Raw genomic sequence first — 57,671 nt, forward strand, 5'->3', positions numbered from 1 at the left:
TCGCCTGGCTCTACATTGAAGCCATTTATCTATGGACTGGCATTGGATCAAGGGTTAATTCACCCTGATACTGTTTTAAAAGATGTCCCTCATGGTTTTAATGGTTATAACCCGGAGAATTTTGATTATGAGTTTATGGGGCCCATTAAAGCCAGAGATGCTCTAGTCTTGAGCCGGAATATTCCCGCAATTTATCTTGCCAGCCAATTAACTAATCCAACATTGCATCAGTTATTGGAAAAGGCTCAAATCAGTCAATTACGATCTGAGTCGTATTATGGATTGTCATTGAGTTTGGGAGGTGTGGAATTAACAATGAAGGAGCTTGTTGGTCTATACGCCATGTTAGCTAATGATGGGATTTGGTATCCTATTCGAACATTAAAAAATGAAATAAAACCTAAAGGTATTCGTTTGCTAAGTCCAGAGGCAAGCTATCTTGTATTAGATATGCTAAAAAATACACCTCGCCTGGATGATGTTTCCAAAGCATGGTCTCGTTTGCCAGTGGCTTGGAAAACTGGAACTTCATCAGGTTATCGTGATGCATGGACAGTTGGAGTATTTGGTCCTTATGTATTATCAGTATGGATAGGAAATTTTGATAATAAAGCGAATCCTGCATTTATTGGCAAAGACATTGCTGCCCCCTTATTTTTTGAATTGGTTGACGCATTAAAACATGAGCGAGGTCCAATACATGCTTTAGAAAAACACCCTGAACAGATGAATCTGAAAAAAGTAGAGGTATGTAAAGCTTCCGGAATGTTGCCTACGCGTTATTGCCAGGATACTGAGTGGAGCTGGTTTATTCCTGGAAAATCCCCAATAACTGCCGATACAATTTACCGAGAAGTCGCTATTAATAGTAAAACAGGTTTACGAACGTGTCATATTGATGAAAATACACGTTTTGAAATTTTCGAGTTTTGGCCCTCCGATTTATTGAGCATTTTTAAGAAGGCCGGCATACAAAGGCATGTCCCACCATTTTATGAATCTGATTGCATCTTATCTGGCAATCCTGGTATTCATCCACATATTACTTCACCACAAAATGGTATAAGCTATATTGTTCGTGTTGATTCGCAACAAAATAATACCATTCCCCTTACTGCAGTGACTGACGCCGGTGTTGCTCATTTATACTGGTTTATCAATGAAACATTTATAGCAAAAACTAAAGCCGGTGAGCCTTATTTATGGAAAGCAAAGCCTGGAAAATTTGTTGTTAGAATCGTGGATGATCATGGTCAATCCGATGCACGGGATATTAATATTCAATTAGATAGTTGATTAAACCGTGGCTTAAATAGATAAAAGGTATATATTATTATAAAGAAATTTTATAGATGGTAGAACCTGGGTGTGGCAGAAACTGGGCAATGTAATGATTCGAATAGTTTCGGGTTATGCATTTGTTTCATACCAATAAGTAAAGAAATTAAGTGTCTTTCCTAAGCTAAGCGGTTGTTCCCGGTTCCAGTGGTTTCGTGGGATTCCTGGATTCCGCGCATGAAGCGCGGAACGTAGGAGAGAAGTCGATAGTCATTATGGCAGTGATATCACACTGCACCCAGGCTATATAAGACGCGATGTGCTAAGGAAAGCATTCATGAAAAAAATAAGAGTTCGTCATTGGTTACCCTTAACTATTCTGCTTGGATTATTGATCTTTTTTTTCAGCTTTCGACTCGATAAGTATTTAAGTTTTGAAGCATTAAAAGAAAATCGTGCCTTACTCGCTTCATGGACTACCAAACATTATTTTTTAGCTTCCTTCCTTTTTATTGCGTGTTATACATTGTCTGTTGCAATTTCTATACCTGGAGCGATTTATCTCACTTTGATTGGTGGTTTTTTATTTGGAGTGTTTTGGGGCACTATTTTTGTCGTCATAAGTGCCACAATAGGAGCCACGCTTATTTTTTTGGCTGTCCGTACCTCTTTAGGAGAGTGGTTGGCTCAAAGGGCATCAGGGTGGGTAGGCCGCATGCGGGAAGGATTTCAACACAATGCTTTTTCTTATTTACTTACTTTGCGTTTAATTCCTTTATTTCCTTTTTGGGTTGTTAATATTGTGCCTGCGCTTTTGGATGTCAATATTAAAACTTTTATAGGGGCAACACTGATCGGCATCATTCCTGGAACCGTAGTTTATGTAATGGTCGGCAATGGATTAAGTCATGTGTTTGCTGCAAATCAAACTCCTAACCTTCATATTATTTTTGAGCCGCAAATATTGGGATCTTTATTGGCATTGGCTGCTCTTTCTCTAATAGCACCGATCTATAAATTTTTTACTCATAGCCCTCGTAAACAGAAAAGTACCAACAAAAATAAGATAATAAACTATGATTTGACCATTATTGGCGGTGGGGCAGCTGGTTTGAGCCTTGCGTCGGGTTGTGCTCAATTGGGCCTCAAGGTTGCGTTACTTGAATCGAATAAAATGGGTGGGGATTGCTTGAATTATGGCTGTGTTCCATCCAAATCTTTATTGGCTGCAGCGAAAGCTTTTTATTATGCAAAGCACGCGGAATCTTTAGGAATAAAGGGTAAAGAGTTGACTATTAATTTTCATCAAGTAATGAACCACGTGCATCAAGTCATTGCCAATATTGCTGAACATGATTCTGTACAGCGTTTTGAAGCTTTGGGTGTAAAAGTAATACAAGATGCCGGGAAATTCTTGAGCATTAATACGTTACAAGTAGGAGATATAGTGATTCAAAGCAAGTACTTTGTAATTGCAACGGGATCTTCTCCCTTAATACCTCCTATTCCAGGATTGGATAAAGTGTCTTACCTTACTAACGAAACAATATTTTCTATAAAAGAAAAACCAAAACACTTAATTGTGGTTGGCGGCGGAGCAATCGGGTGTGAGTTAGCTCAGGCTTTTGCCATGCTCGAGTCTGAGGTGACGCTTTTAGAGGCATTAAAGATTCTTCCTAAAGATGATGCTGATTGTGTTGAGGTAGTCCGTAGCCAATTGGAGGCGATGAATATTGCCATTTATGAGCAAATTAAAGAATTGCAAATAAAATCTCATTCGAACTCCAAGATTACTGTATCTTTTAGCTATCAAAAGGAGCATATAGAAATTACTGGGAGCCATTTGCTGATCGCTACCGGACGCCAAGCTAATGTTGCCGACCTGGATTTGGATAAAGCTCAGATAAAATATACATCTAAAGGTATTGAAGTTAATAAGCGTTTGCAAACCACCAATAAAAAAATTTATGCTCTTGGAGATGTGATAGGGACCTATCAATTTACCCATATGGCAGAATACCAGGCTGGAATTGTTCTGCGTCATCTTGCATTCAAAATACCAGCTAAAGTTGATTATCGGGCAGTTCCCTGGGTTACTTATACCGAACCTGAATTAGCGCATGTAGGGATGCTTGCAGCGGATGCATTAAAACAGCCGGATCTTAAAATTACTGAATGGTCTTTTGTTGATAATGATCGTGCGCAAACAGAACGAAACATACAGGGTAAAATTAAAATTATTACCAATAAAAAGGCAAAAATTTTAGGTGTAACTATTGTAGGTCCTCATGCAGGAGAACTTATTTTACCTTGGGTTATGGCAATACGGGAACGAAAGACATTACGAACTTTTACAGATTCAATCATTCCATATCCTACATTAAGTGAAATAAGTAAACGGGTTGCTGGAGCATTTTACACTCCTAAATTATTTTCTAATAAAACACGAACATTAGTTCGATGGTTACAAAAATTGGGATAATTATGATTGAACAGTATGTAAGGAAGCATTATCAGCAAATATTGGTTGATCCAATAGCAAATCATTTGCAACATCATATAACTCCCAATCAAATTACTTTGCTATCAGGTTTATTAGGTATGCTGATTCTCCCGGCCTTAATCACTCATCAAGAAATTGTGGCAATTTGCTTACTGCTTTTATCTGGATATTGCGATACGTTAGATGGGACATTAGCACGTTTTAACCAGCAGTCATCAAATTGGGGATCGGTATTAGATATTATGATCGATCGATTAGTAGAATTTGTGGTTGTTTTAGCCTTATGGTTTGTTGCGCCTCAAGAGCGAGGATTCTGGTGTATGTTGATGTTAGGCAGCATGCTTTTATGCATCACCAGTTTTTTAGTAGTTGGTATTTTTACAGAGAATCAATCTCAAAAAAGTTTTCATTATAGTCCCGGTCTTATGGAGCGTGCTGAAGCGTTTTCTTTTTTTATTGCTATGATGATATGGCCCCATGCATTTATTTTTCTTGCTTGTTTATTTACTTTACTGGTGACGATAACCGCCATTATTCGTCTCGTGCAATTTTATAATCAGCAACAAATAATACGAGTAGATAGAAAATCATGAGGCAGAAGCTAGTGCAAAAGAATACGGATAAATAGCCTAAAATTGGCTAATTTTTTTTCCCCATGCACTACCAAGCTTCACCAAAAGGACGAATCTCTACTTCAAATGACCAAGTAGAAGGAGCTTGTTGTGTTAACCAAAATACCGTATCTGCAACATCATCTGATTTAACAAAAAAACTATCAGGTTTATTTGGCATATATTCTCTGGCCTTAGGCAGATCAACAATACCGTCAATAATAACCAGAGCAACATGAATTCCCATGGGGCCTAAATATTTAGCCATTGATTCTGCAAGACTTCGCTGTGCTGCTTTAGCTGGTGCAAATGCTGCAGTTTTAACCGCTCCACGTTTTGACGCAGTTGCACCAATGATAATCAGTTTGCCGCGGCCATTTTGCTTCATTTTTGGGATGACACACTGACTCACGAGCAGTAACCCTAATGCATTAACACGCCAACTTGCTTCAAAATCTTTGGGCTTAATTTCTTCTATATTGCCCCATAAGCCTAAGCCTGCGTTGTAGACGATGACATCGATTGCTCCTAAATCCTGTTGAATTTGCTTAAAAGTTTTCTCTACGGAATCACTATGGCCCACATCGCATTCGTAAGAGTATGCATTTCCCAGTTTATCTGCGAGCTCATTAGTAAAGGTTTTGGAACGTGCTAATAAAGCCAAGTGGTAACCTTCTTTGGAAAAACGAGATGCGAACGCAGCACCGTTTCCTGGCCCAACTCCAACAATAACACATACTTTTTTTGTCACGTTTATCTCCCTAAAAATGTTGGGTAGTTTCTTTTATAGTAAATTTGAACAAAAAGTGTTTTACAATTGAAAATGTTGTGTACATAATTAATTCTTTTTTTTAAATTCAAAATGAAACGATTTTTTAAACCTGCTAAACAACGTATTACTTTTAATGAGTATATACAAAATACCTTAATCACAGCAAAGCGAATTATAGAGATTTCTCCAGGGAAACAGCGTTACACGAGTGCTCAATTTGAACTGGCACTTATTGGTTTTGCTGATCTTAAAACCTTAAAACAAGAAATGGATGATGATATTGAGGTAGAGTTCCCTAAATCATTAAAGCGTGATTGGCAGGCTGGCTTTGATTGGCTTGATCTTGCAGTACATTATGGTGATGAGGATGCAATTGAATATTTTAAGAATAATATGGAAAATGAGATCTTTTCTACTATTTATCAAAAATATAAAGAACATTGCCGTCCTGACTGTGCTTTACAATATCATGAAAATATAAGCAAAGATGAAAAACCGCAGGGTTAATATGTCAATGCCTATCAGAAGAAAGAACATCCTATTTCATACATCGAAATAGAGATATTGTAACTCGGGGAGGTTTGCAATTTTCCCCGAGTTACACTATTTCCCTCACCAGCAATTTAATAGGTAGTACTTGTATTATCAGTACCACTACCAGTGTTAGTGCCATTATTCAAATCTGTACTCGTACTGCTATTGGTGTTCATCCCGTTATTCATATTATTGTTGGTGCCGGTGTTCGTTCCCGTGCTAACCCCGGTGTTCGTTCCCGTGCTAACTCCGGTGTTCGTTCCCGTATTAGCCCCGGTGTTCGTTCCCGTGACACTGGTACTTGTTCCTGAACCGCCGGAAGATGAAACAATAGTGCTTATAGTGCTCAAAGCATAGACTGAAGAACAAGCAGCTGTTAAAAATAAAATTGATACTATTTTTTTCATGATTTTTCTCCTCAAAAAGTTAAAAATCATTTGTAACAAACCAATATGTAACATCAACAGCAAAGCTAAGAAATGAACTTATAATTTAATTCAATGGCTATTTAATAGGAATAGTCAAAAAAATAGCATATGCAAGCTTGAATAGATGTTTGAATAATTATCTATTTGAATTTTTTCGATATCTTTTTTTTACAACTTCTGATATTTCCCTGTATTAAAAACCATGTATGCTTCACCATGATTAGATAGTACTTTATCGCAAGGAAAAATATTTTTAATCACCGAACTATTGAGATTACTACCAAGCCATTCGATTGAGGAGTGTACTTCAGCTGAATCAAAACCAGAATGTATATGCTTTAAGTTCAGGGTAAATGTCTGAGTAAATGAAGCAGGGAGCTTATGAATTAACTGAGCCGGAGATTATTGCAAATAAAAATGAGCTTAATATGAGAAGTGGTGTGTGTATTGTTTGGAATAAAAACAGCGACACTTTCCTGATCAAGTTGCTTTGCTAAAATTGAAGCGATGAAAATGGTTTTTGGGAGAGACAGTTTCTGTAATGGCGAAACAAAAAAAATTTCGGCATTTTCTGCCGTAAACTGTTGGGTCCCTTGCATGATATATGTTCCAAGCGCATTTTTAAATTCGCCTAATTCCATATGCTGCTGTTGTAATATGCGAATGGCATTTTTTTGAGTTCATGCTGCACTTTACCGGTTAAGCGCTGATAAGCAGTTTTAATATCCATAATTTGGTTGTTGTTTGAATAGAAAAATTGAATGCTATTTGACTTGGTATAACCTGAGTAGCTATAGATGAAAAAACAGATTAAAACAAATAGACTCCATAGCTTCTGGGCTGTCATTGAACTCTCTCTTATCTTTTTCAGACGATTTAGATGGAGGTATTTTGAATAAAAACTAATTATACTGTATTTTCAGCATCATGGATTCTAAGGTTAAGCCCGGTCCAAAAGCACAACTAAAAATATGCTTCGCCTCATCCTGTCTATTTAACTTATTCCAAATATTTTTTAAAACAAATAATACTGTTGCCGAGGACATATTCCCATAGTTTCTTAATACATCGTAAGAATGTTGATTGTCTTGAGAGGTAATCTTTAAGGCTTTTTCACAGGCTTGTAGAATCTTGATACCACCTGGGTGAATTGCGTAATAATCTATATCATTAAAAGAATAATTAGATTGCTTTAACAGTTTTTCCGTAAACATCAAAATGCCAGATTCAATTGCTTCAGGTACGTATGAGCTTAATATGATGTCAAATCCATAGTCTGTAATGGTCCATGCCATATCCTGGCTGGTTTGTGGGACTAAATCACAATAAAAGGACTCTATATTAAAACATTTGGGTAAATTGGTTTGTCCCTGAATCAAGGCTGCTGCGGCTCCATCAGCAAAAATAGCGTTTGAAATGATATTCTCTATATTAAAGGTATCTTGAAAATGTATTGTACAAAGCTCGACGCATACTAAAAGTACATTGGAGTTGGGTTCTGTTTGACAAAATGCATCGGCTACTTTTAAACCATTAAATGCTCCATAGCAGCCCATAAAATTAATTGCCGTGCGTTTTACAGATGTGGATAGATTAAGTTTTTGTACAATTTCAATGTCAATTCCTGGAGCATACATCCCTGTACAACTGACTGTAATTAAATGAGTAATTTTTCTCCTGTCAAACTCAATACTATTTAAGCAATTTTCGATGGAAATTATGGCTAAATTAAGGGCATGATCCTTATATAAATTCATTCGTTGTGAGGTGGATGGAAAATTTTCATTTGGAGTATTAGGAAAAAATTCAAATTCTCCTGGTTGTTTACAATAGTCTGTTAATACACTATATCGGGTTTCAATTCCGGAGGATCTATAAATTCTTTTCAACACTTTTTTTTGTAGTACATCAAGATGAAATCCTATAGAAATAAGATCCGCGATCTCATCTTGTGTTCGCATAAATGGAGGGGTTGCTATTCCAATTGCAGTAATTTTTGATTGCATTTTTTCCCTTTTTTAAAATATCTCCTTCAATATAAACAAATTTGCTATCGCTTACGAATTTATTTAAAGCATTAAAGCATTAATTGCAATATTTAAGTATACAATGCAAAATAAAAATTTATTAATTATCAAAATGAAATGACCCAATTTAAAATACGATCAAAGGAAAAGGAAATCATTGATCTAGGTCCTGATTTTTATACACCCCAAGAATACACACAATCTCTAAAAAAATTATTTAAAATTAATAAGTTGATGGGTATTTTTAAAAGTACAGTCACCTTGCTTCAACAATTTCCCTCTAATTCAGTATTGACGGATGTTGGATGTGGCGGTGGCTTATTCTTACTAAATCTTAGTAAATATTACCCTAACATGCGTATGTTGGGGTTAGATATTTCTACAGAAGCGATTAAACTCGCAGAAAAAGAAGCACAGGAATGGCAACTAAAGAATGGAAGTACCTTGGTCGAGTTTCATTTGCAGCTGCAGCCAGAACTCGAAATCAATGAAAATATAGATATCATTTTGCTCAATTTGGTTTGTCACCATCTGGATGATGAGGAACTAATCACGCTCTTAATCAAAGCCCAAGAGACAACGCGTAAGGCTGTGATAATCAATGATCTGCACCGCAATTTTATTGCTTATTGGCTTTATAAAATGGTCAGCCCTTTATTTCGTAACCGACTTATCACCCATGATGGTTTGCTTTCGATTCAAAAGAGTTTTACCAGAAAAGAATTAGAGTTTTTATTGCAACAAGCACGCATTAAAAATTATCAAATCAAATGGCGCTTCCCATTTTGGTGGAGTATTCTTATTTTAAAATAGTATGGATTAAAACCTATGACTCTGGATGCGCTTATCATTGGAGGAGGGCCTTCCGGCGTAACTACTGCATTATTACTTGCTGAAGCAGGTTGGTCAGTTGGGCTGGTCGAAAAAAAAGAATTTCCTCGTAGAAAGGTCTGTGGTGAATTTATATCCGTTTCAAGCTTATCTCTACTGCAAAAACTTGGAATGGAAGAGTTCTATTTGACACATGGTGGTCCTGACATACAAAAAGTCGGCTTATACGCTGCAGATGTGAGATTAACTGCGAATATGCCACCATCTAAAACATCAAAAAATTTATGGGGAAGGGCGCTCGCCAGAGAGTATCTTGATACAGAACTTATGAATAAAGCCAAATTAAAGGGAGTCCATGTTTGGCAACCTTGTGAAGCACTGTCATTACATCGTTCTACAGAGGGATCATTTATCTGTTCTGTAAAAGAAAATAATAAAACAATAGAGATAATAGCTTCTCTGGTTGTAGTTGCAAATGGCTCATGGGAAAAACGAATTGGCCAATCTGAAGATAAAATACATAAGCCCTCTGATCTATTGGCATTTAAAGCACATTTTAAAAATTCCAATTTACCTATTAATCTGATGCCTTTACTGGCGTTCCCTGGTGGATATGGCGGAATGGTTCATAGTACGGAGCAAAAAGTAACGCTTTCGTGTTGCATTCGTCGTGATGTTTTGCATAATTTGCGCTTGAAAAATCCAGGTATACAAGCAGGGGAGACAGTTTATGAATACCTATTGGAGCAATGTCGCGGGGTTAGGGAAGTGCTTCGGTGTGCTGAGCGCGAGGGAAGCTGGCTGGCCGCGGGACCAATTAAACCTGGCATGCGTAACTGTTATCAGGATGGTGTTTTTTTCGTTGGTAATAGTGCCGGTGAAGCACATCCTATTGTAGCTGAAGGAATTAGTATGGCCATGCAATCTGCATGGTTACTTGCACACTGTTTCATTAAATTTAAACGGAACAATCTAAAAGGGATGAATTATTTTGATGATGCTGGTGCATATTATACGAAACAATGGCGTAAATATTTTAGCGGTCGTATCCATGCTGCTTCATTTTTTGCACAATTAGCCATGATGACCCCCCGGACTCGATTTTTATTGTTACCTATAATCAAACAATTTCCTAATATTTTAACCTTGGGTGCACGCTTCAGTGGTAAAATACAACAAGTCGTGCCAATTAATGAAGACTAAATTGATAGTGAAATGCTAAATATAAAAGGATACGATGTATAAAAATCCCTTTTTAAAGTTGCATTTTTTTAATTTTAGATTTGGAAATAAAATATTAGAAATGAGTAGTATTGATATAAATATTGAAACATTAATATTGGTTACTATTTGGGATCAACAACCTTGTATTTTTCAAGGTTGCTTTAAAATTTCCGCTCTTCATTCCCAGAGCGAACAGTACTTCATTTTTCGCAGCGAAGTAAGTTATTCACAACAAACGGACTTTATTGAACATGAATTTTATCCCGATAATTATCGTTTCACTCATTTTTACAATCCCGAGCAGAAGATTTGTCTGGATGAAGAAAACGAGTCACAGGAATTTGCTTTATACATATTAAACTACGCACTTTATGTAACGATAAAAGAAATGCTGATCAAAAATCCCCAAAAACAGCAATTGCTTTCGGTAGATGATACGTTTTTGGACTCTCTTATTGGAAAGATAAAACCTATTTTAAATAACGAGCCTCTGTGGAATGAATCAATGAAAGAGATAGGTTTTGCTGTGGCTATGGACTTTTGTCCAAAAGAAGAAATGGGCAAAACCGCGGTACAAACACTCTTGGCTGGTTTTGGTTATCAGGAATTTAAAGATAGAGAAATTCATTAAGCAAACTTGAGGTTAATTCAACATGCTCGTAGGTTGATATTTTGCTATCCAAATATCTGAACCACCTTACTTTGGGGTGTGACAAGCAATGGAATGCGCTTGCCGAAACTCTTTTTGAGAAATCGGCGTTTCGTCCCCGATGGCTTGTCTTTTAGTGGGCATTGTACTAACATTGGTGGCCTATAATTTTCCGCGTCTTTACTGCAGATGCTCTATGATTCCGCGTGTATTTTTATTTCGGATGACCAGTGAGGTGATTGCATTAACCAGTAGTCATTTTACATTTACTTAACTTAGTCAAGCGATTTACGATGACTTAAATATTACAGATAAGATAACAATGCAAAATTTGCCAATAGTAAACTCTATGCATACAAAGCATGTATGATTCTTTTAAATAAAAGGATTTTTAAATGAAAGGTACATTATATTTTTTATTAGCTTTATTACTGTCTGTTGCCCAAGCAGCTAATCCTCCATTTTCCAATGTAAAAAAAGTTGGCGACATTTTATATCTCTCTGGACAAACTGGAAGTGTAAAACCAGGTGAGCCTCCGCTAGTGGAAGGAGGAGTTGAACCTGAGACTCGTCAAGCAATGGAAAATATAAAACAAATATTGACGGCCAATTGTTCTTCTTTAAGCAATGTTTTTAAATGTACCGTAATGATGGCAGATATGAGTGAGTGGCCTATTATGAATGAAATCTATGCTTCTTATTTTGAGAATGGAGAGTACCCAGCCCGGAGTGCATTTGGTGCCACTGGACTCGCATTAAATGCACGTGTTGAGATTGAGTGTATGGCAACGGTATCTAAAAAATGTATTATGAAAAATAAGAAGCATAGCGGATAAATTTCACCTTGTATGATATTTGAACGTAAATCAAACAAAGATTCATCATATTCTCCTTATTTTCCCAAGGCCTTCATAACTTTGTTGACATCTTCCTCAATAATTTTATTGATTTCCGATTGGTTAACAGAAGGGTGGGGCGAGTGAATTCTTTAACTCAATTTTATACTTAATGGAAACTGCTCAGAAATTAATTTTTCTTCTTCCATATTTGTTGCCTTTTCAGCTAAAGCTAAAAAATCATAATTAATGTATTTAGAGTCAAGTTGCTGATAACCCTCTAGCAACATTCTTTTGACCGAGATAAAAAATTGATTGAACCACTCAGTAGTCACTTTATAGCTATTGTTCAAAATCTCGGATAATTTACGCTCAATTGTGGATTCCTCTAATCCAGCTATTTGTTGTTTAACAACAGATAAAAAATGAGCAATAAAGAACGCATGTTTTGCCGATATAGCTGGACAAAAGGCTCCTGTTTGAGGAGCTAAATCTTTATAAAAGATAGATGGAGAGCTATGAGTTTGCCAGAATGCAATCGGGAGAGGCCTAGAATAAGTAGCAGTATATTTGCTGAATTGGGCAGGGTCATGAGGACGACTTATAAACACTGAAAAATCGTGCCTTTCGTCACTACGATCTGCTTCAACACTTACGTGAAAATTAGGTGAAACTTTCATAAATCCTACGGTTGCAATATGCGACCGTCCCGAAAGGATGACGGGAAGTACGACTGGCTGAAATTGTTGATAACAGTCATAAGTAATTACCGAGTCAAAATCACCTTCTTTGGTATAGAGTCTTTTTAAGCAATTATTCAAGCAATCTAAAAATTGATTTTTTGAAGCAGGAGCAACTCCATGTGGTTGCCCCTCCATCTTAAAGTATAAATTTAATAAAAAATTCCAAAAAACATAGGAATCTTGCATGTAAGAATGATGACATAGGTTTTCATTTGAACGGCTTTCTCCAGGTATTTCTAAAAAAAGACTTATGAATTTTTGATAACGATTTGCTTCCACTGCCTTATGCAGTTCTGGTTCTAAGCTAGATTTAATCTTTAAATTCGTAAAAGGCAAAAATCCTAACAAAGTCATGCGGGTAGCGGTGTGTGGTTTATCGTTTACTTCCTGAGCCAGATTGATTCTGTGCTTTAGTAAAAGGTTAAGTGCATTTTGACTCTCTCGCCTTTTTCTGGGCCAGCTAATAGCACGCTCTCCTACACTAACTCCATCCTTCATAGAATTAACATCAGCTCCATTCGCGATGAGTAATTCCGCTATCATCGGATTACGGACATTTTCGAATAATAAAGAATTAGCTAATTCTGGTGTTCTCTTTAAAATAGGTCCCATTCTATTGATCAAATATATCGCGATCTCTTCCTGTTTATTCTTAAGTGCCTTTTTAATTATTTTTTCTAAGTCAGTAATGGCAGTTATATTTGTGTCCAGTTCATCCACTAATATTAAGCAAAATGCTTTATTAGGTTGAGATTTTTTGAGTTCATATAAAAGGATTGCAACCTCTCTCCTATCCTCTGGATAACATATTCTATATAGATCATATGGAAATGGTGAGGAAAGATTAGGAAAAATCCCCCATACAATATCGCTATTTTTTGTTAGCCAATGTTTATTCCTAACAATAAAATCTAATAATTCTTTTCTATATTGAGAGAGTTTACTTAGTCCTTTAAGAACCTCCTTGGGATAGATATTCAATAAACTGTCAATAGGAATATGGTCATTGCTAACGAGAAGCTCTTTTAACACGATTCTTAGGGAGGCTTGCGATGGCAAGGAAGAGAATCTTTCGATACAAAGTCGTAAAAAATTTTTGTCCTTATTTTGCTTAAAAATAGAGAAAATCTCGGATATGCTAACTTTAAATTGTTGTTGTTCAAGCCAGTAGATGAACTCCTTTTTGTCAAGATGATATGCGTTACAAAGCATTTTTAATTTTTGCTCAAAGGTTAGCTCTATTTGCTGTTTTTTTAATTCAGATAAAGCAGAGCTATCTTCTGCTTCTACTGCTTTTCTAAGTAGAGAATCCCATTTTTTCCTACTCTGAATAGCAGTTATTGTTATCGTCGAAAGAAAAGCCCCCGACGCTAATGGCCCTTCTAAAAGGTAAATTAACACAGCAATTAATAGAGCCAATAGAAGGATATTTTTATGACTTTGCAATGGGATGGGGTTAGAAGAAGGCATAGTATTAGTTAGTTTTTAAGAGCCAGGATTTTAACAAAATGAAATCAATTTGTATATATATAATATAATTTCGTCAAAGTAAGCCTGTATTCGCAAGCTTGGTCAACTATGAATAACCTCAAAGTATTTTTTACACTCAATTAATAGAGATTTTTGATGGTTCTGTTTTTTTTCATCGAGGTTTGAACTATCTAGTAGCATTGAAACTAACAAGAAGGGGAACTAGAGTATCTAAGAAGGATATCATTTTTTCTGAAAGGTTAAGATCCTAAGGATAAAGGGTCATTAAATAGAATCAGGGGTGCATACAAATTTATCCTAGCGGGCCAAATGGAGTTAAGTCTGATTATTTTGATAATCAGACTTAAGGGGTTTATATCAAAGATTCCCGCTGATATTACAAAAATCAAATCTTATTATTGATTCAAAACTTCAATAAATTAAGATCTGATATGACCTTCACCAAAGACAACCCATTTATAACTTGTTAAAGCGTCTAAAGACATAGGTCCGCGAGCGTGCAATTTTTGCGTACTAATTCCTATTTCAGCGCCCATTCCAAATTGTCCACCATCAGTAAATGCCGTCGAAGCATTGACATAAACAGCAGCAACATCAATATGTTCTAGAAAATAACTAATAGTGGCTTGATCTTCGGCAATAATCGCTTCGCTATGACCTGAACTGTAATCAATAATATGATTAACTGCCTCCTCTACTGACGCAACTGTTTTTATTGCCATTTTATAGGATAAAAATTCCCGACCAAAATCATCAGCTGTCGCTTTGTGGAGTAATTTTTCAGGATAAAAAGATTTAATTGCCTGATAACTCAACTTATCTGCAAAAATTTCAACCTGTTTGTTACTAAGTGATTTTACTATTAATGGTAAATCAACCAATCGATCTTTATGAATAACCAATATATCGAGAGCATTGCAAACACTAACTCTTCTTGTTTTTGCATTATCAATGATTAAACGACCTTTCTCTATATCGCCACTCTGATCGAAATAAATATGGACAATACCAGCACCTGTTTCAATAAAAGGTATTCTTGCATTTTCACGTACAAAATTTATTAATGACTGACTTCCCCTTGGAATACAAACATCCACGAAGTCATTGGCTTTCAAAAGAATATGAGTCGCTTCTCGCTCTAAGGGTAATAAATAAACAAGTGCTTCATTGAGACCATGATCATGCAGGACTTGGTGTATCAATGAAACTAAAAATAGATTAGTATGATAGGCTTCTTTTCCACCTTTCAAAACACACGCATTACCTGTTTTAAAGCATAAAGCAAAAGCATCGATGGTTACATTAGGTCGTGATTCATAAATAATAGCAACAACCCCTAATGGAACAGAAACTTTTTGAATGACTAAGCCATTAGGAAGTTTTTTTTGATCCAAAATCTTTGTCATTGAATGGGGTAAAGAAGCTACTGTTGCAATGTCAGCAGCCATCGTTTCAATTCGTTCTTTAGATAAGAGCAAGCGATCGTACTTAGGATCTTCTTCACGAATCAATTCCAAGTCTTTTTTATTTTCATCAATTATTTTATTGACAGAATTTCGTAATCGATGAGCAAGCTCTAATAATATTTTGTTCTGTTTTTCTTCACCAATAAATCTTAAGCTATAACTGGCTTTTTTAGTTGCATTAAGCTGGTTAGTGATTTCTTCAATCATGAAAATACCTTAAAAAATATGTAAATGATCATAATGAATAAATTCCGGTTTTGATGAGTGACCTAAATATTCATTTAATTTAATCGCATCGTACTTTGCAAGGCCAATCCCTATTTTTTCATTATCTGGAGTCAGTATTTCTATAAGATCGCCTCGCTTAAACTCGCCACTAAATTTTTCTATCCCAACGGGTAAGATACTTATAATTCGCTTGTTTTCTTTTATAATTTTTACTAAACAGGAATTTATAGTAATTGATCCTGTCTTTTTTTCACTATAAGCAATCCATCTTTTTATATTAGATCTTTTCTTAGTGGGAAGAATGGTTGTTCCCAAAGCTTCATCATTGAGAATGCGCATAATTACTGAAGAATGATTGATACTGGCTATGTGAGTTGTTATGCCAAGATTTGACATTTTTCGGGCTGTTCCAAGTTTGCTAATCATTCCCCCTCGGCCATGAAGACTTTTTATAGCAGAAACTTCAGGCCAAGTACTTTTGGGATCAATAGTTGAAATTAATTCGGAGCCCGTTTCATTAGGATGCTTTGTATAAACACCTTCAACATTACTCAAAATAATTAGTTTATCAGCGTTTATCATTGCGGCTATAAGGCCTGATAACTCATCGTTATCAGTAAACATTAGCTCTTCAATAGCTACGCTATCATTCTCATTGATAATAGGGACAATCTTCTTATTGCCTAGAATTTCATGAAGTAATCTTGAAATATTCAAATAGTGCTGCCTTGTTTGAAAATCTTGTTTCGTAAGCAACAGTTGAGATGCAAGCATGTTATGCTCTTTTAACATCGATGCGTAAACATGCATCAGTTCATATTGGCCCAATGACGCTAGAACTTGTTTTTCTCCTATCGAACTCCCATACTGACGGCCAAGAAATTGGCTTGCGACTTTTCGACCTGAAGCAACCGCACCTGAGCTTACTAATACAACTTGATGGCTAGCTTTTTGTAGCGCAACAATCTGTTCAACTAAATGGAGCATGATAGGTTCAAATGGCGTTCCATCACTTGATAAAATGCTTTGAGTTCCGACTTTAATGACAATTTTCATTTTTTACTCATTTTAAATAAATCTTTTTTTTATTAGGTACTTTGGAAGTAACTGTAGTCACCTAAGGTGTTTCAAATTTATCATAAGTTATATTCATTGCAATCCTTGAAGGAATTGTTCTCTTCCATTTGTATCCATGCTTGGCGTAATTCGAAAAATCATGCTGATGATGTAATTATGGAGATATCAATTCAATCCTTTAATACAAATACTTAACCATATAGACCATATTCCAAATATATCCCTCTGGTTTGAGATTAAATAAAGGCTGAAATCCTTGCTTTTCATAAAAATGATAGGTTTTAAGATAATTTTCATCTGATTCTTGGGGGGATAATGTCTCAACTGTCATCGTCGATGCTTTTTGCTTTTTGGCATACCTGGTTGCATTATTTATAAGCATTGAGCCTATATTTTTGCCCTGCCATTGAGAAAATACTGCCATCCAATAAATCGAACTGGTATTGGGATATGGGAAATCAAGACTAAGAAGTCCTACATACTTATCATCAGTTTTCGCAGCAAAGTTAATATGCGAGTAGACTCCTTCAATATAGTGTTCATTGCATTCTGGTAAACCAAAGTATTCAGGTAAATCTTTTGTAATTTGCTCACATAAAGTTGCAGCTTGCTCCGGTAGTATTTGCTCAATGTTTATGCTCATAAATGTTTTCTTTATTGGATTGACTTTGAACGTGCATTCACTGTGTAAAGAACTTATATTATATTTCTTATTGTATTTTAAAAAAGTTTACTTGGAAATGACCAACAAAATAAAAACATCTCTTTGGACCAGTTTAAGCGCACGTCTACAATTGATTAAGTCAACAGAAGGTGCACATTTTAATTGGTTATTTCTTCCTGGTGGACCGGGTTTAGGATCAGAATCACTAGGTATGTTAACTCAAATTTTAAAACTACCTGGAACACTTTGGCATCTTGATCTTCCAGGAGACGGATCGAATAAAACATCGAATGATGAGGAGTATTTTTCGCATTGGTCTGATGCGCTATATGAAGTGGTTAGTACATTAGATAATGTCATTTTAGTAGCACATTCAACTGGTGGAATGTATGTATTGGCAACACCAAATCTTGAAAAAAAAATTGTTGGGTTGGTTTTAATGGACTCCGCCCCTGATGCAGCGTGGCAAAAGGAATTCATGGAGTATGTTCAAACGCAATCAATAAGCCAAGCCCAAGAATTACAAGAACAATATGCTAAAAAACCAAGTAACTCCCTTTTAAAGCAAGTAACAATTGCGGCAGCTCCTTATTCATTTACAAAAAAAGGTTTGCAAAAAGGAATATCGCTTTTAGAAACACTGCCATTTAATTATAAGACGTGTGAGTGGTCTGGAAAATATTTTGATTCAACGTACAAGGCAAAATGGGTGCCCCAAAAGATTCCTACATTAATACTTGCTGGAGAGCACGATCGAATTATTCCCTTAAAATTTTTCATGAATTCAAGAAAATTTATCCGGAAAAATATTATTTTTCATGCTATTAAAGATGCTGGGCATTTTCCCTGGATTGAAAATCCGAAACAAATTGTCCATGTCTTTAATGAATATTTTCAGTTTCTTCAAAAGACAACTTAGATTAATCAGTAGGCAGATTATTGGAGTTAGGATTTTATGGGGCATAACTAATGCAAAATGATGCAACCATTTTTTTCCAATTCAACTAACCAGTTTGGATATTTCAAATATTTATTACACCTTAAATCTAATTTTTCTAATTGCTTCAGCTTAAGTAAACTCATAGGAAGTTCTTTCAAGTTATTATTTCTTAAGTCCAAATAAAGGAGATCAGATAAGCTGCCAATCTCATCAGCAAGTGAATTTAAATGATTATTACGGAAGTTTAGAATCTTAAGTGATTTTAATAAACCCAGTCTGTCGGGAATTTTTTCAATCTGATTATCAGAACAATCAAGAATTCTTAATTCTGATAAATTGCCCATTTCATCAGGAAGCCTTCTAATCTGGTTTTTCATACAATGCAGTTCTCTCAGTTGATTACACTGCCCTATCGAATAAGGGATCTCGCCAATTAAATTATGATAAACTCGAAGCTCAATGAGACTCTCCAAGCAGCCAATATTTTCAGGTAATTGTGTTATTTTATTACCCGAAAAATTTAAATAGTTTAATTGATTTAACTTGGTAACCACTTCTGGAATCGCTGAAAACCTATTATCTGCCATATATAAGTACTTGGATAATGGAATTTGATATAAGCTTTCGGGCAAGGCAGATAATTTATTCCCATTCATATCTAAAATATGTAAATTTTCCAGACGTTCAATTTCTTTGGGTATGAAGGTGATCTCATTTGCTGATGCATTTAAATGCCGCAATGATTTTATTGACCATAGCTCGGCAGGCAGCTCTTTCAATCGGTTGTTATAAAAACTGATACATTCTAAAAAGTCGAAGTTAGCTAAGCCATTAGGAAAATATTCCAAATCCAGATTATCTAAGTTTAAGTTTTTATTAAAAATATTATTTCTTAGCATTGCCTCGCCTGAGTCAAATATTTCCTTAAAATATAGCTGGTATAACCCATAAAATTATCTGGCAATGTGGCTATCACTTGGTAACCCAGTTTCTCATAAAACCCTTTTGCTTGGAATTCCGCGGTATCAAGTTGGATCATTTTGCAATTGTTTCCCTTTGCAAAATCATCGAGTGTCATAAAGAGTTCTCGACCTAGTCCTTTACGGCGCTGTTTTTCGTGGATCCAGACGGTAAATACTCTACATAACGTACCAAATACATCTCCTTTAATACCCCCAAGAATTTCAGAGGTATCGTTTTTTGCGTAGATAATAAAAGGTTTTGCTTCATAACCGCCGATGATCGACTCATTAAATTTTTTTAAATTTCCATAAATGATTTTAGAAATAACTTCATTTTCTTTAAAATCAGTAATAATGTTTACTGGATCACTCATTATCTCTCCCACTCGCTAACTCCAGGGTCTACATTGATGTTGTAACGCCATAAGTACTTAATCATATTACTTAAATTTCCAAATCTTGGCCTGATTTTTTGAATTAGTCCATAGTTTTTCAAAAAGGCCGCGGTAATTTAATGTGAGTTTAAGATTGATAATTGCACAATTGTTGGGTTAATTATTGTACAACTCCGGGCGTAATTTATGCGTTAAAATTGAAAATGAGGATATGACAGTGAGTAGATACAAATTCGAAAGTTTGGTCAAAGCACAAAAAAGATTGGGTTGGATAGCAGGTGAGACGAACAAATATGGTATAGATGGTTTTACTCGGGATGATCTTAAACAGCTGCTCGAATCCACATCAGAAGACGATCTCGCACCAGAAGCGGATGGATTAACTCAAACTATGCCTGGGAGCCGCAAATCTACTGAAATTAGCGTAATAACCAATAGTATGTTTAAGTCTCCTGTAGAAAAAGTCTATAAAACAGGCTCCACTGCTTCCCCTGCAATTAATCCCTCAAATTAGGAACACTTTTAATAGGTATTAGAGTAATCTAATACCTTGATTTCGTGAGCCATTCTGAAACCTTCCTCACAAAGTAAATCGGTTTGCTCTAAACGGTAATGGGTCGGTGATTAAGTCCCCTTCTGTTACCATTTCCGCGAGCAAACGTCCCGTAACTGGCCCGAGAGTCAAACCGTGATGTGCATGTCCGAATGCGAACCATAGCCCTTTATGTCGAGGCGCTTGTCCGATAATTGGAAGCATATCGGGTGTACAGGGTCTGCATCCCATCCAGGGATATTCATCAAGTCGTGTGGTAATTGGAAAAAGCGTGCGTGCAATAGGCTCTACCAGATCAAGCTGTACTGGGGTTTTCTGTGAATCAAGCCGTGCAAATTCCGCCCCGGTAGTAAGCCGAATTCCGCGAGTCATTGGAGCCAACAGGAATCCATTCTCAACATCGAGTACTGGGTGATTGAGTTGTGTGTTTTGTCTTATACCATAATGCATATGATACCCACGTTTCACTGCTAGCGGAAAGTGATATCCTAGTTGAGAGCATAAAATATCTGACCAAGGTCCTAACGCAACCACGGCAGAATCCGCCTTGATCTGGCCCTGCTCCGTTTTGACTGTCCATTGATTGGATAAAGAGAATGCATCTCCGAAAAAAAAGCGACCCCCAAGATGTTCAAAATAATTGGCATAGGCGGCAACCAGTGCTCCGGGATCACTTACCGTTTCAGAATCGACATATTGAAGAGCCCCCAGTAATGATTTATCCAGATCGGGCTCCATTTGACTTAATGAATTCGGGTCAAGAGCTTCAAACTGAATGCCGTACTCAGTTTTACACTTTTCAGCAAATCGTGTTTCAATATCTTGCTTTTTTGCGGTTCGGAATACTTTGAGCCATCCGCCGGAACGAAATAAGTGTTTTACTCCTGCAGCCTCGGCTAGAAAATGATGTTCCGTTATACTGTGTTGAATCAAATTTGCATAGGAACGAGCAATCTCTGCATGACGTAATGAATGAGAATTAACCCAGTATTTCCATAGAAACGGCGCAAGCCTCAAAATTGCTTTTGGGTGATATCTGACATCAGGAGAGCTATTTAAAGCATATTTAATTAAAGAGAAAATATCTCTTGGAAATGCATAAGGATACACCCCTTCACGCTGAATTAACCCTGCATTGCCATATGAGGTTTCACTTCCTGGGGACTTCGCATCGACTAATGCTACTGACCGCCCTCGCCTTTGCAAATGAATTGCAACGGATACTCCAATAATTCCCCCTCCAAGGACAACAACATCAAATTTCATAAAGCATCCACTCCGTTTACTCAAAGAATTTAGGATCAGTCCCTTATTATTGTGTTTATTAGACGAGCTTACAACCCATTAAAAACGTGGTGCAGCAGCATATTTCAGTTTATCGCATGGCATATTTATGAAAGCACTATCCCTAGATAGGTTAAGTAAAAAATTCCATTAAAAAACAGAGCCTTAATCTTAATTCCATCTACTGAAATATTGAACCTTAGCCATGCCGAAGCAATGTAAGTTACTAGAATACCGGTGAGTACAATTCTAGATGGCGCCCAAGGTGTTAAAAGTATTCCTAATGCAGGAAGTAAAGTGCCCTGAAAGACCATTGCACCGGTGATATTGCCAAAACCAAGAGTATCTTGACCTTTTCTTACCCATATCACGCTATTCACTTTTTCGGGTAATTCTGTTGCAATGGGAATGATTAGTAGGGATAAGAGCAACACAGGTATACCGATAAAGTTTGCAGCTCCTTGTACTCCATGAATGAATCCCTTTGCACTAAATACCAATAGGATTAAACCCAAAATTAATTGGATTAAAATTGTTTTGAGATTGTTTTTTAAGCCCAGTTTGGTTATCAATAAAGGTTCATTTGTTATTACTGCATGGCCGTTTTCTACCAAAGCTTTAGAAGCACTGAACGTTAGCAGTATATAAAGAAAATATAGAAAAATAAGTATGATGCAAAATAAAATACGGATAGAGTGATTTGGCTCTAAGGGGAGAAACATTGCTAAAGCAGCAAGTGTGAATGCCATTAAGAAAAAATTCATATCCCGTTTAAAGCCGGTAATTTCTGGAGTGATCCATCCATTAATCCCTCGCTTTTTAATTACTGAAGAAGCCATAATAAAGGTTGACAAAGTGGATAACATTAAGGGAGCGCCTAAAATTGCTCCTACACTAATTTCTTCATTAACTTGTCGATCGGCGGTTCCAGCAATTATTGCCAAGATTGGTACCGTAGTTTCTGGAAGTGCGGTAGATACAGCTGCGAATATTGAGCCCGTGACACCGGCTGAAATATCCAATCTTTCACCAAAATGCTCTAGCGCATTAGAAAATAATTGTGCTGAGATTAAGATAAGAATCAACATTACTAAGAGTTCAAGCCACATGTACATATTTGTCCCTCATAACTACAGCCTTTAAATGATTATCCATAAAATGACCAAACGATTTCTTTAAATATAAATTGAATGATCGAACAAATTCTAGTGCTCTGTATAATTTAAAACGACTAAAATACAAGGCCCTTCAGCGATGATATTGATTTTATGCTGTTTGCAGTTCTGAATGGCTGAGTTGCTCTCTGCTCCGGGTTGCATCCAAATATTCTTAACTCCTTTTTTAATCGCTTCTTCAACGATTTTTTCAGTAACAGCAGGCGGGGTTATAATAGAAATACTTTCAATATCATTTGGCAATTCACTTACTGAATGTATTACCTTTATTCCTTCAATTGAATCTTCTTTAGGGTTTACAGGATAAACTTTTTTACCATTCGCCATATAACATCGCAAAACTTTATTTCCATATTTTTCTCGATTCGATGATGCGCCAATTACAGCAAAAGCTTTTGATTGGAAAAATGTTTCAATTTGATGATTTATCATGCTATTTGCGTTTAAGTGATTTGTTATTTATTTAGTTTAGCAATGAATAGGGATTCATGATAATTTTTTGCATTTTTTATTGTTATCAATTTGATAATCGTAACATCTTACCAAGCTCAATATCTCGTGGATCACGTTCATGACGATCAGGATCATCAAAAGGTATATTGACATACTGATAATGAAGATAAAAATTTAAGGCTTCTGGCGAGGATTGGATGTGTAGCTGGAGAACTCCTGTATTTTTTAACCACTTTTCAATGATATTCAAAAAATACCCGCCTAAACCTTTATTACGACATGCTTCATCAATAACAAAAATTCTAAGTGCTGCTCTTTGATTTGGCCATAATTGAATATGGGCATAGCCAACCCGCTCCGCTCCTTGGTAAAGAATAAAATGTATATGGTCTTTATGCTCGAACGTCCATGTATAGGGATCTGAAATGGGTACTTTATCAAAGAAATACTTTTGCCGAAAAGTACGTGCCGATTGCCATTCGCGGTTTGTTAAGGCTTTGACAATACGAAGTTTGGTAAAACCAGTTTTAACATCAATATTGGAAATAAACTCCTCTTTCCCCAGGCAATAGGAATTAATATCATTAGGAAACTGTTTTGCCAAAGCTATTTTCAGGGTGGCATAAGCATCGCGATCATGGGGATGAGATCTCATCCAATCACGGAAATACAAATGCCTTTCAATTTCCGAGTTTCCCTTTTCAAAAACATGAACATTGTGAGTTCTTTTGGTTGCCCCTTTTTGAAAATAACGACGAAAAGGAATGCCATACTCACCCATTGTTGCATATCCAATTTTTTCCATAGATTCTAATGCTTTATCTACCAGTAAAATATTCTCAACAACAGGAAGAATATCAATAATAGGTTTTGCACTTAATCCTGGTACCGAAGTAGAACCAATATGGTGGATTTCAATGCAATTTGCACCTAGTGCTTGCTTTATTTGATGAGCCTCAGCTATAAACAGCTCAGGCCATAGAGGGTCATAAGGAAGAACTTCAACTGTTTTTTTCATGATTTTCTACTAATTATCAAAACGTATGTTTAACGAAAGCATTTTTATTTATCTAAATCCATTTTCTCGACAGCTTTCGTAAACATCAAGTTCTCTAGTGTGACTGCCGTAGCAGATTATAGTCAGGTTTATTAATTACATAGTGCTTGCTTGTAATGTGCCAAAGTGTTCTGTAAGTGATTCATCTTCTAAGTACTCAGATAATGCAGCATATTCTGGCTGTTTCGCAAGTTGCAACATTTCCTTCATATTAAATACTTGCTTCTTTATCCCCTCTGCAATAATGGTCGTGCATCCAGTTTTTGCCAAGTGCAATAAGATAGATGAAGGTGTAACTACATCGCTGCTTTTATAGGTGCGGGGTAGTTCGGGATTAATACGATGCATTAAGTTTTCTACTTCTTCACCTCGAGCAAATTTTTCAAGATCATCGGTAGCATAAAAAATGAATTCTGGAGCTACATCTTTTAGTACCATAACTTCCATTTCATTTATTTTTGAAGCAGTAGCTGACTCTGAAAGTTCATCCGTTGTTTCTCGAATAAAGGCTGGTATGCTAATTTTTACATTAGGATTTACAGAAGAATAAAGATAATTTTTTGAATTATTCGCCCCTTTTTTAGCAAACTCAATGGCTTTGTCAGCGCTGACTGTTCCACCAAATCCACCGAATGCTGTATTGAATGCTATATAAGATTTTAAATTATCTGTAGGGAAATCTTCTCTACCACCAAAACCTTCTTTGCCAACTACCTCCGGGGCTTCCCCATGAATTCGATGCCATACTACACCAGTTGCGGGTACATCAATCTCTGTTAATAATTTGTAATCGCTATAAATTGAAGGCGTGCTAAAAGCTGATTTTTTTCCAAATCCGAAAAATGAAATATTTCTAAACATAATGTTATATCACTATTTTTTATTAAACCTCCTGGAAAAGATTCCTCAGTGCGTCCCATTCTAAACGAAATTTATTAAGGGCTGATTAAATTGCAACCAAAGAGATAATATTTGGCGCGTAAGTAAGGGTTCAAGACATGTATAGAGGGGAGTCGAAGTACAAAAAAACTGACACGTTGCATTCTTAATTGATGTGTAAATTGTTCATTTTCTCAATGATGCAAAATTTTTATAATCCAATTTTTTAATTTAATATAGTGTGAGCCTTCCCAATAAATTTTTTTACAGGCTTGACACTGCATAAAAGTTGAATAGTATTTTTTTGCTAATTTAGGAACATCCTTAATAATTTTTGATTGATCAACTTTTTTTAGTAACCCATTACACGTGAGACAACGAGTAAATGGTTTGCACTGGTTGCTTAACTGGAATCGCATTAAAACCTCTTCCACTTGTTTTTCTGGATTGGTATTGTGCATCCAGTGACCATGGGTGATGCTTTTATTTTTCAAAATACCTATATCCCGTGTTAACACAATTCGGTGTTCTTTTTTACTCCGCTGGATTATGATTTCATCAGTTAAATTGTTTTCATAAACCACATCAAATCCAAGTAAACGCAAATAACGAGCAAGTTTTCCAAGATGCACATCGAGAATAAAGCGAGACGTTCTTAAAGCCTGTGGTCGAAGTCGAATCAATTCACTCACATCAAAGGTTTCGAAAACCGGATATACGGAAATATAATCCTGGTCTTGAACCAAGTAGTTAAAATCAACGGATTTTCCATTAACTAAGATTACTTCAATTTCAGTATGTGGAACCCCAAGAGATTCGATTAAGTCCTTAATTGAAGTTTTTTGAGCTACGCTATGAACAAAGCACACTTTGCGCCTCTCTGGAGGAATAAAATCATTTAACTCTTCATAAAACCGTAACTGTAAGGAGATCATGTTTTGGTTAAATTGCTCGCTTCGTTTTAATTTATGGCATAAAAGTTAGAAAAAGAAAATTAGGACAACATATGTTGTTAATGGCAAAACATGTAATACGGGAAAAAAGAATGAAAAACTGAAGTAATCCTTGTCTTATACATCAAATAAATTAATTTCTTTATGCAACAAAATATTATAGAACATCGGAGCCATTCATAAGACGCTTCTTAAAGGATTCCCTATTTCCAGAGATTGATGTATAATTAATCAATAAGTTCTTATTTAATTCTAATATGTTAAATAAAGATGAATAATTATATAAAATGCTCATGTTGATAACACTTATTATGTTATCATTTTATACTTAAGCATATAGATAACGAGAAGTATTTATTATGTCTCAAGCTAAATTTATGTCCCGAGCTCAATTTAACACTGTGGATAACAGCAGCGATGGAAACTGCCTGTATTATGCTTATGGTATATCGCTGATGTATTATTTGCGTAAAAATGGAAATAGAGAAACAGCGGATAAAATATTTACCAGGCTGGGATTAGGTTCCGTGAACCAATTTTTTTAATTACTTGAAAAGTAGGCAGTTTTTATAGTGAAATTCGATTGCGATCGTTAACAACACTAATGGAACTGCCTACATGTATAATAATATATCAGAACGAGTCTGGGATACAATTTATTCTTTTCTGCAAGGAGTAAAAGGATTGCACATTAAGAATAATGAGAAGACAAGATGCTTTGTGGAAGGAGTCTGGTATGTATTACGTACAGGCTGTCAATGGCGCCTGCTCCCGCCCTATTACGGACATTGGCGTAAAATTCACAAGCGATATAAAATGTGGTCAGATCGCGGCATTTGGACTGGCTTAATGTCTTCAGTTAGCGATGTTGATGATCAAGCCGTCATGATTGATGCCACCATAGTGCGCGCGCATGCGTGTGCATCTGGTTACGACAAGGAAGGGAATGATGCTCAGGCATTGGGGCGCAGTAAAGGAGGTTTTACCACTAAAATTCACGCTTTGGTGGATGGACTGGGGAATCCGATTAAGTTTATCCTGACCGGGGGACATCGAAACGATATTACTCAAGCAGCAGAGCTATTGAAGGAGCAGCGTGACACGATAGTTCTTGCAGATAAAGGATATGATTCACAGGCACTTGTTGACACACTGGAGAGTCAAGGCTGTATTGCAACCATTCCGTCAAAAAAGAATGCGAAGAACCCAAGAAAAATCGATAAAGAGCAGTACAAAGAGCGGTTTTTAGTTGAAGCTTTTTTCTCCAAAATCAAACACTTTCGGCGTGTTTTTTCTCGTTTTGATAAAACAACGACCGCTTTTTCCGGGTTCTTACATTTGGCCGGAGCGCTTATATGGATGCGCTAGAAAATTGGTTCACGGAACCTAGGTGCTGAAGAAAAAGCAAAACTTTTTTATTTATTGGAAAGTGAAAAAAATAAGCCTTTTACATCCGCTCATATAAAAAGAATAATTGAGCCCATACTTGGCCCTGCATTAAGGCAATTTGCTGCAAATTCGACTTTGCGAAATTTTGAAGATAATCCAAAAGGTTCATCGTTATTTGCTGCAACTAATTATGCGATGATCTATCTCTTCAAAAAAATGCTTGAGCAAAACAACCATCCTTCTGCTTATTTGCTGTTTCAATCAAATAATTTTGATGATGAAGATTATACAGAGGCAGAAATATTTACGGTCAAAAATGTGGGTGTAGATGAAAACGATGAAGTAGAAAAAGGCCTGGATGAAGTAGAAAAAGGCCTGGATGAAGTAGAAAAAGGCCTGGATGAAGTAGAAAAAGGCCTGGATGAAGTAGAAAAAGGCCTGGATGAAGTAGAAAAAGATCTGGAAGCGGAAAAAAGACCAAGTAAGAAAAAGCAACCACATATGTGTGATGAAATGGAGCGTTTTATGGTCGAAAACTACGGAACTATTATTGAGGTCTTTAATGCATGGCTTTCTGGGAATCCACGACCTGAAAATTTTGATGAATTTGGAACATATATCCGTCTTGCAAAACAACATCTAGAAGAGGTGATAGGTGAGATGACTGTGGCGTTCTTTACGCAAAATGGCTCAAGAAATCTTCATGCCTATATTGACCATTTAAATACTAATTACAGGTGGGGAACAGAAGAAACCCTTTTCTTAATGCACTGTAGTCTTCAACACGAGGTACGAGTGCCTATTGATGAAGTAGGTCGTGTGGAAATTCGCTATGATACCCCTATAACCTTAAAGGTTTATCACGATGGCCAACCTCCTGAGAATGACGAAAACGTGGATGAGACCCCTGATATGATTTTAAATAATTCAGCTAACGTCCATTGGCTATCTTTAATTGATTCTAATTTTCACTCAATAAAAAGTGAGCGCATTTTAAGAAATGATCTCTTAGATATAGTAGGATTTAACGCTTATTTACAACAGCTATTTGAAGAAGCCCAAGATCTGGAACAGAAAGATAAACCATTAAGTGACGAATTATACACACTTCATAAAAAGTTGAAGATAGAGAAAGAAAATTATCTTGCCAAAGACTCTCAGATTACAAGAGAAACGTTTGCAGAATCATGTAAAGCCATACTATCAGACGCAAATACCACAGTAGAGTTGCAAAAACAGAGCGGCGCGAAAGACGTAATTAGTTCATTACTTAATTGCCTTTATCTCCTTTGTACATTAGATTTTAGCAACTTGCTTGCAGGAAACTGGAATGTGGTGAATCCATTATCAATTGATACAACGTATCATCAAGTAGGCCTAATGAAAACAGTGCTTAATAATTTAAGAGATAGTGAAGTTCCTGATGATCATCAAATGAAGTTGCAGTAGTTAATCAAATTGCTTCAGATTTTCGCGCTTACAGCAGGTCTAGGAATCATGCCAATAAAATCGGCATGATCTAAAATACTATTTTTATATCAGCTATTACTTAATTGTCTGCAAATGCCCTATCTTCTAAAAAGATAGCTTATTTAGAATATTCTGGTGGCTTTGCAAGCTGCCTCATTTCTTCAATATCAAATGATTTGTTCTTGATACCACAACATCAAGTTTTTACTAAATGAAATAAGATCGCTGCAGATGTACACAAAAAAATAAGAAAATTTAAAAAGATCCTTTTTGGGGACATTTTTATCCTCAAAATAGATTTATTTTTGGAGCCCTACTGTTAGAACTCTGAACACTGGAATTATTTTTTATTGAATTCATCAAAACGATGTACTGATGGGTCCAATCGATCTAAAGCTTGGAAAGGAAGCATCCAACCTGGATATTCAGGAGGTAAGGCACTTACTTCATCTAACTCTTTTATTTCATCCGCAGATAATTTTAATGTCAGGGCTGCTAAATTATCTTCTAATTGTTCTATGCGTTTGGCACCAATAATTACAGAGGTTACAGCAGGTCATGTGAGCAACCATGCTAATGAAATCCCAGCGACACTACTATTATGTTTTTGCGCAATAGCTCGGAGCACGTCAAGAATCCTCCAGACACGCTCCTTATCGAGGATGGGGAAGTCAAAATTAGCGGGGGGGGCCAAATAATGCCAAGCCTTGAGTACGAAACCAGTGTTTATCCTCTCCAATAACATACTTTTTTAATTCAGGAATTGCTTGAATATCTGGATAGCCTGTTGTTACAAAATAACTTTTCCCCATAATGTAATGCTCTTTAATATCTCTAGACGGGGTAACCAGTATATGTCCATCAGGAACAATTTTGACTAATTGTTCCATAAAGTGACCTATATCTTTTTCTTTTTCTATCCCATTTTCAACACCTAAAAGATAAGGAACAAAAGCAGTGTCAAAAGTCTGCTTTTTATCACTCATAAGTATATTATCTACAGTGCCCACATGAAACTGGATGTTTTTATCCAATTCAAAATTACTTTGGGTTTTAGATTGAATAGCACGTTGAACCAGCGACACCATGTAATGGATATAAGCACGTCTTAATGAATTAGGATGAATGACCCAGAACAAAAAATGAGCCAATTTTCCGCTAGATAGAGTCACAAGCGGTGGATACCAGCATGTAAGTGCAGCAAATAATTCACCAATTGATGGCAATGGATTTCCTTGGGCATCGTATTCACGATAAAGGTAATACTTTTTAAATGCTTTCATCCAGGCAACCGTAATGGGATCTTTGTCATAGGCAGTAATTGATTTTGCACCAGCTAATGCAAATAAAAAACTACTGTTCCCATATCCAGGAATGATCAAGACATTTTTTCCTTCAATATCGGCTCGAATATCATATCGATTTTTTTGGTGCTCAGCCAAAGCGGATGATAAATAACGCTCAGCTCCCATGGGATATATTTGAACCTCTTTATCGTCAGAGAGTCTTGTGACGCGTCGGTCTAAAAGCCATTTTTTCTCTTGTTTGCTTAAAATGGTTTCGTAAGCTGGCATAAAATTCCTAGGTTAATTCTCATGATTGTTTTAAGCGCAATAACTTTAAAGAATGCGTAGTTCGTTTTGTAGCATATTTTCGTCCCAACTTCTGTGTAGGCCGCTCAATAAATACATGTAGAAGCCAAGACAACAATAGAGAGCCAATACAAACCAAAGCAAGTGCAGTCGAAATTTTAAAATTCATATCGAGCATCACCCGAAGAGCAACATATCCTGCAATACTATGCACGACATACAAAGGATAACTAATATCAGCTAAAAAATTAACTATGGGATTTGCTTTAAAAAAATGAGGAAATGTGTAGGCAAACATAAAAGTCAGTAAAGAAAAAGCGTAACTCCAAGCCAATATCAAGTTTTCTGAATAAGGTCCAACCCACCATGCAATGCAAAAGCTGATAAAAAAAATGCCTATTAAAAAATATCCTGTATCGGTTGCAATTTTATGGCAGTATAAATAGTGGAACGTTACACCAATAAACATAAAAATAATATATGGCGATGACATCATATAAATTTCTGCTCTGATAAAGGCAGGTAAATTTTTTATCGCCCACATGGGGAGCATGTGCGACATGTAACAACTAACTAGAAATAAAACTGCGGGAATAAAAAAAACCTTGAGTGAGTCATTGCGAAACCAATTCATTGATAAAGCTACAATAAGATAAAATTTCATTTCTACTTCAAGAGTCCATATAATTATATCTATATTTCTTGACTCAAGAATATCTCGAGCTCCAGGAATATAGTGTATTAATACTTCCTGAAAGGAATAAGGCCAAACCGATAAAAAATATTTTCCGCATAAAAAAAGAGCGAATAAAGTAATACTAAATCCTATTACGTAGGTCGGAATAATACGAAAGAAACGATTGACGCAAAAACCTACGCTATTTGCTCTTTGGAGTGAAAAAGGAATAACAAAACCACTGATAATAAAAAATAAACCTACTCCATAAGCTCCCCAATCAAATAGCGGAAACAGGTTAAGCCATACTACATAAAACGGGGTTGCATGTGTTTCGGGAGAGAGTAAGGGTGCATGAATCAGATAAGCAATAGAGTCCCTCTTATACCAAAAAGTACTTAAAAAATGAGAGAGTAGAACAAATAATGCTGCAAGACCTCGTAAAGTATTTGCAAATTCGATCTTGGTATTAGCGTGTAAAATTTCACTCATAAAAGAAGACCTGAACGCCCTTTTCTTAGATTATTAACATACACCATAGATATATTCACTCTTAGATTTTTTATTCAAATCAATAAGATATTGTATCTCACCCTGATTTACTTGACCATTATCCGTTCTTATCTGAAATTATTTGCAACAAAATTTTTCAGCACTATTTTTTTGTTGTTCATCAGTTTTTAATAAAAATCAACGTCTTAAATTCATATTTTGTCCAAAATAAAGTCTTTTGCCGAAAAATAAGCCTAATTTATTTTTTAAAGTGCTAAAATAATATTCAAGTAGGTCATATAGTGAGGCAATCATGAAATATAAAACAACCGTGGAACTGCAAGGTAATGGTTCTTTAATTATGAGAGATGGAACATTAGAGAAAAATGGCGATATGATTTTTGGATATCATGCACTTGTAGCAATTTGCGGCGATCAAAGTAAAAAGAAGCATACATTTGAAAACGGTAAGCAATTTTCTGTAGAATCAATTGGTCAATTACATTCAGAGAGATTGAAAATTACCATCAGTCCGGAGTTTGCGCAAGAGGCTATTGCAGTACTAAAAAAGGAGTATCCAGGATTAGAAATAAAGGGTGAGCGTCCTGATCTGGAGCAAGAAAAACAGTATGTTCCCTAATCAGCAATGATTATATGAGAGGCTCATAAGCTCCTACGGCTATGAGCCTTTTTTCATGCAGCAGCATCATCAAAAAAATTTATTTAGCGATAATAGTTTACAAATTAACAGAATAAATTCATTATCTTAAGCCGAAGATTAGTATTGATTAGGACCTTCAAGGCTAAATTTAGTGTTTCTATCATTTGTATCGCTTGCACGTGCTAGAGACTTGAACGTTGAAACTCAATTTAACCATTTTATTTAAGGAAAAATGTATGGCTAAAATTCTTTGTGTTCTCTATGCTGATCCAATTAATGGGTATCCAAAATACTATGCACGGGATTCGCTTCCCAAAATAGAACACTACCCTGATGGACAAAATACACCTACACCTAGAACTCTTGATTTTAAACCAGGTGCTTTACTTGGTTCCGTATCTGGTGAGTTGGGATTACGTCAGTTTCTTGAGGCACAGGGACATCAATTTGTGGTGACCTCAGATAAGGAAGGTCCAAATTCAGTTTTTGAAAAAGAATTACTTGATGCTGATGTTGTTATTTCTCAACCCTTTTGGCCAGCATATTTAACCTCTGAACGAATTGCTAAAGCAAAAAAATTAAAATTGGTAATTACCGCAGGTATTGGTTCTGATCATGTGGACTTGCAAGCAGCAAAAGAAAATAACATTACAGTAGCTGAAGTAACCTATTCAAACAGTATCAGTGTCGCGGAGCATGTGGTCATGATGATCCTTTCTCTGGTACGTAATTATCTGCCGTCTAATCAATGGGTTATTCAAAAAGGATGGAATATTGCTGACTGCGTTGTACGCTCCTACGATCTGGAGGGAATGACAGTAGGTTCTATTGCATGTGGACGAATTGGCTTGGCAGTGATGAAACGTTTAAAACCTTTTGATGTGAAGTTGCATTATACAGATCGCCATCGCTTACCTGAAAAAACCGAAAAAGAATTAGGTCTTGTTTTCCATCATCATGTTGAATCACTGGTACAAACGTGTGATGTAGTTACTATAAATTGCCCTTTAACTCCAGAAACTGAAAATTTATTTGATGAACACTTGATTAATAAAATGAAGCGAGGATCTTATTTAATCAACACTGCTCGAGGGAAAATATGTGATCGCGAAGCAGTGGTGAAAGCATGTGAAAATGGTCAACTTGCTGGCTATGCAGGGGATGTATGGTTTCCACAACCCGCCCCAAAAGACCATCCATGGCGAACAATGCCTCATCATGGTATGACCCCACATGTTTCTGGAAGTTCTCTATCTGCACAAGCGCGGTATGCTGCGGGGACGCGTGAAATTTTGGAGTGTTGGTTAGAAGGACGCCCTATTCGTGATGTTTATCTTATTGTCGACAAAGGCAGATTTGCTGGAACAGGGGCGCATTCATATGCTGTTGATAATGTGAGTTTAGACGCTGTAGAAACGTAGAGACTGAAATACCGATATCTATTCCTAAATGTTTTAAGTGAAAGAAAGCAGGCAAAAATCAGAAGCTTTTTTGTCTGTTTCTTTTAACTCCCGAAAGTGTATCAATCTCATTTGTTATAAAAATATTTTCCCAAAAATCATATAGAACATCTATACTAAATTATGATTTAACACTATGAAGGGAAACATCATGTATAAAAAAATGGTACAGACTGCTGCATTTGCAATTACTATAGCGCTCAGTCCACTAGTCTTAGCTCATTCCGGTGAATGTAGAGAAGGACTGAAAAGCATGGTTGAGTCGCTCAAACTTGATGAAAGCCAAAAATCTAAAATAGAACCCATCTTAGAACAACTTAAAACAACAATGAAAAATAATGCAGAGCAAATGAAGGATTTAAGTAAACAAATCAATCAACAAGCTGAATCCGCATCTATGGATCAATCCACAGTTGACGGTTTAATTGATAAAAAAACAAAACTGATTGGTGATATGATTAAAGCTAAGGTAGCAGCAAAAAATCAAATATATGCAGTCCTTAAGCCAGAACAAAAAACAGAGCTACAAAATAAAATGAACAAAGTGAAAGAAAGAATGGCAGAAAAATTTAAAAAATGTCATGAAGAATAAGAGTTGTCTGATTTCAATCCAGGAGCAATTTTTTTTGTTCCTGGATTTTCAATGAAGCAGGTACTTAATGTTATTAAACGAATATCTTCAGTGTGACGGGATTGAGCTGGCAAAAAGAATCAAAACAGGTGAAATAAGCCCTGATGAAGCCATGAATTGTGCTCTTTTACGAATACAGGAAGTCAACCCTGCCCTCAATGCAATTGTTACTGATTGCTCTGATTTCGCAAAAAAATGTCTCGCAAAACTTAGTGGCAACGAGCCCTATTATGGCGTTCCTTTATTAATTAAAGATTTGGGACATTCCATTACAGGAATACGCAGTACAGAAGGCTCTCGTTTTTTTGCTAGGAATATTGCCCCGTTTACCAGTGATTTCATGAATAAAATGCTTTCATTAGGTTTTATACCTATTGCAAAAACAAATACGCCAGAACTGGGTCTCTCTTATGTTACAGAATCTGTTTTATTGGGCCCCTGCCGTAATCCTTATGACCCCAATAGAACCTCTGGAGGCTCTTCTGGTGGTTCAGCAGCTGCAGTTGCAGCAGGTATTGCCCCTGTTGCCACAGCAAGCGATGGGGGTGGTTCTATTCGAATCCCTGCTGCGTGTTGCGGATTATTAGGATTTAAACCGAGCGCGGGTTTAACGCCAACAGGCCCTTTGACTAATGAATTATGGTCTGGTTTAGCTGTAAACTTTGTCTTAACACGCTCTCTTAGAGATTCAGAAGTATTATTTACTCAATTAGCGGATCAATTCCGTGTGCGTCCTCTTCCCGCTGATAAAAGATCATTGAATATTCTTTACTTAGAGGGAATGTTCGCATCGGTACCTGTTGCAATACCTTGCCTTGAAGCAGTAAGCAAAGTTGAAGAGCTCTTTAAAAAAGCAGGCCATACAATTCAGAAGAAATACTTAGCGCTGGATCTTAATGCGATTGGTGATTGTGTAATTACTCTTATTGCAGCAAATACATATACTGTGATTAAGTTTCAAGAAATTCAATTAGGAAGGAGAGCAACCCCTGAAGAGCTCGAACCAGTTACCTGGGAATTTTATCAACGTGGACAAGCCCTTACTTCATATGAATATCTCATTGCAAAAAGCAGGTTATACCAACTTACTCAGCCATTACATCACTTGCTCACTCAAAATGATGTAATATTAACCCCAGCTTTAGCTCAACTGCCTTTATTTATAAATGAATTAAGAACTGATGATGCATTCGAGAGCTATTTACAAAAAAACGTAGAGTTTTCTCCATTTACTTCGGTATTTAATCAAGCGGGCCTACCCGCAATGACGCTTCCTGTTATGATGCATAATCAACTTCCGGTATCAATACAATTGGGGGCTGCTCAAGGAAATGACTTGCTGCTATACTCCCTGGCAAAAGAACTACACACTATGTTACCAAATTTTAATCCAAACATAGTATCGTAAATAATGAGTTAACCCATGCAAAAGAATCGAAATACCATGATAGAGTTTTATGATTCTCTCCCTCATGATGTAGAAGAAATAATGAGAGAGGATCTTGTGGCTTATGAGACCACTCATGGAATTGATGTGAATTATAAACCTTTCTGTCTTGTTTTAAGAGGGAAAAATCAAGAGATATATGGTGTGCTGAATGCATTTACTGCATTTGCCGAGATTTATATTGATGATATGTGGGTGCATCAACACCATCGTAATAAAGGGTATGGGAGAATGCTGCTGCATGCACTTGAAGAGCAATTTCAAGGAAGAGGTTTTAACAATATAAATTTGGTAACCAGTGCATTCCAATCTCCTGATTTTTATAAAAAATGTGGTTTTGAAATAGAATTTATCAGGAAAAATATAAAAAATCCCAAACTGACAAAAACATTTTTTATTAAATATTTTAAAGATGAAATCCAAACCCAAGGGAGATGTGGGCTTTCAACAAAGCCGGCGATCAACTTTCTTGTAAAATAGTCACGTCTTTATTGTAAAGTCACAAGCACTGAACTTAAGAAGTAATTTTGGAGGTTGCCTGTACAAGCTCATTTAATCTAAGGGGGGCCTATTGATGTATTATCATCTTTAAAGAATTGCGTGAATTTTTTTGCAGCTTTTTGAAATATATTTGCATCAGCCCCTGTAAATTTTTTCCAGTCTTTTTTCAAATTTCTCAACCCTGAAAGGTCCAGGCCCTGCTCTATAACTAGTATAAGCTGAACTACGAGTGACACCTTTAGCTTCGGCTTTAAATTTATTTCTAAGTCCTTCTTTAACCTCTTCTGATAATTTGGGATCCTGCGTTTCTAATTCCTTAGTTATCCGTTTTAATAGAGAGGAATAGCCAATAGAATATTCTGTAAGTTGATTAATATGTCAATACCTCAGTATTGAATGTGGTTTTGATAATTTTAAAGCCCCCAGGGAAGGAGGCTTTAGAAGATTCAATTGCTATTTGCGGAATTCGTTTGACATCGGATTATTTTTATTCATATTTTGAATGCCGAGGTCTTTGATAGCACCGCTTTTTTCAGACATACCACCCGTTTTAGGCATACCGCTATCAGTAGTCATACTCGGTTTTGGAGCATTCTGATTGGTGGGTACGTTAGAGTGCATCATAGTTGGTTTTGCTGGAGCACTTTTAACCTCTGCTTTTCCCTTTGAAGCAGCAGATGTTTTGCCTGGTGCGGCTGCTTTAGAACTCTTTTTAAGGCTTGCTTTTTTAGCAGCAGGTGACGCTTTTTTAGCAGCAGGTGACGCTTTTTTAGCAGCAGGTGACGCTTTTTTAGCAGCAGGTGACGCTTTTTTAGCAACAGGTGATGCTTTTTTAGCAGCAGGTGATGCTTTTTTAGCAGCAGGTGATGCTTTTTTAGCAGTAGATGCAGCCTTTTTTGCAGCAGTCTTAGCCGTAGTAGTTGCTTTTTTTATACTTTTTTTCATGGCAGATGAAGCTTCGTTCATTGCTTTTTTAGTGCTTTGATCCATATTTCGAGGTACATTGAACCAATGATGCTCAAGGATATTGAACGTTTCTCTCATATAATTCAGAGTCATATTACTATTTTGGATAAATAGCTCCATATTTCGTTCAAAAATATCTTCTGGTTTCTTCAAGCTTAATAAATCCATTGGCTTCATTAAGGATAAGTTTTGCATCATTTTAACATTGAGTTCCATTAGTTTTTGCATTGGCCCCTCTAAATTGTTAAACATTTTTGGCTCAAAAAATTCGGGTTTCATTCGCATCTCCTTATGTTGCATTGCACAATTCAAAGATTAGTTATAATCAGTTGATTTGTCAAATAAAAATAATTCCCATAGGTTTAAACGTATTACCTGTTTTTATTTTTAGTGTATTTTTCTTAATAAAATACACAATTCAAAAGCTGAAAATTCATAGGAACATTACAATAATATATTGATACTTATGATTCATAAACAATATCGCATAGATTATTTGCGGTAAATATATTTTTTATAAAAAGCAATAGCATAAATCCTGTTTTTTCAGGTAGGATGAATAGGGTTTTTATTGTAATTATTTCAAGGAGAGTATCGTGGGCAAACTTACTGTTGATGGAATGACCGCAGTTGAAAGAGCAAAAAAAGACCGAGCTGATGCTTTAAAAACATTAACTTCCAAGCCATTTAACTTAAATGATGAGGAACAACAAGCTGCACTTAAAAAATATATTAATGATTTCGAGTACAATGCAAATCTAATGTATCTTTTTCAAGGAATGAGTACTGGTTTAACAGCTTGGGGTGGCACCTGGCTTGCAGGATTTCTTTTGCCAATTCCTGAGTTTGCCAATTACTTTCTAAGTATGTTTCTTTATTGTGGGGCTGCAGGCTATATTCTTCAAAATTTCAGTCTTGCAGATTTCCATAACCAACTTGATGAAATGAAAGTTATTTACAACTGGTGCTTGAAAAAAAATCAACCAGAATATGATGGGGCAACAGATAATACAGCAATACTCTCTAATCCCAATATTCAACGTATGATTAAATTAATGGCTCCCTTATGTACAACTGAGTTTATATTGGTATGGAAAAAAATAACTGCAGCAGAAGAAACTAAAAGCTCTATTTGGAGTGGTTTCTCCTATGCTTATTCTCTCTTCTCATCGCCTAAATCCGATGTTGATCTCAATCGTCTTCAGGATCTAAAGGCTAGCGTCGAGCGACGAGAGCTTGATGTTGGAGTGTATAAGGGCGTGGAAGGAGCAATTCGTTATTTTGCAACAGACGTTCATTTCCGAGAGCTTTTAATGGCAAAAGTAAAACAACCCGTCGAGCAAATACGAGAGATGTTACCCTCCGTCCTTAGTTTAGGACATTCCAAATCTGAATAATTGCTATTTCCTATGTTACCCGGGTACTGCGAGGTAATCCGGGTTTTCTAAGAAGCAGCGCAAATGCGGACCGAATTTTCAATAACTGTTACCCCGATGAGATATCCTATCTCGGGTTTAATTGATTCCCCATAATCCACTATGATAATATTTCGCACTTTTTAATTTTTGATTAGAATAATATAAATGCCCCGCTCTCATTTAGTCTCAGAACAAAATACACATATTTTACTTAAACTCCCTTTGGAGATATTAATTTATCTTGCTTTTAATTATCTTGACTACGATACTGCGACTAAATTCATAGCAATAGCCCTTCGCAGCAGTGCAGCACTCTCTGTTGAACTTAATCACCGCGAGCGTTCAATAAAGAATCTTAGTCAAGCTTATCATGACAACCAAAAGCGCTATTCAGACTATTCATTAACAACAGATATTAGTGCTGGACCTGATTCAAGTTTCTATTTTTCATCTGGAAGATGGTTCGGATGTGGTTTCATCCCTTGGAGGGAACAATTGGAAGTGAACACTCCTCAGGCACTTACATTACAATACAGTCGGCAATTTATATTCAATTTCTGGCCTACTAGCCCTCAACCATTAAAGCCAATTAAAATTGCTTGCTCAAACCTAGAAACTCTGTTTCTTACAGCTTCTGGCGATGTCTACATCGCTCGCTCAAATGAAGCGAGTTCAAGTTGGTGTTTCGGATTTGCGAAACTTGTTTTGGAAAAACTTTCTATAAAAGATGTAGCAGATATATGCGCGGGTTGTGATCATTTTTTATTACGAACTAAAAACGGTAAAGTATATAGCTTTGGAAATAATCGTCATGGGCAATTAGGATTAGGTAACTTTCTAGAAAATGCGAGTACTCCTGAATTAATCCAAGAACTTGCGGACAAAAAAATTATGTCTATTTTTGCTGGAGGTGATCACTCTTTTTGCATTAGTGACCATAATGAAATCTACGGGTTTGGCTGGAACGAGTTTGGACAATTGGGGACAAAAACCACTGCACGGAGTCAATATACCCCCCTGCCTATTGAGGCATTTGGGAAGGAAATAATCACTGATATTGCCCTTGGTTTTAATCATACAATTTTTCTTATCCAAACAGGAATAATGTACAGTTGTGGAGAAAACTCTACTGGCAAACTTGGTTTAGGTAATTTTGAAGATCCAGAGAGACCAACGCAAATTTCTCACTTGGCACACTATAAAATAGTTATGGTTGCCACAGGTGATGCCCATACCGTATGTCTAACGGATAATGGCCAAGTGTTTGGTTTTGGTAATTGTGAACGAGGGCAGCTTGGTTTGGAGTGTAAGGAAACGAATATTCCAATGCCAATTAGTTCATTGCCAGATAAAATTATCAAGATCGTCGCCGGTGACTACCACACACTGTGTCTTTCTACACAACGAATCGCCTATGCTTTTGGTCAAAATAAAAACGGTCAATTAGGGCTTGGACATAGTAAAGACGAATATTTACCACACAAAATTACCCCAGTAACTGAAACGGTAAGCCCTGCACCCGCTAGTCCGAGGTAGGATTTAAATTACAGAGTTGGAGTTTGACAAATGCGCCACTAGGGCAATTTTAAAAGGGAACAAAGTTCAACTCTTTAGAATGATGTACCAACTGAGGTTTGATAAGAGTCAATTTGCATTTTTCTTAATTCTGAAATTCAGCACGCAACGTGCACTTTTGTTACATAGAGCACGATAAAATTGTTGCAGTAAAACTACTTCTTAAATAGAATCCTCGAGGTAATGTTTTAATTTTATTGCCATGGTTATCATACCCGTAACATAATGATTTTCCACTTGCTGCCTTAGGTCTAACCTGTAAATATTCGCCTGCTTGCGCATTAAGCGTTTCAAGATGACCAGTACTGATTTGAAAGGATAAATGGTTCCAATCAGCTTCCAAAATACACTCCTGTTCTGCATTAGGCGACCATAAAAATCCTTGTCCAACTCTTCTTTGCAGATAAGAAATATCAGTATCCCCTTCAACAGGAACCCATAAAATTCGTTTTAATTTGGCATAACACTGCGATGACTTCCATTGCTGCTGATGAATTGTAAGCAATGGAATAGAGGTAATAAATGTTGATTCGGCGGGTTTACCCGACTTATTTAGCGGAAGTGTTTTTAGTTCTACACCTAAGCCTTGGAAATCAGGTAATGACTTATTCTGGGCATCAGTGCCTAAGGCTAATTCAATTGCTTGACCAACCCACCCTTTTCGTTGGTTCGGCTGAGTGGGAATAAGCAACCCCAAGCTCAAACCTAATTGTGCAAAACTAAGGCCTGCAATACGGGTACAGCGCTCGAGCAATTCAGCTTCAGTTTTCGGTGGTGGTCTGTTTTTTAACAGTGAAATCACCTTGTCCCTCTTTAATTTCAATGGCAAGTGGTTCAATTGGAGGCTTAATATTTGCTGCTTTAAACTGAGCCATAATAGCAAACAATACCTTAGACCGTACCTCAAAACGAGTATGTACTTGGACGTTAATGAAATATCGAGCCTCAAACTCAAGTAACGCTTCATCAATCTTCTTAAGGAAAACTTGAGCAGGTGGATCTGCAACGATTTCTGGAGTTGTAGCCAAAATATCCTGTATGAGTTGCTGCACCATAACCGCATCATCAGAGCGACTCACTTTGATAGGAACAACTGTTCTAACAATACCGTCCTGATGTGTCCAGTTAGTAAATGGTTTATTAAATGTTTCCGCATTGGGAATCAGCACTTCCATATTGTCCCAGGAAGAAACTCTCATGGAACGGATGCCAATATGAGCAACTCGTCCTTCGTGTTCACCAATGGTCACTAAATCGCCTTCACGCACGGGTCTTTCAACAAGCAGCATCAGCCCACCTACAATATTGCTGGCAAAATCACGCAAACCAAATCCCATACCTACGGCAAGTCCTCCAATAATCATTGACATACCGCTAAAATCAAATCCAAGTATATGAAGAGAAACAAAACCACCTAAAAGAACAATTGCATATTGACTAAAAACGGAAAGGCTATTACGTATGCCTACATCTTTAGCATTTTTAAATACCCAGCGATAACAAAACTCCCTCGTCCATTTAGAAGCCCAAACAAAAACAGCAAGCAGAATAAAAAACTCGATGGTACTGGTAACAGTAATGTGGATCCCTGGGATATTTACAACAGTATATTGTGCAAATTTACCTAAGTTGACCATCACTAATGAATCGGAATACCAACCGAACAATTGGAAAAGAACATGAATGCTTGCCAGGAGTAGCAGGATTCTTAAAATTTTATCTAATGGTTTTAAAAAAACTTCTATCCATAACCACCCATTACGTAATGAAGAAATCATCAATTCAGAAAATAATTCCAGTGCATCGAACAATAAACCTCGAGCAAAAATATATCCTACAAGTACAAGTAGTACATAAGCCTGATATTGGCTCATACTCCATGCCAAACTAATAAACCCTAATAACCCAATTACTGCTGTCGTAAACAATGTTGTAGGAACTAGAATAACCAACAAGTATATAGCGTTTTTGACATACCCTTTTTGGCTCTTTAACATGGGACCCAGAAGATAAGGAATAACATCTTTACTTTTCCATGCCACCAAAGAGACTGTGAGAATAAAGAGCATAAATAAGCGATTAAATATATCTTGAAGTAGTATCGATAAAGGGAGTAAATGGCCTATAGTCATTAAAGCAGTAGTCCATCCACCGAATAGCAATAGCCATTTTAGTCGGTAATAAAGTTTGACGTCCTTACCCGATGAGTCAGAGATACGTTCTAGTAATACCAAGCGCCCTATTAAGATTAAAACTCTAAAAGTAAACCAAACAGCGATTAATTTAAAGAATAATTGATAATTAGAAAAAGAAATATGAGTTATGTACAGCAGTGCCCACAACATAGTCGCAATACAAAAATAAGGTAGGTTTCTTTGAATTAAAACAAGCGCTCCATCATATAGGTACCCTGTTAAACGTGATCGCTCTTTTTCCCGTCGCAGTATCTTTAATATACGACTTATCATAAAGAAAAAAATCGCAATAAAAGCAAAACCACCCCATAAAATTACCATGGATAAAGGACTTAGCCACAAATAACTGTCATAAACCTTTAAGCTTAACGTCTTTATGTATTTATAAAACAGACTTGGAATGGCCGCTATTTTCTTCAGAATAATTGGCCAACTGCTTATACTGTAATCAGCAAGGGTTTGTCGAGAGGACATCAACTTTTTGAGCTGGGCTTGATAATCAGACAAACTTTTGACCAGAAGTTGTTTTTGGATGCTCGATTCTTTAAGTTGTTGTGCCAATGTTTTTTGTAAAGAACTTATTTCTCTCTTTAAACTTGGCGCTACAACAAGTTTGGCTTCATTAGTAAGAAAATTCCCAATTTGCCCAATGTTTTTTTCAACCTTAACATATTGATTTAATGCATCTTTATAAATGTCTGTAATGAGCTGTAAATTTTTTGTATCTGGATTTTTAAGATAAATAATATCGGCTTTGACCACGGTTCTTTGTATATTTAAAGCGTTCAAATGGTTTTGAATTGCCGCAATATTTTGATTGTTAATCAACAGCATCGCTTCATGATCTGCTACTGTAAGTGGTGTTAATGACTTTGACTTTTTAATTGGTTGAACCGTACCATTGCTTTCATAAAGGAGATTTAAGCGTTTATTGAGCTGCTCTTTTAATGATCTAATGTGTACGAGTTTTTGTTCAAGTACAAAATTTGAATGCCACAACTCCAAATGCTTTATTTCATCATTGATAGTGGCTTGAAATTCCTTGGCAAGCTTCAGATTTTCAATTACGAGTTCAGTCGTTTGTTTGTTAATAGCCAGCAAATTTTCTACTTTTTTTACTCGCTCAGGGATGGTTGTATTTTCCTTGACGATAGGCATCTGCTGAAGCAGCTTTAAACGTTGATTTAAACTGTTTTGCTCTTTATATTGATGATCGAGAAAGCTTTCCAAACTTGCAATTTTAACACTCGACATTGAAAGTATCGCTGATACTTGTTTCATTTTAGCACTGAACTCTTTCTCACTTTTAAGCAGTATTGGCTGTTTTGCATCCTGAATGGCGGTTGTTAAATGTGCTTTTTCTTGAGTTAAGTATTCAGTAAACGTAGCCTGCTTTCTTACAGGAGGAGCAGAAACATGAGCAGCTGTGGCAAAGGAAGAGCAAAAGAGCAAAAATAAAAATGCCCAATATTTTCGATTTACAGCAAATACGCTTCCTTTCCCTAAGAAGGCACCACTCCTGCTGCGAATACAACGATCCTCTTCCAAATTGGCTCTAGTACCAACCGGAGAGCAAATCCTTGACATCGCAGGTATAATCGATTTTTTTACCAGGTTAGCAAAATGTCTACCAAGCTTTAATATGTTATTTAGTCTGAGTAGTTGGAGCAAGTCTTATTCCCAATTCGGTTAGTTGTGCGTTACCCGTAGGCGATGGCGCACTCGTTAAAAGGCACGATGCTGTTTGAGTTTTAGGAAAAGCAATAACATCTCTAATTGATGTTGAATCCGTAAGTAGCATAGCTAAACGATCGATACCCAGGGCAATACCTCCATGTGGCGGTGCTCCATATTGTAAGGCATCCAACAAAAAGCCAAACTTTTCTTGAGCCTCTTGCTCATTAATTCCGAGTAACTCAAAAACTGCTTTCTGTAAATCAGATTGGTGAATACGGATGGAGCCTCCACCGATTTCATAACCATTAATCACTATATCATAAGCTTTCGCCAATGTGTGTGTTGGATTAGCACGTAGGTTTTCTGGTGATAGATCCTTAGGCGAAGTAAATGGATGATGCATTGGATTTAATTTGTTGGTCTCATAATCCCTTTCAAACATCGGCCAATCAACAATCCATAATAATTCCCAGCCCTCTTTGAGTAGTTTTCTATCATGTCCCAATTTTATTCTTAGGGCACCCATAGATTCGTTAACGATATGATTTTTATCTGAGCCAAAGAAAATTACATCCCCTGTTTGAGCTTTTGTACGGTGTAGAATTGCTTCTACTGCTTCTGTAGAGAGAAACTTTAAAATAGGTGATTGTAACCCAGTCATTCCCTCATCAAGATTATTTACCTTAATGTAGGCAAGACCCTTAGCACCATAAATACCTACAAAACGACCGTAATCATCCAAATCTTTTCTGCTGAGATCACAACCATCAGGCAGTCGCAAGGCGACCACTCTGGATTCTGAATCATTGGCAGCAGTAGAAAATACTTTAAAATCACATTCTTTAACAAGGTCTGCTACATCAATCAACTCTAAAGGATTACGTAAATCAGGCTTATCACTACCAAATCGTCGTATTGCTTCGGCATAAGGCATTCTATGTAACTTTTCAGGTAAATCCACATTAAGAATTTGCTTAAAGACTATTTTTAACAGGCCTTCAATAAGATTTAAAATGTTTTCTTCATCAATAAAAGCCATTTCAATATCAAGTTGTGTGAATTCAGGCTGCCTATCAGCACGTAAATCTTCATCACGAAAACAACGAACAATTTGATAATACTTGTCAAAGCCCGAAATCATTAATAGTTGTTTAAAAAGCTGTGGGGATTGAGGTAAAGCATAAAATGATCCTGGATGAACTCTAGAAGGAACCAAGTAATCGCGAGCTCCCTCTGGAGTTGCCTTTGTAAGCATTGGTGTTTCAATATCAAGAAAGTTATGCTGATTGAGATAACTGCGAATACAACTATTCAACTGATGCCTTACGACTAATTTATGTTTCATAGAAGGCCGCCGTAAATCGATATAACGATACTTATAGCGTAGGTCTTCATTTACGACTTGGAAATCGTCAGGTAAGAATGGAGGTGTAGGTGATTGATTAAGAATTTCCAATTTGGAACCGACTACTTCAACTTTACCCGTAGTCATGGCTTCATTAATCATTCCATCAGGTCTTTTACGAACAACCCCGGTAATTCGCACAACAAACTCAGAGCGTAATTTTTCCGCATCTGAAAAAGATGTTTTATTTTCAGGTTCATATACTACTTGTAATAATCCAGAACTATCACGAATATCAAGAAATATGACACCACCATGATCGCGACGATGATGTACCCAACCACATACAGTAACCTCTTTGCCTAAACTTGACTCATCTACACCCAAACAGTAGTGTGTACGCATATAAAAACCGCCTATTTAATTTTACAGATTGTTTGCTAATGCTGCCTCTGAAGGTGGCGGCATTACTCCTAAAGAAATTATAAATTTTAGTGCCTCATCAATACTCATATCTAACTCAATAACATCATTTCTAGGAAGCATTATAAGAAAACCTGATGTGGGGTTAGGAGTAGTAGGTATGAATACCGATATCATTTCCTCTTTTGTTTTATTATTTATTGCAGTATTTGCTGTACCTGTTTGAAAAGCGATAGTCCATAATCCTTTACGAGGATACTCTATTAAAACTACCTTACGGAAAGCCTCACTATTTGTAGATAATACCGCATTAATTACTTGTTTTACTGTTTTATAAATTGAGCGAACAAGAGGAATTCTGCTCAGAACAGATTCTCCCCACCCTACTAAGCGTTGCCCCAAATAATTGGTAGCAATTACGCCGGTAACGAGTAAAATGATAAGTGATAAGATTACTCCAATGCCTGGAATATAATGCCCAATGAGTTGTTCAGGTTGATATGCTTTGGGGATTAAAGCCACAGTATTGTCGAGTAAGTCAATAATAAAGCGTAGTACGCCTATGGTTATAAGTATGGGTAACCATACCACCAATCCAGCGAGTAAGTAGCTTCTTAATGACATCGTTTTCACTTGGTATCACCATCTTCGGTAGTTTTAGAAGATGAGGTGTCTTTTGTTTTTTCCGCTGAGGCAGAATCATCATTTTTGGCTGCTTCCTGGGATTTGCTGTTTTTATTTTTAAAATCGGTAGCATACCAACCGCTACCTTTAAGTTGAAAACCAGCCGCAGAAATAAGCTTAACTACAGTATTTTGATAACATACGGGGCACTGCGTTACAGGCTCATCACTGATTTTTTGCATTAAATCAAAATGATGATTGCAACTTGTACATTGATATTCATAAATTGGCATCGAAAACGACTCCATTAACTTCAGATAGTTTAATCTAACCTAGCATTATAGCTAACTCAGGAAAGATGAACAATATGTAAGCCTGGACAAAGACCGGATCATGCCTCTGAGTACAGATTATTAGGGTCTGTTTACATTTAAATTTTAATAAATATTTTTCGTCGGTATAAAAATGCAGCCACTAAAAAATTTAAGAAAAGGAAAAGTAATGAATAAAATAGTCCCGTGTTTTGTGGACTAAACCCTCCAAACAAATATTCTGCAATTGCAACTCGCAAGACATCTTGTGATCCATTCGGCAAAGGAACAACAAAAAGGGATTGAATTTTCAGTAAAATGACGTGGAAAATGAAAATAAATAATGCATTCATGCCAAAAATCTTAAATGGCAATGACCATTTTTTATAACCTAATACGTCAATAACAAAAAAGCACAAGCCAAAAACAATAAGTGAAAAACCACCACTCCATAAGACAAAGGTGCTTGTCCATAAATTTTTATTAATTGGAAAATTATAATTCCATATCCATGCTAATAAGAGAGATAATATTCCTGTTAAAATCATGATGATACTTTTCTTTTGCTTACTGATTGATGTCAGCAAAAAATGTCCGACTAAAAGTCCAAATAGAGTAGTAGCAATCGCTGGTAGAGTACTTAATAAACCTTCAGGGTCAAATGTTTTCGATAATAAACGTGTGGGAGTAAGCAACATCTGATCCACATACCCAGGCCAATTTCTTATTATGCTTAATTGATCAACGCCAGGGGCAGGAATTGGAATCTGAGTCAGAAAATACCAATAGCCTATAAGAATACCCAGGAAAATAAAAATTTGTGTTTTAACTGATGTATGAAGATAGAGAAGAGCACAGATAAAATAACACACAGCGATACGTTGTAGAATGCCATAAATCCGTACTGTTGATAAATCAAAATGAACTGGGAACATATTGAGAAACATTCCAAAGAAAAATAAAAGAAAGGTACGAGTGCAAATACTTCGATATAATAATGTTTTGCTCTCTTCTTTTACATGTCGTTTCAAACTAATGACGGTAGTGATTCCTACTATGAATAAAAATGACGGGAAAACTAAATCCGCTAAAGTACAACCATTCCATTCAGCATGCGTCAATATAGGGTAGGAAGTGCGGGTCCCCAAGCTGTTGACCAAAACCATTAATGCCATGGTCAATCCACGAAAAACATCTAAAGATAATATACGGCTGGTCTCAGCTGAATTACTTCTCATAGAATCTTCTTTAAAAAACAAAGATCATATCAGGATACTAGGTCGTCTTCAAACCACGTACTGGAACATCCATATGATATACGTAGTGTTTGATGATTTGTTCTGCTTGTTCACAGGTTAATGGTTTACTAATCGCCCCTTCCATAAAGTAATGCTGACAATCGTATTTTACTACATCAGCCTCAAAACCAGTTAAAGCAATAATAGGAACATGATGTTGCGTATTTTTTTCTTTTTGACGCAACTTCTTTGCAACTACATAACCTGAAGAGTCTTCCAATCCAATATCCATCAAAACTAAATCATATTTTCCTGGATGAAATAATTTTATGGCACTATCAGCGGAATCTGCTATATCGACTTGGCAATGTAACGCGGTTAATAGAGCCTTCTCAACATTTTGCGCAATGATATTGTCTTCTACCATGAGGACTGTCGGTAAATATCCCTCTTTTTTCAATGAATGCTTAATCCTATCATTGTTTTGTTGTAAAACATCAAGATGGATTTCAAGTTCCTTATTTAAAGTTATATCGTTTAAAATAACGATCAAACCAATTATTTTGTTATTACGATCGTGCATCGGTATGCGAGATGAGAGAAAGTAAAAGGTCTTACCTGAGCTGTCCTCAATCGGTTTTTCTGTTACATTATTTTGAGGGACGCCCGAAAAAATTACTTTCATATCATCTAATTTCAATTCTTCGATTCGTTCCTTATTCCAATGAACAAAACGTTCCATTTGCTGATAAGGAGTGCCTTTTAAATCGCTGTGTGTATTTACCCCTAATAATTTGATGAAATTGTTATTACATCCTTTAAGATTGCATTCAGTATCCACCCAATAAACAATATTGGGCATTGAATTGATAATTTCCATATAATATTGATGTATGGAATCAATATCTTCTTGAGTCCTGTTTTTAGTGTGGGAAGGCATGCAAATACTCCAAGAATTATTTATTTTGCATGTAAATTATAGTACAGATTAATTATTTTGATTTTTATACTGAGTAATCATCAGTACCTACATTTAAATTAATCTTATATGTGATTTGTATATGGAATTTAACTCGGATCCAAGTACTTTATTTTAAATAAAAACCCTACCCGTTTTCAAATTGCTTAATTCGAAATGGATGGGGTTAATCTTCAAAATAACAAGAGCGCACCCTAATTAACTAATAACCCATTCAATTTGCTGTTTCAAATCAATTGAAATTTCTGACAACTCTTCAAGATCATAATCCATATAGGGGTTTTCAATGGCACTATTATCTGTTTGATGCTGGATGATTTTTTTATCCCGCTCCTGGTGTAGCCATAAAATCTGCGGCTTAAATAAATGAATAATCCCCTCAACCCATCGATCAAGCACTTGCCAATAAGGATCATCATTCAAAGTCATTTTATAACGCTTAAGTAAACGGGCACTATGTTCTGAGTTATACCAAATTTCAGAAGTTACCCAGCGATTGACTGTAAATAAGCGTATGGGTTGTCCTAGTTGATTCATTCCAATAGCGATTAAATGAGTCATAGGGTTATCAATATATTTATCCCAATCTGCTAAAGGCGCTGGTTTAATGGATTTAGGTATATATTTATAACGCAAAAAACAATGGAAATGACCATGCTCTGTACTTTCATAATTTTCTCGATGACAATGATAAAAATATTGAGCACCGGTTTTATGATCAATGCGATCCCCGTGAGGATAATGGCTCATTCGTTCAAAACGTCGTTTCTTTTTTAAAGTGTAATGAAGGATGCTTTTCCCTTTATGTGTCATTATCAACTGCTGGGATTCTAAAACTTGTTGGGCATAATTCAAATAAATCTTCTTATGCCAATTGCTCAATTGTGGTAATTTAAATTCTGAATGCGTCATCATGTCTTTTACTTAATAAAGAAAAGCAAAAAAGAAGAGGTAGTAAAAACTACCTCTTTGTAGGATTAAAGCTACAGATTAGTTGCCAGAGCAACCAGCACAGCCTTTGCAACCAGCACAGCCTTTGCAGCCTTTGCAACCAGCACAGCCCTTGCATCCTTTACATCCTTTACAGCCTTTACAGCCTTTACAACCATTACAAGAACTTGATGTAGTAGATGCATCATCTGCATAAGCAACGGATGCTACAGGAGCTGCTAATACAGTTAATAGAGCAGCTACAGCTATTGTTGATTTTTTCATAATTTTACTTCCTTGATAGTTAATGATTTTTTAACCCATTTAGATATTAGCAAAGAAATTTGGTTTTTTCTTCTTTTAAAAAAAAAAAGTTACCCTTTTCATGTATTCTTTATCGCATCCAATAAAGCCAGAAAACCTTAATACATGAAGAATTACAGTACTTTTTAGGAAAATTTATCTGCCTTTACTAGTTAAAAATCCAATTCTAAAAAGTCAGGATAACCTGAAAATTACTGTTGTATGCTTGGGCTTTAAGTATTAGACCGGCTATACGTGCCAGGGAAGCTTTTGAAACGGATGGTGTATTATGAGCAAAAATGTGAATCTTTTTTTTAAAGATTCACATCGGAACAGGTTTATGTACGATCCCCATGCTAACCTTCCTTGGTGCAGGAGATATGCCATAAATTGAAAATTAATAACCCCAAGGGTCAGACAAGAAATAACTATCTCTTGTATTTTCCGTGTCTTCTTTTTTTACTAATCTTTCAAGATGATGTTGTCTGACTTGGGTTGAAAAAAAGCCCAACTCCGCTCGTGCTGCTTTTTCATCATTTGATTTTATATGAGCTTCCCTTACTCTTTGAGAGTAGGTTAGTTCAGTATGAATGGCTACATCCGGGTCAAAAAAATTCGCATTAAATCGTGCCTCTTCTGCTTCGCTTTTTATTCGACTAATTTTTTCTTTTCGTGTCTCTGCGCAAGAACTTATGACTGCTTCAGGATGGTGTTGTAAGCCTATGGTATAATATTTCCCCGTCCTTTTTTCAACACTCTCAATCAAACTATCAAATTTACCACGCCCTGAAACTTGAAGATCGCTATTTTCCGGATGTTCTTCTACATGTTGATGATGAAGACAAGTAACGTTATATTCTATACCACCACTTCCTTCCTTATAGTTAAGTTTATGATGTAACGCATTATATAATTGGCTTCCTTTACCAACGACTACTTTACTATTATAGGTAGGATCTTGAGTTTCCCTATAAACCGTATCAAAATACTCGTAATGTACTTCATGCTGATCAGTAGTCTCTGGTATATCTTTTACTGGATGACCATGATGATGTCCAATCGTTTGTTCTCCCCGACATATGCCCAAAAGAGGTATATCTTGGGTATGAGCTAATTCCGTAAGTTGGCCCTCAAATTTCTTACGCGGATCACTAGGATCATCTACAGGAATATTTGGTCCTCCTGGTAAATAAATGCCATTAAACTTGCCATTAAAAGCGGGATGGTTTAATCCTTCTTCGGGGGTAACTGGGGTGACTTCAATCCCTTTACTTTCTAAGTAATTAATTGTAAGGTCACAATAAGTAGTACCGCCCGATTTATCATAAAGTGCGATAATTTTTGGCTTTTCTTCTGAACTCTTTAATTGTTTTTTTTCATCCTTCTTTAAAGCATATTCAAATTTTGGTTTCTCGTCACTCGTATTACTTTTTGTATTGTTGGAATTGAACAAATAGTCTGTAAATTTCTGAAACATGATGGCATACCTTAATTTTTAATTGACACAATGAATAAAATTATCACTCAGTGTTCAAATTGTAATCTGGCAGCCTTAATGTAATATTAATTGAACCTATAATATTTATTATATGCATATAAATTATGCATATTATTGTTCAGCATTGTATTTTAAATGGGTATTAAGAATGTGAAACTTAAGTTAAAAGTTATCTTCGAGAAATTTTCAAACCTTTACGTAGAGTGTGACGCTTCGACTTGATTAATATAAGTGGTTACTGATATAGAGTAAGTACTTTGAAAATACTTTTTATAGAAACCTTACTAAGAGATTAGTAATTATAAATATGGATTTACCCATATCTCTGCATGCGCTCATAGCCATCCTTGGCATCTGAGAGATCTTGCGTAATATTTAACCTCAAAGATCAAATATAATATGATGCTCTCTTACATCTACATCACTTGACTGTTTTTCTTTCTGTTGCGATTCTTGCTCAAGAAAATGTTTCTTGGCTTGATTGGTAAAAAAGCCCATTTCTGCCCTAGCGGCTCTTTCATCTCTTGATTTTACATAAGCTGCCCCTATTTTTTGAGCGTTTTTGTATTCCAAATAGGCAGCGATATCTGGATCAAAAAAATTTGCGGTCAATCGTGCCTCTTCAGCCTCTTTTTCAGCTTTGCTAATTTTCTCTTTTCTTGTATCCTCAAAAGAACTTATAACGACTTCTGGGTGATGTTGTACACCAAATGAATAATACTTTCCTGTTTTTATTTCAACGCTCTCGATGGTGTTATCAAATTTATTACGTCCTGTTACTTGTACTTTACTATTGCTTGAATTATCTGGTGTATGTTGATGATGAAGGCAAGTAACAGAATACTCCAAAGGCCCATCTTTACCCTCATCCTTAAATTCATTTTGTAACGCGGCATACAATTGGCTACCTTTTTCAACGACAACAGTATTATTTAAATCCGGATTGGCCGTGTTATTAGCACTAGAATGAGTATAATGCTTCTCATAGTCTGCCAAATCCCTTACCTCTAAACCATTATGATACCCAATAGCTTGTTCTCCGCGACATACTCCAATAAGTGGAATATCCTGGGTACGTGCTAGCTGTGTCAGTTGGCCCTCAAACTTCTTACGCGGATCATGATCATTGTCGATATCGATATCTGACCCCCCGGGTAAGTAAATACCGTCAATAGAAGTATTTGCAAAAGTAGGATGATTTAATCCCTCATCTGGAGAAACTCGGATAACTTCTAGCCCATCATTTTTAAAATGCTGAATCGCTAGGTCAGCGTTAGCAGCACCATCATTTTTATCATATAGAGCGACAATTTTTGGTTTCTCTTCTGAATGCCTTAATTGTTTCTTTTCATCAGCATTTAGTGCATATTGATAGTTCGATTTTTCTTCCCTACTGGTTTCAGAACGGGTTTCTGAAGAAAATAAAGCATTAATCGATGACCAACCTGATGAAACAATTCGTGAAAACATACTACTCACTCCCTATAATGCAATTATTTTTGCAAAAAAAGCCATAAAATTAAACTTTCTGCGACATACTAGAATACATTGAATTTCATTTCAATTGACTAATTTTATTGATATAAAAGAATAAGATATTGATTTCACTGTAATTATTCTATAAAAAGCTAAAAATGGATTATGATAATTCCTTTTTTGAAACCAGTAAAAAAAACTTATCCAGCATTTTTGTACTTAAAATCCATTTTAAAAAGAGCATGAAATGAGCTGGAAAAGTAATAGGATACTTGGCTTTAGGTCTTTGAGATTCGATTGCATGAATCAATTTCTGAGTTACTGCATCCGCTTTTCGAGTAAAAATAGAGTCAGTTTTTTTCTGCTTAAAGGTTTTGAGCATCCGCTCATACTGCATGCTGAAATAGCTATTTTGCATGTCAATGTTATTTAAAGAATTATCAACACAATTATCTCGAAAACGACTTTCTATAGGGCCTGGTTCTATAGTGATGACATTAATACCTGATGATTTCAATTCAAGTCTTAGCGTATCACTTACACCTTCTACTGCATACTTTGATGCATTATAAGCACCCCGAAAAGGCATACTGATAACACCCAAAATAGAACTTAGATTGATAATACGGCCATATCCTTGCTTACGCATGACCGGTATAACCAGATTAGTGAGCTCAACCAACCCAAAAACATTCGTTTCAAATTGAGCACGCAATACATCCCGAGAGATATCTTCCAATGCCCCAGCTTGACCATACCCTGCGTTATTAATTAAAACATCCAGCCGTCCTTCTGTTTTAGCCAATACTTCTGCAAACGCATTTTGAATGGAAGATGAATCAGAAACATCCAGTTGGACTGCTTCTATTCCCTTAGCTAATAGTTTTTGGACGTCCTCTATTTTTCTACATGATCCAATGACTCGATGTCCTCTTTCCTTTAAAGAAAAAACAGCATCGAAGCCAATTCCACTAGAACATCCGGTAATTAAAATAATTTTATCCTTCATAAATCCCATCCAAATTGCTCAGAAAAATTATTTATAATCTATAATTCTTAATGTAACAACATAATATGGGGTTGCATCATGGAAAAAATTAGCATTCGAAGCTATAAAATTCTTCCACTTATTATTCTATCTTCGGTACTGCTTATAGGTTTTTTATACAGTGGCCCAGCTAAAGCCAATTCAGAATCATCACAATCTCCGGGCCAGCAACTTGCCTATTTTATTGGATATCATTCAGGCTATTATTATGGATCACCTCCCTACTACTATCATCGTCACTACAAAAAAGCTTATTGGACAGGCTGGAGGTATATAGGATATGGCTGCCGCAGCAGCTGTCTCATTGATCGTTGGAGTGGTCGCGCCATTAAGTGTAAAAGAATTTGTCGCTAAATAGTAAATTCTATAACATATCCAAGTGCCGCGCCTCATACGCCGTATCTATTACAGAGTACAATGTAGGAAAGATTCTTAAAACAGCTGAAGATAATTCTGGATACCAGATATAAAGCGAAGTACGTAAAAAAAGTTCCTAGGATTTCTCCATGCTGAGCTCAGGCAAAATAATCAACCAAGCCTTTAGGCGCTTTCTTATTTTTTAAGGGTGTTATGCCCGTTTCGTTTTCTAATGCAAGGGCTGCTTCTTCCTGAGAACCACTATTTTTTTGGGGACTTTGGTGTGCGCTGTCACCAGAGTCAATGTGTACTTCAGATAAATTTAAACCTTGTTCCGCCATCATCGCCTGTAATTTTGGCAGCGATTGATCAATGATATCTCGTATTTGATGGGTGTTGGTCGTTATATTTACTGAAGCTGAGTCATTTATCACCTTAATACTGATTTCCAATGGTCCTAAATCCTCAGGATTTATCTTAATTATTGCACTTTTAACCTCGTGTTGACCAAGCCAGATAATATGATCTGAAAATTGTTTTGACCATTCAGGTCGATTTATTTCTATTGGTATCTCCAGGGTTTTAGGTGCTGTGCCTAAATTAGGCGTATGATTGGGTACATTTCTGTACATTTCATGAGTCAATATACTATTCAATGGATTATCCATTGGCAGCTCTTTTCCCCAGTCGGTATTTTCACTTATGGTAGCAGGTACGAGAAAAGTTGATGCATTTTCTTTTTGATTCTCTATTTCAATAGGCAGAGGTTGAAATAAAAAAGTTGGACTTGCCTCTTTTTCTCCTCCTTTATTTTCTGAAGATCTGAGTTGGGGTACAAATAATTCTTTTGATTGTATATCCTTTGTAGGCGATGAAGTACTGCTCGGATATTTTTTATTATTTTTAACGGTTTCGAGAGGATTTAGTGATGTGTTTTTTATAATGTGTTGCGTGTCAGGATTGTGAACATATGCTGCATCATGCAGCAAATTATTTTTATCTTTGATTTCAGGTTCAGGCTGTTGCTCATTTCGAGCCAAAATACTTTCTAAAACACTCTGATCTTCATTAGCTTGCACCTGGGTTTCGTTGAATTGCGACTTCTTAGATACTGTTTTTTCTTCATTTTGTTCCAAGGTTACATTTCTATTGACCACATCTGTCAAATTGCATTCTTGCTCGCTGTTTATCTGATTTATTTTAACTTCGTGCTGATAATATTGAGAATTAATCCAAGAGACGGCAACATTATTTTCCATCTCGTTTGTTGATAGTTCTTCACTTTTTTCTTTTAAGGCTTCAAATTCGAAACCAATTGTTGGCTTAATGGGGTCTTCGCTAATTTTTTGATTTTCATCTAGGATTTGAGTTGAATTCTGTTTTTCTTCTTGAGGATTAGCCTTCTTAGCCACGACATGAGTTAATAAAGAAACAAAAGCATTCGGATCTTTGAGTTCAATAGATGGCAAAACATTTTGTACCTCATTTTGTGATTTTTCTATAGAATTCGTCAAAATTTCGCCGTCTAGGGTATTAGGGAAAAGGTCAATAACACCCGATGGATTTGATATTGCTTTACTCAAGTCGGTCATTCCCATTCTCCTTAATTTTACTTACTTAAAAAAGCAATATCCGTACCAATTGAGAAGTTTATGCTAAAACAATTAAATTTTTGTTAATATACTTTACCTAAGTGTAAAGCTACATAAGAGGTCTATTCTTTACTCTTATCAATGATGCTAAGCTGCTTCCACGTAAATTTTAAGAGCAATTTTCATGCCTTTTTTTCCTAAAAAATATACTCACAAATCAGTCTTAAATAAAATCCAAGAGGCTAAAGATTTATTGGCTGACATAGGGAAAGAAAAAAAATCTTTTTTTCTTGAGATGCTTCGGCTTCGCATCGAGGACTTTGAATTAGCACTTAAGGAAAATTCAGATCTTGGTGAACAACAACTGATATTAGAACAATATAATCGCTTTGCCCAAACCTTATACTCATGTTTATCTCACCCAAATCATACAGTTTTTTATATAAGCAGTTATCATAATCAAAAATATTATCCTGTAGGAATTAGCGAGGTAATCGAAGAGCCTGTTCGGCATAAGATATCACTTGCTGGTGCTATTTTAGGAGCAGCACTCATTTTGGCGTCTTTTGCCGCGTTTGCGTTTAATCCGTTGATAGGCGCCATTTTGCTTCCAATTGGCATTGCATTATTAGTCCCCGCTGTGGCTTCTTTGTTAACTCCAGATCCTTTTAATACAGAGCCCAAAAAATTTGAAGAGAACATACTTTTTCAAACTGGTGCCAAATTAATTGATCCTTCTTTATCTTTTAATGAAACCCAAGAGCATACAGGACAGCTTCATTTGAGGGTAATCTAAAAGTTATGAACCTAATTTCATAAGAACTCATGGAATTTTCTTAAAATTGAGCTATCATTCAGTTTTTGATTTTCAGGAGCTCCTTATGAAAGCGGGTCGTGACAGCTTATCAACAAAATCTCAATTACAGGTAGATGGGAAAACATATCATTATTTCAGCCTTAAAGAAGCCGAACAAAAAAATTTTAAAGGAATCAGTCGTCTTCCTTACTCGCTTAAAGTTCTTTTTGAAAATTTACTACGTTTTGAAGATGACAATACAGTCACCACGAAAGACATTAAAGCAATTGCTGACTGGTTACATAATAAAACATCACAACATGAAATTGCATTTAGACCAGCACGTGTGCTGATGCAGGACTTCACGGGCGTCCCCGCTGTGGTTGATTTAGCAGCAATGCGTGCGGCGATTGTTAAGATGGGTGGTAATCCTGATAAAATTTCGCCATTGTCTCCTGTTGATCTGGTCATTGATCATTCAGTTATGGTTGATAAATTTGGTAGTAAGGATTCTTTAGCTGTAAATACAGAAATTGAAATGAAGCGAAACAATGAGCGCTATGAGTTTTTACGCTGGGGGCAAAAAGC

55 protein-coding genes (2 of these 55 cut by a window edge) are annotated in these 57,671 nt (G+C 36.2%); 23 read left to right on the plus strand and 32 right to left on the minus strand.

The genetic code is table 11. The features are described 5' to 3' along the window. The 3 genes from pbpC to FOLKNPGA_RS09320 all read left to right on the plus strand — a co-directional run. On the plus strand, window positions 1–1,296 hold the 3' portion of the coding sequence (gene pbpC, locus FOLKNPGA_RS09310; RefSeq protein WP_182349655.1) for a penicillin-binding protein 1C. The gene continues 1,011 nt to the left of window position 1, outside the view; only the last 1,296 of its 2,307 coding nucleotides appear in the window; its start codon lies beyond the left edge, outside the window; the stop codon is at window positions 1,294–1,296. A gap of 319 nt (window positions 1,297–1,615) precedes the next feature. Beyond that, window positions 1,616–3,760 carry an FAD-dependent oxidoreductase gene (locus tag FOLKNPGA_RS09315; RefSeq protein ID WP_182349656.1) on the plus strand — a complete coding sequence of 715 codons (2,145 nt, stop codon included), beginning with the start codon at window positions 1,616–1,618 and terminating at the stop codon, window positions 3,758–3,760. A 2-nt stretch (window positions 3,761–3,762) separates the two neighbouring features. Next, window positions 3,763–4,374, plus strand: coding sequence for a CDP-alcohol phosphatidyltransferase family protein (locus FOLKNPGA_RS09320; protein ID WP_182349657.1), 612 nt, complete (start codon window positions 3,763–3,765; stop codon window positions 4,372–4,374). A gap of 67 nt (window positions 4,375–4,441) precedes the next feature. Here the strand turns inward: FOLKNPGA_RS09320 and FOLKNPGA_RS09325 are convergent, their stop codons facing one another. Then, the gene (locus FOLKNPGA_RS09325; protein WP_182349658.1) at window positions 4,442–5,143 is read right to left on the minus strand and encodes an SDR family NAD(P)-dependent oxidoreductase; all 702 of its coding nucleotides are present in this window, start codon (window positions 5,141–5,143) and stop codon (window positions 4,442–4,444) included. A gap of 111 nt (window positions 5,144–5,254) precedes the next feature. Here FOLKNPGA_RS09325 and FOLKNPGA_RS09330 point away from each other — a divergent pair, with 111 nt between their 5' ends. Beyond that, on the plus strand, window positions 5,255–5,671 hold the full coding sequence (locus tag FOLKNPGA_RS09330) for a hypothetical protein (protein ID WP_182349659.1): 417 nt from the start codon (window positions 5,255–5,257) through the stop codon (window positions 5,669–5,671). Window positions 5,672–5,787: 116 nt separating this feature from the next. On the opposite strand, the gene FOLKNPGA_RS09335 is transcribed toward FOLKNPGA_RS09330, so the two are convergent. Further along, a complete protein-coding gene (locus FOLKNPGA_RS09335) occupies window positions 5,788–6,105 on the minus strand; it encodes a hypothetical protein (protein ID WP_182349660.1) in 318 nt (105 codons plus the stop codon). 923 nt (window positions 6,106–7,028) lie between these two features. After that, window positions 7,029–8,132: a type III polyketide synthase gene (locus FOLKNPGA_RS09340; protein WP_182349661.1), complete on the minus strand. Its 1,104-nt coding sequence runs from the start codon at window positions 8,130–8,132 to the stop codon at window positions 7,029–7,031. Between the two features lie 138 nt (window positions 8,133–8,270). Here FOLKNPGA_RS09340 and FOLKNPGA_RS09345 point away from each other — a divergent pair, with 138 nt between their 5' ends. The 4 genes from FOLKNPGA_RS09345 (at window position 8,271) to FOLKNPGA_RS09360 (ending at window position 11,693) form a co-directional block, all read left to right on the plus strand. Next, window positions 8,271–8,966, plus strand: coding sequence for a methyltransferase domain-containing protein (locus FOLKNPGA_RS09345; protein WP_182349662.1), 696 nt, complete (start codon window positions 8,271–8,273; stop codon window positions 8,964–8,966). Window positions 8,967–8,981: 15 nt separating this feature from the next. After that, entirely contained in the window at window positions 8,982–10,187 is a 1,206-nt protein-coding gene (locus FOLKNPGA_RS09350) for an NAD(P)/FAD-dependent oxidoreductase (RefSeq protein ID WP_182349663.1), read from the plus strand. Window positions 10,188–10,287: 100 nt separating this feature from the next. After that, the gene (locus FOLKNPGA_RS09355; protein WP_182352817.1) at window positions 10,288–10,839 is read left to right on the plus strand and encodes a hypothetical protein; all 552 of its coding nucleotides are present in this window, start codon (window positions 10,288–10,290) and stop codon (window positions 10,837–10,839) included. A 413-nt stretch (window positions 10,840–11,252) separates the two neighbouring features. Continuing rightward, window positions 11,253–11,693, plus strand: coding sequence for a RidA family protein (locus FOLKNPGA_RS09360; protein WP_182349664.1), 441 nt, complete (start codon window positions 11,253–11,255; stop codon window positions 11,691–11,693). 152 nt (window positions 11,694–11,845) lie between these two features. Here the strand turns inward: FOLKNPGA_RS09360 and FOLKNPGA_RS09365 are convergent, their stop codons facing one another. The 4 genes from FOLKNPGA_RS09365 to FOLKNPGA_RS09380 form a co-directional block, all read right to left on the minus strand. Further along, window positions 11,846–13,855: a hypothetical protein gene (locus FOLKNPGA_RS09365; protein ID WP_182349665.1), complete on the minus strand. Its 2,010-nt coding sequence runs from the start codon at window positions 13,853–13,855 to the stop codon at window positions 11,846–11,848. Between the two features lie 491 nt (window positions 13,856–14,346). Further along, entirely contained in the window at window positions 14,347–15,600 is a 1,254-nt protein-coding gene (locus FOLKNPGA_RS09370) for a glutamate-5-semialdehyde dehydrogenase (protein ID WP_182349666.1), read from the minus strand. A 9-nt stretch (window positions 15,601–15,609) separates the two neighbouring features. After that, window positions 15,610–16,677, minus strand: coding sequence for a glutamate 5-kinase (proB, locus tag FOLKNPGA_RS09375; protein ID WP_182349667.1), 1,068 nt, complete (start codon window positions 16,675–16,677; stop codon window positions 15,610–15,612). A gap of 199 nt (window positions 16,678–16,876) precedes the next feature. Beyond that, window positions 16,877–17,341 carry a GNAT family N-acetyltransferase gene (locus tag FOLKNPGA_RS09380; RefSeq protein ID WP_182349668.1) on the minus strand — a complete coding sequence of 155 codons (465 nt, stop codon included), beginning with the start codon at window positions 17,339–17,341 and terminating at the stop codon, window positions 16,877–16,879. 97 nt (window positions 17,342–17,438) lie between these two features. Between FOLKNPGA_RS09380 and FOLKNPGA_RS09385 the strand changes: the two genes are divergently transcribed. Then, complete coding sequence (locus FOLKNPGA_RS09385; protein ID WP_255465946.1) at window positions 17,439–18,281, plus strand: alpha/beta fold hydrolase; 843 nt, start codon at window positions 17,439–17,441, stop codon at window positions 18,279–18,281. Between the two features lie 47 nt (window positions 18,282–18,328). On the opposite strand, the gene FOLKNPGA_RS09390 is transcribed toward FOLKNPGA_RS09385, so the two are convergent. Both FOLKNPGA_RS09390 and FOLKNPGA_RS09395 read right to left on the minus strand, forming a co-directional pair. Beyond that, complete coding sequence (locus FOLKNPGA_RS09390) at window positions 18,329–19,201, minus strand: leucine-rich repeat domain-containing protein (RefSeq protein ID WP_182349669.1); 873 nt, start codon at window positions 19,199–19,201, stop codon at window positions 18,329–18,331. Beyond that, window positions 19,195–19,638, minus strand: coding sequence for an N-acetyltransferase (locus FOLKNPGA_RS09395; protein WP_182349670.1), 444 nt, complete (start codon window positions 19,636–19,638; stop codon window positions 19,195–19,197). The genes FOLKNPGA_RS09390 and FOLKNPGA_RS09395 overlap by 7 nt, the downstream gene beginning before the upstream one ends. A gap of 238 nt (window positions 19,639–19,876) precedes the next feature. Here FOLKNPGA_RS09395 and FOLKNPGA_RS09400 point away from each other — a divergent pair, with 238 nt between their 5' ends. Further along, entirely contained in the window at window positions 19,877–20,173 is a 297-nt protein-coding gene (locus FOLKNPGA_RS09400; protein ID WP_182349671.1) for a hypothetical protein, read from the plus strand. 66 nt (window positions 20,174–20,239) lie between these two features. On the opposite strand, the gene FOLKNPGA_RS09405 is transcribed toward FOLKNPGA_RS09400, so the two are convergent. The 6 genes from FOLKNPGA_RS09405 to FOLKNPGA_RS09430 form a co-directional block, all read right to left on the minus strand. Then, window positions 20,240–21,478, minus strand: coding sequence for an FAD-binding oxidoreductase (locus FOLKNPGA_RS09405; RefSeq protein ID WP_182349672.1), 1,239 nt, complete (start codon window positions 21,476–21,478; stop codon window positions 20,240–20,242). A 125-nt stretch (window positions 21,479–21,603) separates the two neighbouring features. Continuing rightward, window positions 21,604–22,605 (minus strand): sodium:calcium antiporter, encoded by a 1,002-nt coding sequence (locus tag FOLKNPGA_RS09410; RefSeq protein ID WP_182349673.1) that lies wholly within the window; start codon window positions 22,603–22,605, stop codon window positions 21,604–21,606. A 96-nt stretch (window positions 22,606–22,701) separates the two neighbouring features. Continuing rightward, window positions 22,702–23,103 carry a CoA-binding protein gene (locus FOLKNPGA_RS09415; RefSeq protein ID WP_182349674.1) on the minus strand — a complete coding sequence of 134 codons (402 nt, stop codon included), beginning with the start codon at window positions 23,101–23,103 and terminating at the stop codon, window positions 22,702–22,704. Window positions 23,104–23,188: 85 nt separating this feature from the next. Further along, complete coding sequence (locus FOLKNPGA_RS09420; protein WP_182349675.1) at window positions 23,189–24,142, minus strand: bifunctional GrpB family protein/GNAT family N-acetyltransferase; 954 nt, start codon at window positions 24,140–24,142, stop codon at window positions 23,189–23,191. 135 nt (window positions 24,143–24,277) lie between these two features. Next, window positions 24,278–25,042: a hypothetical protein gene (locus FOLKNPGA_RS09425; protein WP_182349676.1), complete on the minus strand. Its 765-nt coding sequence runs from the start codon at window positions 25,040–25,042 to the stop codon at window positions 24,278–24,280. A gap of 212 nt (window positions 25,043–25,254) precedes the next feature. Beyond that, on the minus strand, window positions 25,255–25,995 hold the full coding sequence (locus FOLKNPGA_RS09430; protein ID WP_182349677.1) for a Mut7-C RNAse domain-containing protein: 741 nt from the start codon (window positions 25,993–25,995) through the stop codon (window positions 25,255–25,257). Window positions 25,996–26,372: 377 nt separating this feature from the next. Between FOLKNPGA_RS09430 and FOLKNPGA_RS09435 the strand changes: the two genes are divergently transcribed. The 3 genes from FOLKNPGA_RS09435 (at window position 26,373) to FOLKNPGA_RS09445 (ending at window position 28,851) form a co-directional block, all read left to right on the plus strand. Continuing rightward, window positions 26,373–26,558, plus strand: coding sequence for a hypothetical protein (locus FOLKNPGA_RS09435; protein WP_182349678.1), 186 nt, complete (start codon window positions 26,373–26,375; stop codon window positions 26,556–26,558). 73 nt (window positions 26,559–26,631) lie between these two features. After that, a complete protein-coding gene (locus FOLKNPGA_RS09440) occupies window positions 26,632–27,381 on the plus strand; it encodes an IS5 family transposase (RefSeq protein WP_058441825.1) in 750 nt (249 codons plus the stop codon). A gap of 54 nt (window positions 27,382–27,435) precedes the next feature. Beyond that, on the plus strand, window positions 27,436–28,851 hold the full coding sequence (locus FOLKNPGA_RS09445; RefSeq protein WP_182349679.1) for a hypothetical protein: 1,416 nt from the start codon (window positions 27,436–27,438) through the stop codon (window positions 28,849–28,851). 361 nt (window positions 28,852–29,212) lie between these two features. Here the strand turns inward: FOLKNPGA_RS09445 and FOLKNPGA_RS18935 are convergent, their stop codons facing one another. The 3 genes from FOLKNPGA_RS18935 to FOLKNPGA_RS09460 form a co-directional block, all read right to left on the minus strand. Then, entirely contained in the window at window positions 29,213–29,410 is a 198-nt protein-coding gene (locus tag FOLKNPGA_RS18935) for a hypothetical protein (protein WP_255466085.1), read from the minus strand. Window positions 29,411–29,549: 139 nt separating this feature from the next. Beyond that, complete coding sequence (locus FOLKNPGA_RS09455) at window positions 29,550–30,446, minus strand: ABC transporter permease (protein ID WP_182349680.1); 897 nt, start codon at window positions 30,444–30,446, stop codon at window positions 29,550–29,552. Window positions 30,447–30,465: 19 nt separating this feature from the next. Beyond that, on the minus strand, window positions 30,466–31,632 hold the full coding sequence (locus tag FOLKNPGA_RS09460; RefSeq protein WP_182349681.1) for an acyltransferase: 1,167 nt from the start codon (window positions 31,630–31,632) through the stop codon (window positions 30,466–30,468). Window positions 31,633–31,945: 313 nt separating this feature from the next. Here FOLKNPGA_RS09460 and FOLKNPGA_RS09465 point away from each other — a divergent pair, with 313 nt between their 5' ends. The 5 genes from FOLKNPGA_RS09465 to FOLKNPGA_RS09485 all read left to right on the plus strand — a co-directional run bounded on the left by FOLKNPGA_RS09465 (window position 31,946) and on the right by FOLKNPGA_RS09485 (window position 36,311). Continuing rightward, complete coding sequence (locus tag FOLKNPGA_RS09465) at window positions 31,946–32,272, plus strand: hypothetical protein (RefSeq protein WP_182349682.1); 327 nt, start codon at window positions 31,946–31,948, stop codon at window positions 32,270–32,272. A 257-nt stretch (window positions 32,273–32,529) separates the two neighbouring features. Next, window positions 32,530–33,714 (plus strand): NAD-dependent formate dehydrogenase, encoded by a 1,185-nt coding sequence (locus tag FOLKNPGA_RS09470; protein ID WP_182349683.1) that lies wholly within the window; start codon window positions 32,530–32,532, stop codon window positions 33,712–33,714. A gap of 190 nt (window positions 33,715–33,904) precedes the next feature. Next, window positions 33,905–34,345 (plus strand): Spy/CpxP family protein refolding chaperone, encoded by a 441-nt coding sequence (locus FOLKNPGA_RS09475; RefSeq protein WP_182349684.1) that lies wholly within the window; start codon window positions 33,905–33,907, stop codon window positions 34,343–34,345. Window positions 34,346–34,412: 67 nt separating this feature from the next. Next, entirely contained in the window at window positions 34,413–35,792 is a 1,380-nt protein-coding gene (locus FOLKNPGA_RS09480; protein ID WP_182349685.1) for an amidase, read from the plus strand. Between the two features lie 15 nt (window positions 35,793–35,807). Next, window positions 35,808–36,311, plus strand: coding sequence for an N-acetyltransferase (locus FOLKNPGA_RS09485; protein ID WP_182349686.1), 504 nt, complete (start codon window positions 35,808–35,810; stop codon window positions 36,309–36,311). A 474-nt stretch (window positions 36,312–36,785) separates the two neighbouring features. On the opposite strand, the gene FOLKNPGA_RS09490 is transcribed toward FOLKNPGA_RS09485, so the two are convergent. Beyond that, window positions 36,786–37,577 carry a hypothetical protein gene (locus FOLKNPGA_RS09490; protein ID WP_182349687.1) on the minus strand — a complete coding sequence of 264 codons (792 nt, stop codon included), beginning with the start codon at window positions 37,575–37,577 and terminating at the stop codon, window positions 36,786–36,788. A gap of 317 nt (window positions 37,578–37,894) precedes the next feature. Between FOLKNPGA_RS09490 and FOLKNPGA_RS09495 the strand changes: the two genes are divergently transcribed. Next, complete coding sequence (locus FOLKNPGA_RS09495; protein WP_182349688.1) at window positions 37,895–38,695, plus strand: hypothetical protein; 801 nt, start codon at window positions 37,895–37,897, stop codon at window positions 38,693–38,695. 186 nt (window positions 38,696–38,881) lie between these two features. Continuing rightward, the gene (locus FOLKNPGA_RS09500; protein WP_182349689.1) at window positions 38,882–40,252 is read left to right on the plus strand and encodes a hypothetical protein; all 1,371 of its coding nucleotides are present in this window, start codon (window positions 38,882–38,884) and stop codon (window positions 40,250–40,252) included. Window positions 40,253–40,412: 160 nt separating this feature from the next. On the opposite strand, the gene mutH is transcribed toward FOLKNPGA_RS09500, so the two are convergent. From mutH to FOLKNPGA_RS09560, 12 genes are all read right to left on the minus strand, one after another. Continuing rightward, entirely contained in the window at window positions 40,413–41,093 is a 681-nt protein-coding gene (mutH, locus tag FOLKNPGA_RS09505; protein WP_182349690.1) for a DNA mismatch repair endonuclease MutH, read from the minus strand. Beyond that, the gene (locus FOLKNPGA_RS09510; protein WP_182349691.1) at window positions 41,053–44,157 is read right to left on the minus strand and encodes a mechanosensitive ion channel domain-containing protein; all 3,105 of its coding nucleotides are present in this window, start codon (window positions 44,155–44,157) and stop codon (window positions 41,053–41,055) included. Before FOLKNPGA_RS09510 ends, mutH begins: the two co-directional genes overlap by 41 nt. Then, window positions 44,132–45,913: an aspartate--tRNA ligase gene (gene aspS, locus FOLKNPGA_RS09515; protein ID WP_182349692.1), complete on the minus strand. Its 1,782-nt coding sequence runs from the start codon at window positions 45,911–45,913 to the stop codon at window positions 44,132–44,134. Before aspS ends, FOLKNPGA_RS09510 begins: the two co-directional genes overlap by 26 nt. Window positions 45,914–45,934: 21 nt before the next feature. After that, window positions 45,935–46,564 carry a DUF502 domain-containing protein gene (locus FOLKNPGA_RS09520; protein ID WP_182349693.1) on the minus strand — a complete coding sequence of 210 codons (630 nt, stop codon included), beginning with the start codon at window positions 46,562–46,564 and terminating at the stop codon, window positions 45,935–45,937. Beyond that, entirely contained in the window at window positions 46,561–46,848 is a 288-nt protein-coding gene (locus tag FOLKNPGA_RS09525) for an FmdB family zinc ribbon protein (protein ID WP_182349694.1), read from the minus strand. The genes FOLKNPGA_RS09520 and FOLKNPGA_RS09525 overlap by 4 nt, the downstream gene beginning before the upstream one ends. Before the next feature lie 137 nt (window positions 46,849–46,985). Beyond that, window positions 46,986–48,104, minus strand: coding sequence for an acyltransferase family protein (locus FOLKNPGA_RS09530; RefSeq protein WP_182349695.1), 1,119 nt, complete (start codon window positions 48,102–48,104; stop codon window positions 46,986–46,988). A gap of 37 nt (window positions 48,105–48,141) precedes the next feature. Next, entirely contained in the window at window positions 48,142–49,044 is a 903-nt protein-coding gene (locus FOLKNPGA_RS09535; protein WP_182349696.1) for a response regulator, read from the minus strand. Window positions 49,045–49,281: 237 nt separating this feature from the next. Continuing rightward, window positions 49,282–49,998, minus strand: a complete 717-nt coding sequence (locus FOLKNPGA_RS09540; RefSeq protein ID WP_182349697.1) for a hypothetical protein — start codon at window positions 49,996–49,998, stop codon at window positions 49,282–49,284. A 75-nt stretch (window positions 49,999–50,073) separates the two neighbouring features. Then, window positions 50,074–50,298: a hypothetical protein gene (locus tag FOLKNPGA_RS18940; RefSeq protein WP_232891008.1), complete on the minus strand. Its 225-nt coding sequence runs from the start codon at window positions 50,296–50,298 to the stop codon at window positions 50,074–50,076. A gap of 415 nt (window positions 50,299–50,713) precedes the next feature. After that, complete coding sequence (locus FOLKNPGA_RS09550) at window positions 50,714–51,793, minus strand: gamma-glutamyl-gamma-aminobutyrate hydrolase family protein (protein ID WP_182349699.1); 1,080 nt, start codon at window positions 51,791–51,793, stop codon at window positions 50,714–50,716. Window positions 51,794–52,195: 402 nt separating this feature from the next. Further along, window positions 52,196–53,284 carry a gamma-glutamyl-gamma-aminobutyrate hydrolase family protein gene (locus tag FOLKNPGA_RS09555; protein WP_182349700.1) on the minus strand — a complete coding sequence of 363 codons (1,089 nt, stop codon included), beginning with the start codon at window positions 53,282–53,284 and terminating at the stop codon, window positions 52,196–52,198. 169 nt (window positions 53,285–53,453) lie between these two features. Beyond that, the gene (locus tag FOLKNPGA_RS09560; protein ID WP_182349701.1) at window positions 53,454–54,299 is read right to left on the minus strand and encodes an SDR family NAD(P)-dependent oxidoreductase; all 846 of its coding nucleotides are present in this window, start codon (window positions 54,297–54,299) and stop codon (window positions 53,454–53,456) included. Between the two features lie 78 nt (window positions 54,300–54,377). Here FOLKNPGA_RS09560 and FOLKNPGA_RS09565 point away from each other — a divergent pair, with 78 nt between their 5' ends. Beyond that, entirely contained in the window at window positions 54,378–54,692 is a 315-nt protein-coding gene (locus FOLKNPGA_RS09565) for a hypothetical protein (protein WP_182349702.1), read from the plus strand. Between the two features lie 161 nt (window positions 54,693–54,853). Here the strand turns inward: FOLKNPGA_RS09565 and FOLKNPGA_RS09570 are convergent, their stop codons facing one another. Beyond that, on the minus strand, window positions 54,854–56,287 hold the full coding sequence (locus tag FOLKNPGA_RS09570; RefSeq protein WP_182349703.1) for a flagellar hook-length control protein FliK: 1,434 nt from the start codon (window positions 56,285–56,287) through the stop codon (window positions 54,854–54,856). Between the two features lie 184 nt (window positions 56,288–56,471). Between FOLKNPGA_RS09570 and FOLKNPGA_RS09575 the strand changes: the two genes are divergently transcribed. Then, on the plus strand, window positions 56,472–57,083 hold the full coding sequence (locus tag FOLKNPGA_RS09575; protein WP_182349704.1) for a hypothetical protein: 612 nt from the start codon (window positions 56,472–56,474) through the stop codon (window positions 57,081–57,083). An 85-nt stretch (window positions 57,084–57,168) separates the two neighbouring features. After that, on the plus strand, window positions 57,169–57,671 hold the 5' portion of the coding sequence (gene acnA / locus FOLKNPGA_RS09580) for an aconitate hydratase AcnA (protein WP_182349705.1). It continues 2,173 nt past the right edge of the window; 503 of the gene's 2,676 nt are visible here — the first part of the coding sequence; its start codon is at window positions 57,169–57,171; its stop codon lies beyond the right edge, outside the window.

The sequence above is a fragment of the Legionella sp. PC1000 genome (genome assembly GCF_014109805.1).
GTDB lineage: Bacteria > Pseudomonadota > Gammaproteobacteria > Legionellales > Legionellaceae > Legionella > Legionella resiliens.

Excerpts from the sequence above, each read along its gene's own strand:
- FOLKNPGA_RS09525 (WP_182349694.1), bottom strand. The coding sequence starts at position 46,848 with ATGCCAATTTATGAATATCAATGTACAAGTTGCAATCATCATTTTGAT.
- FOLKNPGA_RS09420 (WP_182349675.1), bottom strand. The coding sequence starts at position 24,142 with ATGAAAAAAACAGTTGAAGTTCTTCCTTATGACCCTCTATGGCCTGAG.
- FOLKNPGA_RS09410 (WP_182349673.1), bottom strand. The coding sequence starts at position 22,605 with ATGTGGCTTGAACTCTTAGTAATGTTGATTCTTATCTTAATCTCAGCA.
- FOLKNPGA_RS09480 (WP_182349685.1), top strand. The coding sequence starts at position 34,413 with ATGTTATTAAACGAATATCTTCAGTGTGACGGGATTGAGCTGGCAAAA.
- FOLKNPGA_RS09425 (WP_182349676.1), bottom strand. The coding sequence starts at position 25,042 with ATGTTTAGAAATATTTCATTTTTCGGATTTGGAAAAAAATCAGCTTTT.
- FOLKNPGA_RS09340 (WP_182349661.1), bottom strand. The coding sequence starts at position 8,132 with ATGCAATCAAAAATTACTGCAATTGGAATAGCAACCCCTCCATTTATG.
- FOLKNPGA_RS09405 (WP_182349672.1), bottom strand. The coding sequence starts at position 21,478 with ATGAAATTTGATGTTGTTGTCCTTGGAGGGGGAATTATTGGAGTATCC.
- FOLKNPGA_RS09455 (WP_182349680.1), bottom strand. The coding sequence starts at position 30,446 with ATGCCAGCTTACGAAACCATTTTAAGCAAACAAGAGAAAAAATGGCTT.
- FOLKNPGA_RS09345 (WP_182349662.1), top strand. The coding sequence starts at position 8,271 with ATGACCCAATTTAAAATACGATCAAAGGAAAAGGAAATCATTGATCTA.
- FOLKNPGA_RS09395 (WP_182349670.1), bottom strand. The coding sequence starts at position 19,638 with ATGAGTGATCCAGTAAACATTATTACTGATTTTAAAGAAAATGAAGTT.
- FOLKNPGA_RS09530 (WP_182349695.1), bottom strand. The coding sequence starts at position 48,104 with ATGAGAAGTAATTCAGCTGAGACCAGCCGTATATTATCTTTAGATGTT.
- FOLKNPGA_RS09575 (WP_182349704.1), top strand. The coding sequence starts at position 56,472 with ATGCCTTTTTTTCCTAAAAAATATACTCACAAATCAGTCTTAAATAAA.
- FOLKNPGA_RS09440 (WP_058441825.1), top strand. The coding sequence starts at position 26,632 with ATGTATAATAATATATCAGAACGAGTCTGGGATACAATTTATTCTTTT.
- FOLKNPGA_RS09550 (WP_182349699.1), bottom strand. The coding sequence starts at position 51,793 with ATGTTTCAGAAATTTACAGACTATTTGTTCAATTCCAACAATACAAAA.
- FOLKNPGA_RS09485 (WP_182349686.1), top strand. The coding sequence starts at position 35,808 with ATGCAAAAGAATCGAAATACCATGATAGAGTTTTATGATTCTCTCCCT.
- FOLKNPGA_RS09380 (WP_182349668.1), bottom strand. The coding sequence starts at position 17,341 with ATGAGCATAAACATTGAGCAAATACTACCGGAGCAAGCTGCAACTTTA.
- FOLKNPGA_RS09360 (WP_182349664.1), top strand. The coding sequence starts at position 11,253 with ATGAAAGGTACATTATATTTTTTATTAGCTTTATTACTGTCTGTTGCC.
- FOLKNPGA_RS09555 (WP_182349700.1), bottom strand. The coding sequence starts at position 53,284 with ATGTTTTCACGAATTGTTTCATCAGGTTGGTCATCGATTAATGCTTTA.
- aspS (WP_182349692.1), bottom strand. The coding sequence starts at position 45,913 with ATGCGTACACACTACTGTTTGGGTGTAGATGAGTCAAGTTTAGGCAAA.
- FOLKNPGA_RS09465 (WP_182349682.1), top strand. The coding sequence starts at position 31,946 with ATGAAATATAAAACAACCGTGGAACTGCAAGGTAATGGTTCTTTAATT.
- FOLKNPGA_RS09500 (WP_182349689.1), top strand. The coding sequence starts at position 38,882 with ATGCCCCGCTCTCATTTAGTCTCAGAACAAAATACACATATTTTACTT.
- FOLKNPGA_RS09335 (WP_182349660.1), bottom strand. The coding sequence starts at position 6,105 with ATGAAAAAAATAGTATCAATTTTATTTTTAACAGCTGCTTGTTCTTCA.
- FOLKNPGA_RS09570 (WP_182349703.1), bottom strand. The coding sequence starts at position 56,287 with ATGACCGACTTGAGTAAAGCAATATCAAATCCATCGGGTGTTATTGAC.
- FOLKNPGA_RS09370 (WP_182349666.1), bottom strand. The coding sequence starts at position 15,600 with ATGATTGAAGAAATCACTAACCAGCTTAATGCAACTAAAAAAGCCAGT.
- proB (WP_182349667.1), bottom strand. The coding sequence starts at position 16,677 with ATGAAAATTGTCATTAAAGTCGGAACTCAAAGCATTTTATCAAGTGAT.
- FOLKNPGA_RS09350 (WP_182349663.1), top strand. The coding sequence starts at position 8,982 with ATGACTCTGGATGCGCTTATCATTGGAGGAGGGCCTTCCGGCGTAACT.
- FOLKNPGA_RS18940 (WP_232891008.1), bottom strand. The coding sequence starts at position 50,298 with ATGAAAAAATCAACAATAGCTGTAGCTGCTCTATTAACTGTATTAGCA.
- FOLKNPGA_RS09390 (WP_182349669.1), bottom strand. The coding sequence starts at position 19,201 with ATGCTAAGAAATAATATTTTTAATAAAAACTTAAACTTAGATAATCTG.
- FOLKNPGA_RS09430 (WP_182349677.1), bottom strand. The coding sequence starts at position 25,995 with ATGATCTCCTTACAGTTACGGTTTTATGAAGAGTTAAATGATTTTATT.
- FOLKNPGA_RS09315 (WP_182349656.1), top strand. The coding sequence starts at position 1,616 with ATGAAAAAAATAAGAGTTCGTCATTGGTTACCCTTAACTATTCTGCTT.
- FOLKNPGA_RS09355 (WP_182352817.1), top strand. The coding sequence starts at position 10,288 with ATGAGTAGTATTGATATAAATATTGAAACATTAATATTGGTTACTATT.
- FOLKNPGA_RS09435 (WP_182349678.1), top strand. The coding sequence starts at position 26,373 with ATGTCTCAAGCTAAATTTATGTCCCGAGCTCAATTTAACACTGTGGAT.
- FOLKNPGA_RS09460 (WP_182349681.1), bottom strand. The coding sequence starts at position 31,632 with ATGAGTGAAATTTTACACGCTAATACCAAGATCGAATTTGCAAATACT.
- FOLKNPGA_RS09540 (WP_182349697.1), bottom strand. The coding sequence starts at position 49,998 with ATGATGACGCATTCAGAATTTAAATTACCACAATTGAGCAATTGGCAT.
- FOLKNPGA_RS09470 (WP_182349683.1), top strand. The coding sequence starts at position 32,530 with ATGGCTAAAATTCTTTGTGTTCTCTATGCTGATCCAATTAATGGGTAT.
- FOLKNPGA_RS09415 (WP_182349674.1), bottom strand. The coding sequence starts at position 23,103 with ATGATAAATCATCAAATTGAAACATTTTTCCAATCAAAAGCTTTTGCT.
- FOLKNPGA_RS09490 (WP_182349687.1), bottom strand. The coding sequence starts at position 37,577 with ATGAAACCCGAATTTTTTGAGCCAAAAATGTTTAACAATTTAGAGGGG.
- FOLKNPGA_RS09535 (WP_182349696.1), bottom strand. The coding sequence starts at position 49,044 with ATGCCTTCCCACACTAAAAACAGGACTCAAGAAGATATTGATTCCATA.
- FOLKNPGA_RS09475 (WP_182349684.1), top strand. The coding sequence starts at position 33,905 with ATGTATAAAAAAATGGTACAGACTGCTGCATTTGCAATTACTATAGCG.
- FOLKNPGA_RS09320 (WP_182349657.1), top strand. The coding sequence starts at position 3,763 with ATGATTGAACAGTATGTAAGGAAGCATTATCAGCAAATATTGGTTGAT.
- FOLKNPGA_RS09385 (WP_255465946.1), top strand. The coding sequence starts at position 17,439 with ATGACCAACAAAATAAAAACATCTCTTTGGACCAGTTTAAGCGCACGT.
- FOLKNPGA_RS09565 (WP_182349702.1), top strand. The coding sequence starts at position 54,378 with ATGGAAAAAATTAGCATTCGAAGCTATAAAATTCTTCCACTTATTATT.
- FOLKNPGA_RS09330 (WP_182349659.1), top strand. The coding sequence starts at position 5,255 with ATGAAACGATTTTTTAAACCTGCTAAACAACGTATTACTTTTAATGAG.
- FOLKNPGA_RS09560 (WP_182349701.1), bottom strand. The coding sequence starts at position 54,299 with ATGAAGGATAAAATTATTTTAATTACCGGATGTTCTAGTGGAATTGGC.